Annotated in this window: 53 protein-coding genes and 3 pseudogenes (1 of these 56 cut by a window edge); 20 read left to right on the forward strand and 36 right to left on the reverse strand. The window is 61.2% G+C overall.

Features of this window, described 5'->3' with window-relative positions; all coding sequences use genetic code 11:
• Window positions 1-84: 84 nt before the first annotated feature.
• The 5 genes from JI744_RS14925 to JI744_RS14945 all read right to left on the reverse strand — a co-directional run bounded on the left by JI744_RS14925 (window position 85) and on the right by JI744_RS14945 (window position 1,973).
• On the reverse strand, window positions 85-360 hold the full coding sequence (locus JI744_RS14925) for a hypothetical protein (RefSeq protein WP_202661944.1): 276 nt from the start codon (window positions 358-360) through the stop codon (window positions 85-87).
• On the reverse strand, window positions 350-625 hold the full coding sequence (locus tag JI744_RS14930) for a type IV secretion system protein VirB3 (protein WP_202661945.1): 276 nt from the start codon (window positions 623-625) through the stop codon (window positions 350-352). The genes JI744_RS14925 and JI744_RS14930 overlap by 11 nt, the downstream gene beginning before the upstream one ends.
• Before the next feature lie 68 nt (window positions 626-693).
• Window positions 694-1,008 (reverse strand): TrbC/VirB2 family protein, encoded by a 315-nt coding sequence (locus JI744_RS14935; RefSeq protein WP_202661946.1) that lies wholly within the window; start codon window positions 1,006-1,008, stop codon window positions 694-696.
• A 4-nt stretch (window positions 1,009-1,012) separates the two neighbouring features.
• A complete protein-coding gene (locus JI744_RS14940; RefSeq protein ID WP_328757379.1) occupies window positions 1,013-1,579 on the reverse strand; it encodes a lytic transglycosylase domain-containing protein in 567 nt (188 codons plus the stop codon).
• Window positions 1,580-1,688: 109 nt separating this feature from the next.
• Window positions 1,689-1,973, reverse strand: coding sequence for a hypothetical protein (locus tag JI744_RS14945; protein WP_202661947.1), 285 nt, complete (start codon window positions 1,971-1,973; stop codon window positions 1,689-1,691).
• A gap of 381 nt (window positions 1,974-2,354) precedes the next feature.
• Between JI744_RS14945 and JI744_RS19275 the strand changes: the two genes are divergently transcribed.
• From JI744_RS19275 to JI744_RS14960, 4 genes are all read left to right on the forward strand, one after another.
• Window positions 2,355-2,480: a hypothetical protein gene (locus JI744_RS19275; protein ID WP_268885810.1), complete on the forward strand. Its 126-nt coding sequence runs from the start codon at window positions 2,355-2,357 to the stop codon at window positions 2,478-2,480.
• Between the two features lie 52 nt (window positions 2,481-2,532).
• A complete protein-coding gene (locus JI744_RS14950; protein WP_236019479.1) occupies window positions 2,533-3,171 on the forward strand; it encodes a hypothetical protein in 639 nt (212 codons plus the stop codon).
• A gap of 219 nt (window positions 3,172-3,390) precedes the next feature.
• Complete coding sequence (locus JI744_RS14955; protein ID WP_202661948.1) at window positions 3,391-4,221, forward strand: hypothetical protein; 831 nt, start codon at window positions 3,391-3,393, stop codon at window positions 4,219-4,221.
• A 363-nt stretch (window positions 4,222-4,584) separates the two neighbouring features.
• Window positions 4,585-4,782 carry a DUF4172 domain-containing protein gene (locus JI744_RS14960; RefSeq protein WP_328757381.1) on the forward strand — a complete coding sequence of 66 codons (198 nt, stop codon included), beginning with the start codon at window positions 4,585-4,587 and terminating at the stop codon, window positions 4,780-4,782.
• Window positions 4,783-5,006: 224 nt separating this feature from the next.
• Here the strand turns inward: JI744_RS14960 and JI744_RS14965 are convergent, their stop codons facing one another.
• Complete coding sequence (locus JI744_RS14965) at window positions 5,007-5,924, reverse strand: LysR substrate-binding domain-containing protein (protein WP_202661949.1); 918 nt, start codon at window positions 5,922-5,924, stop codon at window positions 5,007-5,009.
• Window positions 5,925-6,550: 626 nt separating this feature from the next.
• Between JI744_RS14965 and JI744_RS14970 the strand changes: the two genes are divergently transcribed.
• Entirely contained in the window at window positions 6,551-8,185 is a 1,635-nt protein-coding gene (locus JI744_RS14970; RefSeq protein WP_236019488.1) for a GMC family oxidoreductase, read from the forward strand.
• A gap of 15 nt (window positions 8,186-8,200) precedes the next feature.
• On the opposite strand, the gene JI744_RS14975 is transcribed toward JI744_RS14970, so the two are convergent.
• From JI744_RS14975 to JI744_RS15035, 13 genes are all read right to left on the reverse strand, one after another.
• Complete coding sequence (locus JI744_RS14975; RefSeq protein WP_202661950.1) at window positions 8,201-9,001, reverse strand: aldo/keto reductase; 801 nt, start codon at window positions 8,999-9,001, stop codon at window positions 8,201-8,203.
• A 12-nt stretch (window positions 9,002-9,013) separates the two neighbouring features.
• Entirely contained in the window at window positions 9,014-9,499 is a 486-nt protein-coding gene (locus tag JI744_RS14980) for a VOC family protein (protein ID WP_202661951.1), read from the reverse strand.
• Between the two features lie 11 nt (window positions 9,500-9,510).
• Window positions 9,511-10,530 (reverse strand): aldo/keto reductase, encoded by a 1,020-nt coding sequence (locus JI744_RS14985; RefSeq protein WP_202661952.1) that lies wholly within the window; start codon window positions 10,528-10,530, stop codon window positions 9,511-9,513.
• Window positions 10,517-12,178, reverse strand: coding sequence for a GMC family oxidoreductase (locus JI744_RS14990; RefSeq protein ID WP_202661953.1), 1,662 nt, complete (start codon window positions 12,176-12,178; stop codon window positions 10,517-10,519). The genes JI744_RS14985 and JI744_RS14990 overlap by 14 nt, the downstream gene beginning before the upstream one ends.
• Window positions 12,179-12,185: 7 nt before the next feature.
• Window positions 12,186-13,697 carry an aldehyde dehydrogenase family protein gene (locus tag JI744_RS14995; protein ID WP_407927601.1) on the reverse strand — a complete coding sequence of 504 codons (1,512 nt, stop codon included), beginning with the start codon at window positions 13,695-13,697 and terminating at the stop codon, window positions 12,186-12,188.
• A 447-nt stretch (window positions 13,698-14,144) separates the two neighbouring features.
• A complete protein-coding gene (locus JI744_RS15000; protein WP_202661954.1) occupies window positions 14,145-15,236 on the reverse strand; it encodes an ABC transporter ATP-binding protein in 1,092 nt (363 codons plus the stop codon).
• Window positions 15,229-16,029, reverse strand: a complete 801-nt coding sequence (locus tag JI744_RS15005) for an ABC transporter permease (RefSeq protein WP_202661955.1) — start codon at window positions 16,027-16,029, stop codon at window positions 15,229-15,231. Before JI744_RS15005 ends, JI744_RS15000 begins: the two co-directional genes overlap by 8 nt.
• Before the next feature lie 10 nt (window positions 16,030-16,039).
• Window positions 16,040-16,867: an ABC transporter permease gene (locus tag JI744_RS15010; protein ID WP_202661956.1), complete on the reverse strand. Its 828-nt coding sequence runs from the start codon at window positions 16,865-16,867 to the stop codon at window positions 16,040-16,042.
• A 136-nt stretch (window positions 16,868-17,003) separates the two neighbouring features.
• Entirely contained in the window at window positions 17,004-18,167 is a 1,164-nt protein-coding gene (locus JI744_RS15015) for an ABC transporter substrate-binding protein (RefSeq protein ID WP_202661957.1), read from the reverse strand.
• A gap of 184 nt (window positions 18,168-18,351) precedes the next feature.
• Complete coding sequence (locus tag JI744_RS15020; protein WP_202661958.1) at window positions 18,352-18,846, reverse strand: heme-binding protein; 495 nt, start codon at window positions 18,844-18,846, stop codon at window positions 18,352-18,354.
• A gap of 61 nt (window positions 18,847-18,907) precedes the next feature.
• Window positions 18,908-19,660: a FadR/GntR family transcriptional regulator gene (locus JI744_RS15025; RefSeq protein ID WP_202661959.1), complete on the reverse strand. Its 753-nt coding sequence runs from the start codon at window positions 19,658-19,660 to the stop codon at window positions 18,908-18,910.
• Between the two features lie 144 nt (window positions 19,661-19,804).
• A complete protein-coding gene (locus JI744_RS15030) occupies window positions 19,805-20,809 on the reverse strand; it encodes a bile acid:sodium symporter family protein (protein ID WP_202661960.1) in 1,005 nt (334 codons plus the stop codon).
• Entirely contained in the window at window positions 20,809-21,864 is a 1,056-nt protein-coding gene (locus JI744_RS15035; protein WP_202661961.1) for an ABC transporter ATP-binding protein, read from the reverse strand. The genes JI744_RS15030 and JI744_RS15035 overlap by 1 nt, the downstream gene beginning before the upstream one ends.
• 343 nt (window positions 21,865-22,207) lie before the next feature.
• On the opposite strand from JI744_RS15035, the gene JI744_RS15040 reads away from it, so the two are divergent.
• The 6 genes and pseudogenes from JI744_RS15040 to JI744_RS19145 form a co-directional block, all read left to right on the forward strand.
• Window positions 22,208-23,944 (forward strand): gamma-glutamyltransferase family protein, encoded by a 1,737-nt coding sequence (locus JI744_RS15040; RefSeq protein WP_202661962.1) that lies wholly within the window; start codon window positions 22,208-22,210, stop codon window positions 23,942-23,944.
• A 12-nt stretch (window positions 23,945-23,956) separates the two neighbouring features.
• A complete protein-coding gene (locus JI744_RS15045) occupies window positions 23,957-24,835 on the forward strand; it encodes a carbohydrate ABC transporter permease (protein ID WP_202661963.1) in 879 nt (292 codons plus the stop codon).
• Window positions 24,835-25,716: a carbohydrate ABC transporter permease gene (locus tag JI744_RS15050; RefSeq protein WP_202661964.1), complete on the forward strand. Its 882-nt coding sequence runs from the start codon at window positions 24,835-24,837 to the stop codon at window positions 25,714-25,716. The genes JI744_RS15045 and JI744_RS15050 overlap by 1 nt, the downstream gene beginning before the upstream one ends.
• A 43-nt stretch (window positions 25,717-25,759) precedes the next feature.
• Window positions 25,760-27,040: an ABC transporter substrate-binding protein gene (locus JI744_RS15055; protein ID WP_202661965.1), complete on the forward strand. Its 1,281-nt coding sequence runs from the start codon at window positions 25,760-25,762 to the stop codon at window positions 27,038-27,040.
• A gap of 93 nt (window positions 27,041-27,133) precedes the next feature.
• Window positions 27,134-27,820 carry a FadR/GntR family transcriptional regulator gene (locus JI744_RS15060; RefSeq protein WP_202661966.1) on the forward strand — a complete coding sequence of 229 codons (687 nt, stop codon included), beginning with the start codon at window positions 27,134-27,136 and terminating at the stop codon, window positions 27,818-27,820.
• Window positions 27,821-27,881: 61 nt separating this feature from the next.
• A pseudogene (locus tag JI744_RS19145) lies at window positions 27,882-28,046 on the forward strand (transposase); the annotation flags it as partial.
• Between the two features lie 443 nt (window positions 28,047-28,489).
• Here JI744_RS19145 and JI744_RS15070 read toward each other — a convergent pair.
• The 12 genes from JI744_RS15070 to JI744_RS15125 all read right to left on the reverse strand — a co-directional run bounded on the left by JI744_RS15070 (window position 28,490) and on the right by JI744_RS15125 (window position 41,594).
• On the reverse strand, window positions 28,490-29,959 hold the full coding sequence (locus JI744_RS15070) for an aldehyde dehydrogenase family protein (protein ID WP_236019480.1): 1,470 nt from the start codon (window positions 29,957-29,959) through the stop codon (window positions 28,490-28,492).
• A 90-nt stretch (window positions 29,960-30,049) separates the two neighbouring features.
• Window positions 30,050-30,466 (reverse strand): hypothetical protein, encoded by a 417-nt coding sequence (locus tag JI744_RS15075; RefSeq protein ID WP_202661967.1) that lies wholly within the window; start codon window positions 30,464-30,466, stop codon window positions 30,050-30,052.
• Window positions 30,467-30,470: 4 nt separating this feature from the next.
• On the reverse strand, window positions 30,471-32,081 hold the full coding sequence (locus JI744_RS15080) for a GMC family oxidoreductase (protein WP_202661968.1): 1,611 nt from the start codon (window positions 32,079-32,081) through the stop codon (window positions 30,471-30,473).
• A gap of 207 nt (window positions 32,082-32,288) precedes the next feature.
• A complete protein-coding gene (locus JI744_RS15085; RefSeq protein WP_202661969.1) occupies window positions 32,289-33,035 on the reverse strand; it encodes an SDR family NAD(P)-dependent oxidoreductase in 747 nt (248 codons plus the stop codon).
• A gap of 49 nt (window positions 33,036-33,084) precedes the next feature.
• Window positions 33,085-33,810 carry a GntR family transcriptional regulator gene (locus JI744_RS15090; RefSeq protein ID WP_202661970.1) on the reverse strand — a complete coding sequence of 242 codons (726 nt, stop codon included), beginning with the start codon at window positions 33,808-33,810 and terminating at the stop codon, window positions 33,085-33,087.
• 74 nt (window positions 33,811-33,884) lie between these two features.
• Entirely contained in the window at window positions 33,885-35,000 is a 1,116-nt protein-coding gene (locus JI744_RS15095) for an ABC transporter ATP-binding protein (protein ID WP_202661971.1), read from the reverse strand.
• Between the two features lie 20 nt (window positions 35,001-35,020).
• Window positions 35,021-35,812: an ABC transporter permease gene (locus JI744_RS15100; protein ID WP_202661972.1), complete on the reverse strand. Its 792-nt coding sequence runs from the start codon at window positions 35,810-35,812 to the stop codon at window positions 35,021-35,023.
• Between the two features lie 9 nt (window positions 35,813-35,821).
• Window positions 35,822-36,730: an ABC transporter permease gene (locus tag JI744_RS15105; RefSeq protein WP_202661973.1), complete on the reverse strand. Its 909-nt coding sequence runs from the start codon at window positions 36,728-36,730 to the stop codon at window positions 35,822-35,824.
• A gap of 13 nt (window positions 36,731-36,743) precedes the next feature.
• Window positions 36,744-38,405, reverse strand: coding sequence for a choline dehydrogenase (locus JI744_RS15110; RefSeq protein WP_202661974.1), 1,662 nt, complete (start codon window positions 38,403-38,405; stop codon window positions 36,744-36,746).
• 23 nt (window positions 38,406-38,428) lie between these two features.
• A complete protein-coding gene (gene dapA, locus JI744_RS15115) occupies window positions 38,429-39,304 on the reverse strand; it encodes a 4-hydroxy-tetrahydrodipicolinate synthase (RefSeq protein ID WP_202661975.1) in 876 nt (291 codons plus the stop codon).
• 30 nt (window positions 39,305-39,334) lie between these two features.
• The gene (locus tag JI744_RS15120; RefSeq protein ID WP_202661976.1) at window positions 39,335-40,369 is read right to left on the reverse strand and encodes a proline racemase family protein; all 1,035 of its coding nucleotides are present in this window, start codon (window positions 40,367-40,369) and stop codon (window positions 39,335-39,337) included.
• A gap of 70 nt (window positions 40,370-40,439) precedes the next feature.
• Window positions 40,440-41,594, reverse strand: a complete 1,155-nt coding sequence (locus tag JI744_RS15125; RefSeq protein ID WP_202661977.1) for an ABC transporter substrate-binding protein — start codon at window positions 41,592-41,594, stop codon at window positions 40,440-40,442.
• Window positions 41,595-41,789: 195 nt separating this feature from the next.
• On the opposite strand from JI744_RS15125, the gene JI744_RS15130 reads away from it, so the two are divergent.
• On the forward strand, window positions 41,790-43,247 hold the full coding sequence (locus tag JI744_RS15130; RefSeq protein ID WP_202661978.1) for an aldehyde dehydrogenase family protein: 1,458 nt from the start codon (window positions 41,790-41,792) through the stop codon (window positions 43,245-43,247).
• 159 nt (window positions 43,248-43,406) lie between these two features.
• Window positions 43,407-44,987 carry a GMC family oxidoreductase gene (locus JI744_RS15135; protein WP_202661979.1) on the forward strand — a complete coding sequence of 527 codons (1,581 nt, stop codon included), beginning with the start codon at window positions 43,407-43,409 and terminating at the stop codon, window positions 44,985-44,987.
• 255 nt (window positions 44,988-45,242) lie between these two features.
• Here JI744_RS15135 and JI744_RS15140 read toward each other — a convergent pair.
• Window positions 45,243-45,871, reverse strand: a pseudogene (locus JI744_RS15140) (IS5 family transposase); the annotation flags it as partial.
• Window positions 45,872-46,001: 130 nt separating this feature from the next.
• Between JI744_RS15140 and JI744_RS15145 the strand changes: the two are divergent.
• Window positions 46,002-46,721, forward strand: coding sequence for a GntR family transcriptional regulator (locus JI744_RS15145; RefSeq protein WP_202661980.1), 720 nt, complete (start codon window positions 46,002-46,004; stop codon window positions 46,719-46,721).
• A gap of 726 nt (window positions 46,722-47,447) precedes the next feature.
• Here the strand turns inward: JI744_RS15145 and JI744_RS15150 are convergent.
• A complete protein-coding gene (locus JI744_RS15150) occupies window positions 47,448-48,323 on the reverse strand; it encodes an alpha/beta hydrolase family protein (RefSeq protein WP_202661981.1) in 876 nt (291 codons plus the stop codon).
• Window positions 48,324-48,596: 273 nt separating this feature from the next.
• On the opposite strand from JI744_RS15150, the pseudogene JI744_RS15155 reads away from it, so the two are divergent.
• Window positions 48,597-48,941 (forward strand): annotated as a pseudogene (locus JI744_RS15155) (IS110 family transposase); the annotation flags it as partial.
• A 38-nt stretch (window positions 48,942-48,979) separates the two neighbouring features.
• Here the strand turns inward: JI744_RS15155 and JI744_RS15160 are convergent.
• The 3 genes from JI744_RS15160 to JI744_RS15170 all read right to left on the reverse strand — a co-directional run bounded on the left by JI744_RS15160 (window position 48,980) and on the right by JI744_RS15170 (window position 51,764).
• A protein-coding gene (locus tag JI744_RS15160; RefSeq protein WP_202661982.1) for an IS3 family transposase occupies window positions 48,980-50,109 on the reverse strand; the annotation gives its coding sequence in 2 pieces (ribosomal slippage) (window positions 48,980-49,875 and window positions 49,875-50,109; 1,131 coding nt in all).
• A 153-nt stretch (window positions 50,110-50,262) separates the two neighbouring features.
• The gene (gene scpB, locus JI744_RS15165; RefSeq protein ID WP_202661983.1) at window positions 50,263-50,871 is read right to left on the reverse strand and encodes an SMC-Scp complex subunit ScpB; all 609 of its coding nucleotides are present in this window, start codon (window positions 50,869-50,871) and stop codon (window positions 50,263-50,265) included.
• 2 nt (window positions 50,872-50,873) lie between these two features.
• Entirely contained in the window at window positions 50,874-51,764 is an 891-nt protein-coding gene (locus tag JI744_RS15170) for a DUF1403 family protein (RefSeq protein ID WP_236019481.1), read from the reverse strand.
• 127 nt (window positions 51,765-51,891) lie between these two features.
• Here JI744_RS15170 and JI744_RS15175 point away from each other — a divergent pair, with 127 nt between their 5' ends.
• The 5 genes from JI744_RS15175 to JI744_RS15195 form a co-directional block, all read left to right on the forward strand.
• Window positions 51,892-52,995 (forward strand): tyrosine-type recombinase/integrase, encoded by a 1,104-nt coding sequence (locus JI744_RS15175; protein ID WP_202661984.1) that lies wholly within the window; start codon window positions 51,892-51,894, stop codon window positions 52,993-52,995.
• 58 nt (window positions 52,996-53,053) lie between these two features.
• On the forward strand, window positions 53,054-53,938 hold the full coding sequence (locus JI744_RS15180; protein WP_202661985.1) for a recombinase family protein: 885 nt from the start codon (window positions 53,054-53,056) through the stop codon (window positions 53,936-53,938).
• Window positions 53,939-54,231: 293 nt separating this feature from the next.
• Entirely contained in the window at window positions 54,232-55,377 is a 1,146-nt protein-coding gene (repA, locus tag JI744_RS15185; protein ID WP_202661986.1) for a plasmid partitioning protein RepA, read from the forward strand.
• The gene (locus tag JI744_RS15190; RefSeq protein WP_202661987.1) at window positions 55,367-56,296 is read left to right on the forward strand and encodes a ParB/RepB/Spo0J family partition protein; all 930 of its coding nucleotides are present in this window, start codon (window positions 55,367-55,369) and stop codon (window positions 56,294-56,296) included. The genes repA and JI744_RS15190 overlap by 11 nt, the downstream gene beginning before the upstream one ends.
• Window positions 56,297-56,499: 203 nt before the next feature.
• Window positions 56,500-56,923, forward strand: the start of a protein-coding gene (locus JI744_RS15195) for a helix-turn-helix domain-containing protein (protein ID WP_202661988.1). 689 nt of this gene lie beyond the right edge of the window; 424 of the gene's 1,113 nt are visible here — the first part of the coding sequence; it begins with the start codon at window positions 56,500-56,502; its stop codon lies beyond the right edge, outside the window.

Genomic DNA, 56,923 nt, shown 5'->3' on the forward strand with positions numbered 1-56,923 from the left:
TGTTCCCTGATCATCCCGATAATCTGCGCCTCGGTGAAACGGCTTTTCCTCATGTCGTCTGCTCCTTCTCAGGTTGGGCAGACTCTACATCACAGCGAGGGAACTTCCGGGGGGCAGGTCAAGCCTGGCGAGCGAGGCCGGGACGAGGGACAAATCGCTCTCTTCCACGGTGAAGCTGTCGAGACCATCGACCACGGCAGAGGCAATCAGATCGCCCTGGCGGGTCAGGATCAGATCGTCTGCGGGTGCGGAGAGCCAAGGCAGATGCCGCGCCAGCGTCTCGGCGCCTAGATCCTCGGGACGGAGTACGGATTTCAGGGCCGGCGTGGCCGGGAAGAGGGATTTCAGATCAGCTGACATGGCGGTCCCCGCCGAAAGCCGATTTGCCCCGCGTGCGCGGGGTGCGGGAAAAGACCACCGCTGCCGTCTCGAAGAGGTTCGGATTGCGGTCCGCCACAAACCACAGCACCGGATAGCCCACCACTCCGATCAGGAGGAAACGCCAGTCATTCGCCCCAACGAATGGGATGACCGAGCCCAGCATCAGGCTCACGAAATACCCGATCGGCAGGCCGAAGATCTTCGGCGGCCGGGTGAGGCCGAGGAACAAAGGTGCGTCGTGCATGGGAAATGATCCGGATCGGGCCAGCGGGCGGGGGGCGTCACGCACCCCCTGCCCTGCCGCCCTCTGCCTCAGGGTGCGGCGAAGCCATCGATGATCGTCGCGGCCGAGAAAACCAGCACGACACCAAAGAAGATCGCAAGGAACAGCGGCCAGTTCAGGCGGCCGGTGAACATCATGTAACCCGCTGCCACCACGGCAAGGATGGCAATCAGACGACCGATCGGGCCGGTCAGGCCATCGACAATGGTTTGCAGCATATTCTCAAGCGGATCGAGGTTTTGTGCCAGGGCCGGTTCGGCGAGGATCGCGAAGAACGGCAGGGCCAAAAGCAGGGTGCCGAGCGAAAGGCGCGGCAGCCGCGCGCCCGTGAGAAAACGAAACATCAGGTTACTCCTTTACAAGTGTGGTGGCAGTCAACCGGAGCACCTTGGCCACATGGCCCTCGGTCTCGGCATAGGGGGGAATGCCGCCATATTTCCGGACTGCCTCAGGTCCGGCGTTGTAGGCGGCGAGCGCCAGATCGGGCGCGCCAAAATCCTCAAGTTGAGCGAGGAGATACCGCGCGGACCCGCGCAGGTTTTCTTCGGGATCATAGGGATCGACGCCCAACACTGCCGCCGTGCCCGGCATAAGCTGGCCAAGGCCGATCGCGCCAACGGCCGAGCGGGCATCCGGGTTGAAGCCGGACTCCACCGCAATATTGGCGCGGAAGAGCGCCAGCCATTCTGGGCCCGTCAGTCCGGCCTCCCGCAGACCTGGGTGGCGGAGATAATCGTCACCGACATTCAGCACCAAGTCTTCGATGGCAGCATGCCCCATGGGGCCGCGCCTGGACTCTGCGTTGACATAGGAGGCGCGCCAGACACTGGTATCGGGAGTCGGGGTGGGATCAACCTCTGTCTCGCGGTCCTCGCGCGTCCGCCGCGCGGGGATGGTTTTGCCGAAGTCGAGCACTCCGGATTGGACGCGTAAATCGCTCCCGCCTGCCCTGAGGTCAATGACCTCTGCGGCACCTTGGCTAGCGCCCAGACCCAACAGGGTCAGACCGCCGCAAAGGGCCAGGCTAGCTTTGAGGAGATGTCTCCGCTCCATGGGTCCAGGTCGCCTTTTCACCCTTCTTCAAAGGCACACCCACCGTGGTAAGTCCCAGCTCGACGCCTAAGGAGATCAGACCAACTATGGTCTTGAACTCCCTGGGCTGGAGCGTGCGCTGGTTAACAAGAAGAGCGGCCTGGTCACCACTGCGCAAATAGATGCGCCAGTCGCCAATCCAGGTACTTCCGACCTTACTCGCATCTTCCAGGCAATGGGCTTCGACGATACCGCCTTCGGTCAGGGCCTCCTTCAATCCGGCCTGCAAGATCACCGGGTACAAGTTCCTCATGGCTCAGCACGCTCCGAAAGCTTGATCGTTCGGTGCCAACATAGTGCGTGTCGCGCTGTTGAGAAACCGTTCACGGCGCAACTTGGGGGCGTTGCTATCAATACAATTCTATTGCGTCAATAGTATTGTTTTGACATCTATCCAATATCAATGATGCGAGGACGCCCTATGCCGCACCCTTCCCCGAACCTGCAATTGGCAAGGCTAGTCTGCTGCGCGCTACTCTGTTCCGGCTCACAAGCCTGGGCCGGAACAGCGCTCGATTGTTTGCCACCACTGCCCCCCGCTGCGGTCGGCGACGATGCAACCCGCGTGGCTTATGCCTCTGAGATTCATGAGGAATACGTGGCTTACTTCGAGAACGCGCAGACCTATTTGCACTGTCTCGAATCCGCCCGGGCTGAGGCGACGGCGGAGGTCAACCGGGTCATCGCCGAATACCAGACGCTCGCCCCGGCGCCGGACGACTGATGTCGCCCCGGTCCCGCATCTGAGCCCTTCCCCTCTTCAAGGAATATCTCTCATGACCCTTCGTAGCCTTGCCACCGGCTTCGCCACTTCAGCGCTGATGTCGCTTGCCACCCCCGCCGCGGCCTATCCTGTAGACTGTGCGATCCTGCTTTGCCTCGCGGGCGGCTGGCCCGCCTCGGCTGAGTGCGCCCATGCCTGCGCTGTGTTCATCGCGCGCATCACGCCCTGGCCAGTCGAGCCACCGTTGCAAATCTGGAATTGCCCGATGCGTGCGGATTTCAGCCGCAGGACGCCGGTCGAACGCCTGTTCGATATATCGTTCAGTCCGCCGTCACCGCCACCGCTGTCGTTGCCCGCCCTTCCCTTCCCGGCCCCAATTGCCGTGGCAGATCAAGCCGACATCGATATCTCCGATCCAGCCTACGATTTCGTACGCTCGATCCATGTGTTTCAGATCGAGTATGCGCGGCGGCGCGGAAAGGACGGCGACTGCATGACATCGTCCAACATCCGCGAAGGCAAATACGGCGAACAGGGCGATTTCAGCTGGGCACATTCGTCACCAGCCCGTGTCCCGCCCGCCTCGGCCTTCGGCCCAGGCACCAACTGCAGCACCTATGCGTTTCGCAGCGTCTTCGTGGACTGGAAAGACTACGAGGGCACCTATGGCTTCGAAGAGGTTCGGTACTGAGGCGGTTTCCGCCGCACCGGCACATCCCTGATCAACCCGAAAGAACCGCAACCCCACAAAAGAAAACGACGCCAGACCATAGATCCGACGCCGCCCAAATTCGTTCGTAGCACTGGGAATTTAGCGCGAGCATTGGATCCGTTCAACCGGCAACTGCATTGCTGGAACAAATTTTTGTTGCCCGAAGGCCCGGCGTCCTTGGAAGAAGGACGACTACCAATGGAACTGACCACCGGCGCCATCTTGCGCCGCATCACCGAGACATCTCTGTCGGTCTCGGCCCACAAGCTGGCCACGATCATTCTGGACGGCATCGCCTGGAAGGATGGCTACAGCGGGCTCGAGCGCGGAACTGCCGCCTTCACGCTCGCCACCCTTGCCGACAAGATGAGCGTGTCGCGCCAGCATCTGAGCCTCCTGCTGGCTGAGTTGGCGTCCTCGGCCCTTGGGCTCTTGCGCTGGAAGCCGCATGGCAAGTTCGCGCCTTGGCTCTTCCGATTTGGCGCTGTGGATAACCCTGCGCCCGAGCCAGATCTCGTGTCAGCCACAGATGACACATCACTATCTAGAGATTCTAAGAACAAAATGATGTTCGCTGGAAAGATTGAAATAGGGGCTGGGTCAAACGTCCACCGAACACCTTGGGGCGACCTGATCAAAGCGGCCAAGACCGCCCTGCCCTGCTGGAATGTCGATACCCAGGTCATCTGGGACGCGTTCCGCGCGTTCAACCGGGCAAGGGGGAATGAGCAGGTTCCAGCAGGGTATTTGCTGGGGTTCATGCGGAAATGGCGGAGTTCGGGGACGACCCTGCCTAGGCCGGAACCCGAACGGGCGCTCGGTCCTAAAGAACAGGAAGCTGCAGATCTGATCCGACTGGCACCGGTGAAGAACTGGCGTTTCCACGAGCGGGATCTGGAACGGCGCATCGGCCGTGAAGCCTACGCCGCGCGGATAAGCGCAATGCAGGATCGGTTCGGAGCGAGCCGATTTTCGGCCGCATTGGCTGTGCATGGGCAAGCGGTTCGGGCAGGAGAGATCTCGCGATGAGCACACTTTCAACTTTAGCCCGAAGACCTTTCGTAGTCGTGAGGCCCTCGGTATCGGGACTTATCTTCTCAAATCTTCCGTCGATTGGAGTATCGGCGAGGCGATGTTCCAGGGAGCAGCCCTTGATGTCACTCGCACCACCAACAAGTGCGGGCGGCGCATTCCCGATCGGGGGCTTTCCATCGTCGAAGGCAACTGGGCTGGCCGTCGCGGCGATGTTCAGTGTCTTGAGCGATAGATACGCTCCCAATGGCTCACTAATTTACATGCCATGAGTTATAGAGGGAGACTCTGTCGCTCATGACATGGAACTGAACCCAACCAGGCTGGCCGGATTTCATATACGACGCCACGGCGCTCGCCGTGCTTGAGAGCCGCCCCCCGCTTTCCTCGGGCGAGGTTCTCGGCGCCGTGCGACATGTGGAGCAGGGCGTCCGTGAACGGTTGCAGATCGAGCTTCTGAGCGAGGAAGCCTTGCGGACCAGCGCCATCGAAGGGGAGGTGCTAGACACGGCTCAGTGTGCAATCCTCACCGAGTTTGCCCGAACCTTTGTCCCGTAATAGGGCCCGACGCTCCGCAAGCCGCAAAGCACCGCGACAGCGCCCGTTGCTCAACCCACCCAAATGGGCAAAACTCAGACCCGAAGTCTCGCTCACGCTGGATAAGAGTTGGGGGCAACGTCACCCACTTTGCTATCGAGCCGAAGAGCGGCACCCATGACCGCGACGATGGACCGCGTTTGAAAGTACGGCTGTCCTGTCAATGCAAGCTGCATATCCAAATTTCAGGCGGGCGTAATATTCTCCCAATCTTGTCGCTGCAACCAACGATGCACAGCGGCAATATGTTTGCTCCTTTGCTTCGCCTTGGTCGTGATCAGATAAAACCCCGGAACAGTCTCCGCGGGCATCCCTGCCAACACCCGCACACCGAGCGGTGCGGCAAGCCTGCCCAAGCGAATATCTTCTTCCGCCTCCAGAACCGAGATCAGCCCGACGCCAAGCCCCTCCTGAGTGGCAAGCCGCATAGTTTCCGCGTCGTCCAAGGTCAGGGCGCCATCCAGTTCTCGGGCTTTGACTCCAAGGTATTTCAGAATGTCGGGCCAAAGCCGCTTCGATCGTAGCGGTTGTAAGAGGCTGAATCGGAGTAAGTCCTCTGGCGAATCAATGCGCTCAGCCATGTTTGGATGGCAGCAGATCACTTTGGGGTCGCGTAGCAGCAAATGGCTGACCACATCCATACGATCACCATAGCCCCATTGCACCGCGAGGTCGATCTGTTCGCGCTCCATATCGACAATATCTACCACTGAGGTCAGCTCGATTTCGGCATCGGGCACAATCTGGCGAAACAGCCCCAAACGGGGCAATAGATAATGTGTGCCGAAATATGGGCTAACATTCAGGGTGATCCGCACGCGCTCGCGAGGGTTGATGATGCGGCTCACACCCACGTCGAAACTCTCGAAACCGGCATTAACATAGTGTGACAAAGTGATAGCGCTCTTCGTCAAGCGGATGCCGCGACCCCCTTGCTCAAAAAGGACGACGCCAAGTGCTTCTTCCAGCAGGCGGATCTGTTGACCCACATCCTGCGGAGACACCAAGAGCTCTTCTGCAGCCTCCCGCAGCGACCGGTGGCGCGAAACGGCATGAAAGACCCTAAGCAAATTCAGTGGCGGCAGGCGAACCCTTGCAGTCATATTCCTAGCTCAGCGAAGAGACAGAGGGCCGAGAAAATGGCTAGCATTTCAGAACCGCACAAGATCTGCTTGCGATTGTGCTGACAAATTCATGTAGTCCCCTTGGGTGGCAATCTAGCTTATCATCGTTTCAGAAGCGCGGCTCGGCGTCTGATTAGTCGATGCGGTTGAAGTCTACCATCTCGGAGCGCCCGAGTGTGCCTGCGCATGAAGCGAAGAATTTGCAGCCAAGAATCGGCGGGAGGCGCTCTGTATTCGGTAGCCTGTTCGGATGCAGAGCGTTTCCCTCGTTGTCGATCTTCAAGCGTCCTTCTCATCGGGGCGACATCCAGAAGTATGAACAGGCTAAGCCTTTCTTCCTTCATGCAGACATATTCGACGCTGTCCGTCTTGTCTGTCATCTTGCGCATCTGATCTCCAAGCAGGTTGTAGACTCACCAATCTATCCGACTGGATGGGCAGCGCTGTTGTGAACCACGACGTGATGGGTATGCGGGTCGAAATCCATACGTTGAATGGCTCATGACTTATTCGGCTTCCTGATCCTAACAAATCCTGTCTGACCATTTATTGTAATACAAGTGATGACACACAACTTTCTACTTTTTTTTGGCACCGTGACCAGTATGATTGGCGTTCTGATGGAGACGAATATGAAACCGGACGTTGCGGCAGACTACATCGTTGTTGGAGGCGGCTCAGCGGGCTGCGTGCTGGCCTCACGCTTGTCGGAAGACCCCAAGGTGTCGGTCATTCTGATAGAAGAAGGGCCGTCCGACCTCAATCCGGCGATCCATCTGCCCGTCATGGTCTACAAAACAGCAACCGGGAACTTGCTGCAGCGTTTCGTGCAGGAGGTTCCGAAGGACGTGCTGCGCAAACGTTCAGAGGCCAGCATGGTGCAGGCGCGCGTCCTTGGAGGCGGGTCTTCGGTCAATGCCATGATTTATCTGCGCGGAATCCCTTATGATTTTGATCGCTGGTCCGAATTCGGCGCCGAAGGCTGGGGTTTCGACGACGTGCTACCCTACTATGTGCGCTGCGAGGACAATGACGCGCTTGGCGGGCCGATGCATGGCGAAGGTGGGCCGCTGAAGATCTCATATCCCGAGCATGTCGACGATTTGACCCGCGCCTTCCTGCGCGCCTGCCAACAGGCGGGTTTCGCACCGCGTTCAGATTTCAACGCGGGCGAACAGGATGGCTGCGGCCTTTATCAGGTGACCACCCGCAAGGGGCGGCGGTCTAGCGCAGCGGTCTGCTATCTGCGCCCTGCTCGCAAGCGCGCCAACCTGCGGGTGATGACCGGCACCAAGGCACTGCGGCTGGTAATCGAGGGTGGCCGCTGCACTGGTGTCGAGATTCAGCGCTGCACCGAGCGGCGCGTGCTGCGCGCGGGCCGTGAAGTTGCCCTGACAGCGGGCGCAATCAACACCCCGCGGCTGATGCTGCTGTCCGGCATCGGGCCGGCCGCGCATCTGCGCGAGGTAGGCGTGCCGGTCTTGCATGACCTGCCCGGCGTCGGTCAGGGCCTGCAGGACCATATGGACGTCTACATGGTCTATGAACTTGCCGGCCGTTACGGCTATGACCGCTACAAGTCGCTTCCGATGAAGGCTTGGGCCGGGTTGCAATATGCCTTGTTCCGCGAAGGCCCGATCTGCTCGAACGTGATCGAGGGCGGTGCCTTCTGGCGGGCAAATGACAGCGACCCGCATCCCGACATCCAGTATGCCTTCCTGGCCGGGTCCGGCGTCGAAGAGGGCGTGCCTCCGGTTGCCGGCGGCTATGGCTGTACGCTGAATGCCTGCTTCACGCGGCCGCGGTCACGGGGCTGGGTGGGGCTGAAGTCGAACCGACCCGAAGATGCACCGCGGATCGTGCCGAACTACCTGTCGGATCCCTATGACCTCGACAGCATGGCCCGGGCGGTCAAGAAGGGACGCGAGATCATGAGCCGCCCGGCCATGACCAATCTTGTCCGGGCCGAGCGGCTGCCCGAGCGCGATCTGGTCAGCATGGACGATTACCGCGGCTATGTCCGTGACTGGGCGCAGGGCGCGCTGCATCCTGTCGGCACCTGCCGGGTCGGCAATGATCCAATGGCCGTGGTCGACAGCCAGTTGCGCGTGCATGGCATCGCCGGTCTGCGAATCGCTGACATGTCGATCTTCCCGTTCGTGCCCTCGGGCAACACCAACGGGCCCGCGATCATGACGGGTGAGCGCGCCGCGGACTTTATCCGGCGAGGCCGGAACTAAGGCGACGGCGTCGGATCAGATGCCGTCCCAGATCGGGTTCAGTTCGGGAATATCCACCACGCGCCGATGCACCGCCCGCAGGGCCGAGATCGCATCAAGCTCGGTCGGCGACAGCACCAACGTCTCGGCCGACAGGTTCGCGATGGCATTCTTCGGCTTGGTCGTCATCGTCACCGGCGAGATCCCCTGCGCCAGAATCCAAGCGAGGATCACGGTCGCCTCGCTGACGCCATGCGCCTTGGCGACCGAGAGCGTGGCCGGCTGGTTCAGCGCCTCGCCCCGCCCCAGCGAACAATAGCCCTGCAGCGACATGTCCAGCCGCCGGGCGGTGGCGCGGATCTTTTCCTGATTGATCAGCGGGTGGAACTCGATCTGATTGACCGCGATCTTTGCCGGCGAGCGCGCCACGGCCCGTTCCATCAACCGCGTCGTGGCATTGCTGATGGCGATCTCACGGCAATAGCCGGCGCTGCGCGCGTCGTTCAGGGTGTCCACCATCGCGTCGAAAACCGCATCGTCATACGGCGGCCAGTGCATGAACAGCAAATCCACGCAGTCGGTGCCCAGCCGATCAAGACTTTCCCGGACCGAAGGCATGAAGCTCTCAGGCGTCAGGTTCTCGGGCTTGACCTTGGTCGCGATACGAATGCCTTTGGCCCCCGTCGCGCGGATGGCGGCGCCCACCTCGGCCTCGTTTCCGTACCATTGCGCGGTATCCAGCGCGCGATAGCCGGCCGCAAGGGCCATTTCGATCGCCGCCTGCGCCGCGTCGCCTTCAAGGGGCCAGGTTCCAAAGATCAGATGGGGTTCTTGCATGTGCTGTCCAGCTCAGTCAGGCGGGTTGTAATCAAGACGGCGATCGCTGCTGACCAGTTCGAAGGTCTGGCCCCACGGCGCTCGGAAATAGATCCAGGTCAGGCCGGCAAGCGGGCCGGTCTCGATCAGGGTCGGCCCGTCCAGCATGTCGACGCCGGCGGCCCGGAGCCGCGCCGCGGCGGCATGGGCATCTTGCGTCCGAAACGCCAGATGAAAGCCGCCGGGCTGGCTGTTGCGTTTCGGCGGATCGTCCCGGCCGGGATCTCCGCCATATTCGAACACCTCCAGAACCGTGCCGTCGGCAAGGCGCAGAAAGCGGGCATTGCGGATGCGCGTCTCGGGCGGCACGCCAAGATGGCGGCTCATGAAGCCGCCATCGATGTCAAGCGGCCCCGTTTCCATCACAACCTCGGCGCCGAACAGCGCAGTCAGGAACGCCGTCGCCGTCTCAAGGTCGGGCACGGTAAAGCCGATATGGTCCAGTCCCTGAATCGACATGCCCAAACCGCTCAGCCGGCCGGAACCGGCGCGTCCTCGCGCAGCAGGCCCTGGTCCTTCAGCGCGGCCCAGAATTCGGCAGGGATCGGCTGCGAGAACCAGTCGATGTTTTGCTGAAGCTGGCCCACGGTGCGGGTTCCGGCGACGAACGAGGCGATCACCGGGTGCGCCACGACGAATTGCAGCGCCGCCGCCGGCAGCGACACGGCGAATTCCCGGCAAACCGCCTCGATCTTGGCCACCCGTGCCATCACATGATCGGGCGCGGCTGCGTAGTTGTATTTTGCGCCCGGCACCGCGCCGGTGGCGAGGATGCCGGAGTTGAAGCCGCCGCCGATGACGACCCCTGCTCCGCGCTCGGCGCAAAGCGGCAGGAACTTGTCCAGCGCCTCCTGCTCAAGCAGCGTATAGCGGCCGGCCAAAAGGAAGGCGTCGAAATCGTGCCGCTCCAGCGCGGCATGGCACACTTCCCATTCGTTCACACCCATGCCGACGGCGCCGATCACGCCTTCGTCGCGCAGGCGCAGCAGGGCATGCGCGGCACCGCTCATCGCCTCTTCAAAGGCGGCGGGCTGCTCGTCGCCGCGGGTGTAGTGGTCGGTGTCATGGATGAAGCAGATGTCCAGCCGCTCAAGCGCCATCCGTTGCAGGCTGTCCTCGATCGAGCGCAGGGTCGCGTCGTAGGAATAGTCGAAATGGGCGCGGAAGGGCGCCGCATTGACATAGGGGCCGAAATCGATCGAGGCGCGTGGCGCCGGTGTCAGGATGCGTCCGACCTTCGACGACAGCACAAAGTCGGTCCGCCGCCGCCAGCGCAATGCCTGACCGGTGCGGATTTCGGACAGGCCATTGCCGTAAAGCGGCGCGGTGTCGAAATAGCGGATACCCGCGTCCCACGCCGCGTCGAACATCGCCATCGAGGTCGCTTCGTCTATCTCGCGGAACAGGTTGCCGATGGGTGCCGCGCCAAAGCCCATGGCCGTCACCGTCAGGTTGCTGCGGCCGAATTTCCGGGTGTCAGAGGGACGCATGTGCAGGCTCCTTTGTCTGGGGCCCTTCAGCCCGGTCTGAAATGGCTAGGGCGGGCTTGCCAAGGATCATGTCTGCGGCCTTTTCGGCCATCATGATCGTGGGGGCATTGGTGTTCGACGAAACAATCCGCGGCATTGCCGAGCTGTCGCAGACCCGCAATCCCTCGATCCCGCGCAACCGCATCTGCGGATCCAGAACCGACGCCTCGTCCCCACCCATCCGGCAGGTTCCGACCGGGTGATAGGCGGTGCGGGCATGCGACCGTACAAACGTCACGAATTCCTCGTGCGAGCGCGGGATCTCCCCCGGGGTGTGGATGCGGCGCAGAAAAGGGGCCATCGCGGGCTGCTGCAGTATCTCAAGGCTCTTGCGCACGCCTTCGATGCTGCAGTCCATGTCATAGGGATCGGCAAAGCAATTCAGATCGATCAGCGGCGCGGCCGCCGGATCGCTCGATGAGAGCGATACCCGGCCCCGCGAGCGTGGCCGCAGATGGTAGGAGTTCAGCGTACAGCCATTGCCGCCCGGTACTTCTCCGATGCCCTTTTCCACCCCGGCGCCCGGCAGGAAATGGAACTGGAGGTCGGGCGTGGCCTGATCCTTGTCGCCCCACCAGAAGGCCCCGCCTTCCGCGATGTTCGACGACACTGGCCCGCGACCGAACATGAAATATTCCATGCCCGCCCACAATTTCCAGTGCGGCTTCTTGTACTTGTCGTAGGAGAAAGGCCCCTTCAGTTCGGCCACGATGTCAAGATCGAGGTGGTCGTGCAGGTTGCCGCCGATGGCCGGGTTGTCCAGCACGACCGGGATGCCAAGAGCCCGCAGATGGTCGGCCGGACCTATGCCCGACAGCATCAGGATTTTGGGCGAGCCGATGGCACCGGCCGTCAGGACGACTTCTGTCGCGGCAGTTGCCTTTTTCACCGAACCGCCCACGGCATATTCAACCCCGGTTGCACGCGCTCCGCTGAAGAGGATGCGGAGAACCTGACAGCCCGTCACCAGTTTTAGATTGGGCCGCGACATGGCGGGTCGTAGATAGCCCACTGCGGCGCTGCAGCGTTTTCCGTCGAATGAAGTGGTCTGATAATAGCCGCAACCCGCCTGTGAGGCGCCGTTGAAGTCGGTATTGAAAGGCAAGCCGGCCTCTTGCGCTGCGCGTACAAAGGCCGAGGTCAGCGGACTTATATGGCCATTGTCACTGACCTTCAGCGGGCCTTCAGTCCCGTGATAGGGGCCGCCCAGGCGGATGTTGCCTTCCGATTTGCGGAAGTAGGGCAAGACCTCGTCCCCGGACCAGCCGACGCAGCCGTCCTTTTCAACCCAGCCGTCGTAGTCCTGCAGGCATCCTCGGGTAAAGACCAGCGCATTGATCGAACTGCCGCCGCCGAGCACCTTGCCCTGCGGATAGACAAGCACCCGGTTGTTGCAATGTCTCGCGGCCTGGGTGGAGTAGCCCCACGTCAACGGACCCTCGGTCATCTTCGAAAATCCGACTGGCATGTGGATGAACGGGTTCGTGTCGCGCGGACCCGCCTCCAGCAGCAGAACCCGTGCCGCGCGATCCTCGCTCAGCCGGGTGGCCAGAGTGCAGCCGGCTGAGCCGCCGCCGACGATAACATAGTCGTAGCGTTCATTGCTCATGATGCGCTCATACAAGCCAAGGGCTGCGTGCGCCCATGTCGATATGGACGGATTTGATCTCGGTGTATTCCTCGACGCCGTAGATGCCCGACTCACGCCCGATGCCCGACTGCCGGAACCCGCCAATCGGCATTTCCGGTCCGCCCGCCATGAAGGTATTGACCCAGACCCGCCCGGCCTTGATGCGCCGTACCGCCTGCAGAGTGTTCTGCAGGTTGGTGCTCCAGATCCCGGCAGACAGGCCGTATTCCGTGTCATTGGCCAGTGCAATAGCCTCTTCGGCGGTCTCGAAGGTAAGCAGGCTGGCGACCGGCCCGAAGACCTCTTCACGGTTGATCTGCATCTCGGGGCGCGTTTCGGCAAACAGCGTCGGCAGGACCGAGAGCAGCAGTTCGGTGTTTGCACCGCCGCCGCAAAGCAGCTCCGCGCCATCGGATTTGGCGCGCTCGATATAGCCAAGGACCTTGGCGTGCTGCACCGGGCTGATGATCGACCCCATCTTGACCGCCGGATCCAGCGTGTCACCGACGGTAATCCGGGCGATCTTCGCAAGCAGGAGTTTCTGCAACTCGGCCGCAACATCGCGATGAACGATAAAGCGGCTGCCCGAAACACATGTCTGACCCGCATTTGCAACCATGCCGTAGACAAGCCCATCGGCCGCCGCCTGCAGATTGGCGTCAGCGAAGACCACCTGCGGATTCTTGCCGCCCAGCTCAAGGCTGACTTTTTTGATATGGCGCGCTGAGTTGACCATGGTCGAGCGGCCGATGTTGGTCGAGCCGGTGAAGGACACCATGTCAACCAGCGGGTGATCGACGATGGCCTGACCCACCACTGGGCCGGTGCCTGTGACAACGTTGATCACACCGGCGGGAACCCCGGCCTCGGCGGCCAGTTCGGCGATGCGCAGCGTCGTCGCCGATGTCATTTCGCTGGGCTTGATGACCGCCGTGCAGCCCGAAGCCAGGATGAACGGCAGCCGCTCGGCAAGGATAAAGAACGGGTAGTTCCATGGCGTGATGATGCCGACAACACCGATAGGTTCGCGCAGAACCATGCCGAACAGGCCGTCGCCAAGGTTGTTGTGGCTGTCGCCATGTAGCGCCTGCGCCATTCCGGCAGCATAATCCCAGATGTCGGCCGCGCCAGCTACTTCGCCGCGCGACTGGGTGATCGGCTTGCCGACCTCCAGCGTTTCAAGCATCGCCAGATCTTCGGCATCGCGACGGATCAGATCGGCGACCCGCCGCAGCAGCTTGCAGCGCGCGGATGAGGGCAGACCGCTCCAGCGGCCGTCGTCAAACGCGATCCGGGCGGCGCGCACGGCGGCCTCCACATCCAAGGCGGTTCCGACCAGAATGGCGGTGACATCACGGCCGTGCGCGGGACTCTGGCGCACAATCTCGGCACTTGACGCGCCGGCCGTCCATCTGCCGTCGATGAACTGCTGAAAGCGCCGCGTGTCTTTCGGAAACTGCACCAGGCTTGCATCCAGCATCTTGGCCACCTCATCCATTTGTTTGCCCGCCTGCAGGGGGCACCCGATCAAAATTCCCGCATGACGCAGGTCACGCGGCGTCCCGGCTTGCCATCGCGGCAACCTTTTCCGCCCGGCCCGGCACCACGTCCCTTGCCGCGGAAGGGCAGTATCTTCTGTCACCCTTGACAGATCGCCCGGCTGACAAAACCCGCCTTGCGCTGTCTTGGCAGGCCGGATTCCAAGAAACATGAGGCAACGACCACCCCTCAACGCAACTCATATGATGACTTACAACATTGAGAAGATTCGCGTCAAGATTTTACAATGCAGCACACCCTGAGTTCGATTTGACGGGAATGGAGCCCAGACTTCCGGGCGAATTCTTGCTGAGGGCTTTGTCTCAGTCGGCCGTCCGGTCGATCTGACGGCACTGCGCCCGCCTGCCCGACCGGGTTTTCGGACGGGCAGGCCCCATGTCCATGCTCAGTCTCCAGATAGCGCCACGACCGCCGCCTCCGGCCAATGGACGCTGACCGCGTCGCCCCTGACAAAATGCGCCCCCGGCACGCCGCGATGCTCCTGACAGTTTACCACCGTGCCATCGGCCAGACGGACGGCATAGACGATCCGGCTGCCGATGAAGGTCAGGTCGTCCACCATCCCGTCAAACCGGTTCGCCGCCGGCCTGCCGCTGCCATGGCTGGCGGTGACATTGATGGATTCGGGCCGGATCGAAAGCAGGTTGCAGGTTGCAGTCTTGCCGCGTGTGTCAGCCACGGAAACGGTGCCGAACGAGGTGCCGAACACCGCGCCCCGCCCGGTTTCGCCCTGCAGCTTGCAGGGGATGATGTTCGTTTCGCCCAGAAACTTTGCGCAGAACAGCGATTGCGGTGCCGAGTACATTTGCTCGGGCGTGCCGATCTGTTCGATCCTGCCCTTGTTCATCAGCACGATCCGGTCGGAGAGGATCATCGCCTCGTCCTGATCGTGGGTGACATACAGGAAGGTGATGCCGGTTTCTGTGTGGATGCGCTTTAGCTCCTTCAGCATGTGCTGGCGGATCTTCAGGTCCAGCGCCGCCAGAGGTTCATCCAGCAGCAGCAAGAGCGGCTGGTTCACCAGCGCCCGCGCCAACGCCACACGCTGCGCCTGTCCGCCCGAAATCTGGCTGATCCAGCGGTCGGCAAATCCGCTAAGCTGGACCAGTTCCAGCATGTCGGTGGTCTTCTTGCGGATCTCGTCGCGCGGCAACTTTTTCAGCCGCAGCCCGAAGGCGACGTTGTCGAAGACATCCAGATGCGGGAACAGCGCATAACGCTGGAAGACCATGTTCACCGGACGCTTCTCTGGCGGCACGCGGCTCATGTCCACGCCGTCCAGAACGATCTTGCCACCGCTGACCGGATCAAACCCCGCGATCAACCGCATCAGCGTGGACTTGCCGCAGCCGGACGGCCCCAGCAGCGTCACGATCTCGCCACGCTGAATATTCAGGTTGATGTCCGAGAGAACTTGCATCTGACCGAATCTCTTGGTGACGCCGGTCAGTTCAACCAGAGGTTTGCTCTCAGACATGTGCGGTATTCCTTGAGTGTCGTTGCTGGCGTGCCCGGGCACGGCGCAGGCCAAGAATCATCGACATCGCAAGTACCAACAGGATGACGGAAGCGATGGCGATGACGGAGGTTGCATTGATCAGCGGCGTCACCGAGAGCCGCATCATCGACCAGATATAAAGCGGCAGCGTGCTCTGGTTGCCGCTGACGAAGACAGTGATGATGACTTCGTCGAAAGAGATAGCAAAGGAAAGGATCGCCGCACCGATAAGCGTAGGCGCGAGGATTGGCAGCGTCACCAGGCGAAAAACCGTAAAGGGACGGGCACCGAGGTCACGAGCGGCCTCCTCGATCGACAAATCGAAGAACTCCAGCCGTGACCGGCAGCTTTCGATGAAGAAGGGCAGTGTGATGACAACGTGCGAGAGCGTTACCGTCCAGAGCGAGCGCTGCATGCCTAACTGCGAAAACAGCGTGAGCAGCGAAATGCCAATGAACAGGCCCGGTAGCGCAATTGGCGCAAAGCTGAGAAAGCCGAAGATCTTTTTCAGCCGTCCGCCGATGCGTGCAAAGGCGAGCGCCGCCATCGAACCGATTACCGTCGTGATCAGCGTGGTCAGCAGGCCAACCTTAACCGAATTCAAAAAGGCATCGAGCAACGCGGGATCGGCCAGCGCCTCACGATACCAGCGCAGGCTCAGCCCCTCGAAAGGGAAGGTCAGCGCCGCCGAGCTGTGAAAGCTGAACAGCACGATGAAGAGGATCGGCACATAGAGGACGGCGATGTAGAGAACGGCATAGGCGCGTAGCATGAGACCCTCTTCAGTGGTAGCGGCGGTAGGGCGCGAGGCGCGCGACGCGGAAGCCGACAACGACGGCGAAATAGAGGGCCACGAACACCACAAACGAGATGAAGGCCATGGATGCACCAAACGGCCAGTTGCCCGACTGTCGGAACTGGTTCGAGATCAGCAGACCCACGGTTGTTCCGGTTCGCCCGCCAAGAAGCTGGGGCGTGATGTAATCGCCGGCAGCAAGTATGCACGTGAACATGAAAGAGCTGATCAAGCCACGGTTGATCATCGGCAAGGTGACGCCGAGGAAGGTTTGCATCGGACCCGCGCCAAGGTCTTTCGCTGCGGCGATATAGTCGGGGCTGACATCACGCAGCGCCGAGACCAGCATCAAAAGCGTGATCGGAATATAGACATGAGTCATTGCCACGACGACGGCGACCGCGTTGTAAAGCAAGAAGTCAAGCGGCTGGTCAATCAGTCCGGCCGCCAGTAGTGACGAGTTGATCAGGCCGTTCGAGCCCAGGATCATCCGCCAACCGTAAATGCGCACCAGATAGCTGGTGAACCACGAGGCCAGCACCAGATACATGAACAGGTTGGTACGGGTCTTGAAGACGATGAAGACCGCCATCGGATAGCTGAGAATTACCGATACGGTGGCGGTGATCAGGCCTATCTTCAGGCTATTCAGCATCACGGCGATGAAGCCGGAACTTTGCAGCGCCCGCATATAGTTCTCGCCGGTAAAGGCAGGGATCAGCACGAAGGACTTGGACAGCCAGAAGCTGAAGACCAGAAGGATCAGCGTCGGTATCAGGAATAGAAAGACCAGAACGCCGGCGGCTGGTGCCATCAGCGCCAGACCGGACCTTTCTCGTGGGGACATGGATTGAAGAATTGTCATTTGGCGAACCGATAGAGGAGGGTTTCTGCTCCAATCCACTTGCCGCCGGCGGTGGAAGCCGACGGCAAGCAGGGCTTGGAAAGTCTCAGAGGCCGATTTTCAAATCTTCATACGCCCGGACCCAGTCATCATAGGTCGCGAACTCGTCCGATTCCCGCGGCGGGATCCCTTCGAGCGGCGAGGTTTTGAAGACGCTGTCGAGGTCGTCATAGTTGAACAGCGCCCGGGTCTCTTCGTCCATCAGTGCGACGGCATTGTGGTTGACGCAGCCCGAAGTGGTCGCCTTGGCCAGCTTGGCCTGATATTCCGGCTTCAGCGTCTCGTTGATATAGGCATGTGCGGTGTCGATGTTCTCGGCGGCGCGCGGCGTGAACCAAGCGTCGCACCACATGACGGCGCCCTCCTCGGGGATGACATACTCCAGCTTGACGCCCTGCTTGGCAGCTTCGAACGGGATGCCGGACCAGCAGTTGAAGCAGGCGGCGATGTCACCGGCCGCGAAGAGAGAGATGATGTCACCGTTAGAGGGCGAGAAGGTTTTGCTTTGCGCCCGATATTCCTTCATCACCTCGAAGATCTCGGCCAGTTCATCCCTAGTAACGTTGGGATATTTCGCTCCAAACCCCGCGACGCGCGCCGCTATGGGCCAGGTGCCGGTGATTTCGTCGGTGATGGTGATCTTGCCCGCGAGTTCCGGCTTGAGCAGATCCTTGTAGCTGGTCGGCTTGTCCATCATCGCGGGATTGTAGACCAGCGAGTTCAGGCCCCATGTGAACGGAACACCCCATTGGGTATTATCCCAGTACCACCGCTCTCCTTGATAGAAGCCTGGGAAGATATTGTCCTTGTTGTAGTTCGGGATCTTGTCCATCTCGAGCGGGCGGATGATATCCAACTCGTCGACATAAAAGCGATTATAGGCTTGGTTGTATTCGGTCAGGTCGATCGGCACAGGGCTGCCGCCAAGGAACTTGGCCTGCACGTCATCTTGCGCCGTGATCGTCGCCAGCTCTGTCTTGACGCCGTTGGCATCAAGCCAAGGCTGGGCATCGCCGATCATGTCGAAGCCCTGCCACGTCATCATCCGCAGCGTGCCGCCAACTTCGGCGCGGGCAGCCCGGGGAAAGAACGGACCAAGAGCCGCGGCACCCGTGGCAGCAGCACCCATTCCCAGCAACCTGCGCCGCGAAAGCAGCAGTTCACTATAGCGACCATCCGCTGCCGCGCGCACTTCCTCGTGCGTCCACATTCTTCTCATTGTCGTTTCTCCGAGTTGACGTGTCTTATTTTAATCTTATGACATCATACAAGATACGACATGGCGGATATGTCAATGACTTTGTGGTGGACCGCCGGAATGCCCCGCGCCGGTGCAAGTGCTTCAAGCGCATGCCCGGGGAACCACGGGCAAGCCCGGCAGTGTTGCTTGCCGTTCAGGCGCTTTGGGCGGCCTTGAACGCCCGGATCGTCTCGACGATCAGCCGATGATCCTCGCTCGATTCGAGCCCGGACACCCCGATCGCGCCAACCATCAGATCGCCGACGTAAAGCGGCACACCGCCGCCGAACAACCCATAGCTGACCTGATCAAGCCCCCGGTTGGTTGAGAACCCTGGGTCACATCGATTCTCCAGCTCTAGCTCCATCGTCGACCGCCCAAAACGCCCGACGCCGGCAAACTTGCGGTCGATCCAGGTATGGGAATCGGCAGTCGTTCCCGGCAGCGCCGCGCGATACAGCACCTGCTCGCCAAGGTTGACCCCGACGATCACGCAATGGCCCTCAGCCCTGCAGCGGGCAAGAAGCCACTCACCCAAATCCAATGCATCTGCCTGGCTCAGCCGGGAGAACCGCAAATCAAGCGCCTCGGCCCGTAGGTCTGCAATGCGCTGCTGAAGATCGGCGGCGGTCTGGTTTTGGTCGGTCATTTTACTAATTCCCTTACCCGCGGGCGACAGGACGGCGCCCTCGACGAGCCATTTGCAAGCGTTATAGTCGGCTGCCGAACAGGCTGCCCGCGCCGGGCTCTGCCGCAGTTGGCTGGCCGGTGGACCGCGCCAGCGCCCGAAGTCTTTCAAGGCTGTTCTCCAGATGCAGGCGCATGGCATTCCGGGCGGCCTCCGGGTCGCTGACCTCAATTGCGCGGACAATCGCCTCATGCTCGGCATGGATTCGGTCGAAATATTTGTCCTTCATCTCCGAGGCGACGACGTAACTCAGCTGGAATCTGGGGACAAGGATCGGCTTCAGGTAAAGGAGGAACTCATAGATGTAATCGTTATGCGCCGCCTTCGCGATCGCGAGGTGAAAGTCGAAATCGTAATGCACCTGAACATCTTCGGGGTTGGGATAGGCGCTGTCGGCACTTTCCATCTCGATGCGGATCTGGCGCGCCTCGGCTTCGGTGCGGCGCATCGCGCAGCGAGCGGCGGCCTCGGTCTCAAGCGCCAGCCGCAGTTCGAGAAAGGACAGCGTCTGCGGCAGCGTCCGCAGGGTCTCGGTCGGAATCGAGAACGAGCGGCGTGGTGCATCGCTTACGAAAACGCCCTTGCCCTGCCGCGGCACCACCTGCCCCTCCGAGCGGAGCCGTGCGATCGCCTCGCGGATCACGGTGCGGCTGACCTCGAATTCGGCGCCAAGCTCGGCTTCCGTCGGCAGTTGCATGCCGGGTGCAAGCTCACCGGAGTGGATGCTGGCGATCAGTCGTTCGAAGACGATCGTGGATAAGCTCTCTCGTTTCATGCCCTGTCCTGCAAAGCGTGACGCCGTGGGCGGCGCGGCGGTCCTGACCGAGCGAACCTGACACTCGCAGGCGAAGTTGGCAAGTCATGCGTCGTATGACATTAAGATGAGTCGGCGCGCCCGGCGCAACCCCAAGCGGCCCTGCTAGACTTGCGACTCTGCCCATTTCTTCGCAGAAAACCTCTGGGAAATCGCCGCACAGCTCAGCAGCTGGATCATGTGATAGGCCATGAGTGGCAGCACCACAGCCCCCAACACTGCATGTGGAAAGATCGAGGCGGCGATGGGTAACCCGCTTGCTAGGCTCTTGGTCGATCCGCAAAACAGCGCGGCAATGCGGCTTTGGGCATCCATTCCCGACGCCCGTGCCAGGAATGTAGCCAGCCCCAGAACGACAAGTAGCAGCGCCGCCATAGCCGCGACCATGATCACGATCTGCATCGCAGGAACTTCGGACCAAAGACCCGATGCGGTTCCGGCGCTGAAGGCCGAATAGACGATCAGCAGAATGGAACCCCGATCCACCAGAAGGGTCATAGCCCGCCTGCGCTGCAGCGCAGGCCCGATCCATGGGCGCACGATCTGCCCGGCGACAAAGGGCAGCACGATCTGCACGACGATCCTCAGGACGGCGTCAAAGCTGATCTCGACCTGATCGCTTGAAATCAGGGCAGCGGCGAGAAGTGGCGTCAGGGCTACACCGGCAAAATTGGAGATCGATGCCGCGCAGATCGCGCCCGCGACGTTGCCATTCGCAATCGAGGTAAACGCGATCGAAGATTGCACGGTCGACGGCAGAATCCCGAGGAACACGATCCCCATCAGGATTTCCGGTCGCAACACACCCCCGGCAAGTCGGGACAGGACTATACACAGCAACGGGAACAGAACAAAGGTCACAAGCGCCACGAAGACCTGCAGTTTCCAGTCCAAGAACCCCGCGCGTATCGCTCGCGGCTCCAGCTTGGCGCCATAAAGGAAGAACAAAAGCGCGATTGCCACATACGTGACCCTGCCAAGAACCGCCGCTGCGGCGCCTGACGCTGGCAGTAACAGCCCCAAGGTCATCGCGCCCAGAAGCATAATCATATAGGGGTCGATACCAACCTTCTTGCCGAATACAGCGAACACCTCTCTGCCTCCCGCCATCAGTTGCGCAGCGCAAGCGTTGTCTGGGCGTCAAAGAGGTGAACGGCGCCTGCTTCGGGCGCGACCGTCAGCACATCACCCGGCGACGCGCGGACACGCTCCCTCGCGATCACTACAACCGGCTTGCCCGCAATGCTCCCGAAGACTTGGGTCTCCGCGCCGGTTGGTTCGATCACCGAGACCTTCATGGGAATGCCTTCGGGCGCCAGCGCCAGGTTCTCAGGCCGGATGCCATAGACCGCTGCGCCACGGAATACGGTCGTGGCCGATCCCAGTGGTAGAAAGGTGCCATCCGCAGCTCGGAAGCCTTGGTCCGTCATCGCGCCTTCGATAAAGTTCATTGAAGGAGAGCCGATGAACCCGGCAACGAACATATTGTCCGGCCGGTCATAAAGATCGAGTGGTGTGCCAACCTGTTCTACGCGCCCTTCGCGCATCACCACGATCTTGTCGGCCATGGTCATCGCTTCGATCTGGTCATGAGTCACATAGATCGTCGTCGTGCGCAGGCGCTGATGCAGGCTCTTGATCTCGGCCCGCATATGCACACGCAGTTTCGCATCAAGGTTGGAAAGCGGCTCATCGAACAGAAAGACTTCCGGGCTGCGCACTATGGCACGACCCATCGCAACCCGCTGCCGCTGCCCACCCGACAACTCGCGCGGGTAACGGTCCAGCAGCACGTCGAGTGCGAGACTCTTGGCGACGCTATCGACCTTGGAGGCGATCGTTGGCGCCTTCTCACGCCTCAACCGCAACGAGAACCCCATATTCTCGCGCACCGTCATGTGGGGATAAAGCGCGTAGTTCTGGAAGACCATAGCGATGTCGCGATCCTTCGGCAGATCGTCGTTCACCCTTCGGTCGCCGATGAAAATGTCGCCGCCCGACACATCCTCAAGTCCGGCGATCATCCGCAAAAGCGTGGACTTACCACAACCGGACGGACCGACCAGAACGACGAAACTGCCGTCTTCGATATCGACATCCACGCCATGCAGGGTCCGAAGTGTGCCGTATTTCTTCTCTAGTCCAGCAACGGTCACTGAAGCCATGTAGCCCTCCTGTCTCATCTGTTCGTCTCTGCCCAGTCTCATCATCACCCCCAAAGGGTCAGGCTGGGACGCGAAATTCAGCAGAACATACCATATATAACCAATAATGCTATAGGTATTGTGATGTTCTTGATGGGCAATGGCAATCATACAGATGCTGGTGGCGGCAAATCTACAATTATTCCTTTAAATATAGCATGTTCTGAAAGACTAGTGCGGAAACTTCTGTAGACCTTTATGACATATTCAGAACCATATAGAACATTGGTTCTTATTGATCTTGACTGAGTCTGGTGTCTGTGCCTTACTGCCGCCTATAGAACTGCAAGAGGGATACTCACTCATGGCATCGCGCCCAACACTCTACGGAACCCGGCACGCTGTCTCAGCGGGCCATTACCTTGCCTCTGCTGCGGGATTTGCGATCCTTGAGGCCGGGGGGAATGCGGTGGATGCGGGCTGCGCTGCGGGTATCGCGCTTGGGGTGCTCAACCCGCATGACGTCAAGTTCGCCGGTGTCGCCCCAATCATGATTCGCATGCAGGGCCAGGAGGTCAAAACGATCGACGGCCTTGGCATCTGGCCGCGCCGAATCCCCGCCGATCTCTTCATGCGCGAGCATGGTGGCTACATGCCGCTTGGCATCCTGCGAACCGTCGTGCCGGCGGCACCGGATGCCTGGATCACCGCGCTGCGCGACCATGGCACCATGACCTTCGGCGAAGTCGCCGCGGCGGCGATCCGCTATGCCCGCGAAGGCTTTGGCGTCTACGACCACATGCGCAGCTTCATCGCCGACGAAGAGGTGGACATGCGCAAGATGCCCGCCAATGCCGCGATCTATCTGCCCGGCGGGCGGGTGCCGGATCTGGACGAAAAGTTCATCCAGACCGATCTGGCCAACACGATCCAGTACATGGCCGATCAGGAGGCGGTGGCCAAGGGCGATCGGATCGCGGGGCTGGAAGCCGCTCGGCACGCATTCTATGTCGGCGACATCGCCCGGCAGGTGGTCGCTTTCCACGAGGCGAACGGCGGCTATCTGCGCCGCGACGACATGGCCGACTTCCGGTCTCGCTATGAACCACCGGTCAAACTGCGCTGGCGCGACATGGAGGTCTACAGCTGCGGCCCGTGGTGTCAGGGCCCCGTCGTCGTGCATGCCCTCAAGATGCTCGAGAAGGCCGGGCTTGACGGGCTGTCGCACAACAGCCCCGACTACATCCACCTTGTGATCGAGGTGTTGAAGGCGGCGTTCGCAGATCGCGAATATCGCTACGGCGATCCGGCATTTGTCGACGTAAACCTCGAAGAGCTGTTCTCGGACGCGCATATCGCCGAACGTGTTGCGGCGATTGACCGCAAATGGGCGATGGCGGACATGCCCGGCCCCGTCGGCCCTACGCCGTGCGGTCTTGACTGGCTGGATTCGGCACGCGAGCGGAACGAGGCCATCGCAGGAGGGCCGTCTTCGGCCGCGCCGCAGAAACGCGTGCACGACACAAGCTATCTGTGCGTCATCGACCGTTGGGGTAACGCCTTTTCCGCGACCCCGTCGGATGGCAACTGGGCCGCGCCGATCGTGCCGGGCACCGGGCTGATGATTTCGACGCGGGGCGTGCAGTCAAAGACCGATCCGCGTCATCCTTCAGGTGTTGCACCCGGCAAGCGCCCGCGGCTGACGCCCAATCCCGCCCTTGCCACAAGGGATGACGGGTCGGTGCTGGTCTTTGGCACGCCCGAGGGTGACATGCAGACACAGGCCATGCTGCAGGTCTTCCTGAACGCCTTCCATTTCGGAATGGATCTGCAGGTCGCCATCGAGGCGCCGCGCTTTGCCACCTACAGCATGCCAACCACCTTCCAGCCCCCGGAGCATTTCCCGGGGCAGGTCAATCTGGAAAACCGCATCCTTGCGGAAACCGGCGACGCGCTGGAACGGCTGGGCCATCAGGTCGTCTGGTGGCCGGACTGGATCCGCAAGGCGGGAGCAGTCGAAGCCATCTTCCTTGACAAGTCGACCGACTTTCTGCGTGCAGGCGCCGATCCGCGTCAGCCCGCCTATGCCATCGTAAATTGAGGGGTGCATAGCATGGCGCAATCCTCACCAAGACGGGCATCGGCACTCGCGTGGTTCGGGCCTGTCATCGCACTGCTAGTCATCGTGATGATCTATCCGACGATCCAGCTCTTCCGTGTCAGCCTGAGCCAGACCGAGTTCTTCGATCCTGTCGCCTTCGTCGGACTGGAGAACTTCCGCTATGTGCTGAGCGATCCGGATTTCTGGGCCGAGGCGCGTATCACCGCGGAATTCGTTGCCGGCAGCCTGAGTCTTGCGCTGGTCTTTGGCGTCCTGACGGCGGTGATCCTGCAATCGCTTGGCGGCAAGGCGGCGGCAATCTTTCGCACGATCCTTCTCCTGCCGTGGACGCTGTCCATGACGGTGGTCGGCTGCCTCTGGCTCTGGCTTCTGAACCCGTCCTATGGACCCGTCCGCTATCTGCTCTCGCTTGCCGGCTATGACACAGGATTGCTTCTTGGCGATCCGGATCTTGCGATCTGGCTGATCGTCGGCGCCTCGGCCTGGTGGTCCTTTCCCTACGCGATGGTGCTGGTCACGGCCGCCCTGCAGAGCATTCCGAAAGAGCTTTACGAAGCGGTCGAGATTGATGGCGGCTCGGCCCTTGCAAAGTTCCGATTTGTCACATGGCCCCACATCATTCCCACGCTCGGCAGCACCGCTCTGGTGCTGTGCATCATGTACGTCACGCTGGTCAGCCTGATCGTCGTGATGACAGGCGGCGGTCCGCTGGGCGAAACCACGACCTTCAGCCTGGCGATTTACAAGGAAACCCTCAATTCGATCGACATCGCACCGGCGGCCGTCATCTCGATCATCGTGCTGATTGCAAACCTCGTCCTCGGGATCGGCTACAGCGTCCTCTCGGCGCGCATCAAGAGGAGCAAATGATGAGCGCGGCATCCCAAGCGACGGCCGGTCTGACGCGCAGCAACAAGGGCTTGCGCCGCTGGCTTTCGGCAAGAGTTCCGATGACGGTCTCGATCGTCATTACCCTGCTGGTCCTTGCCCCACTGATCTGGGCGATCTCCACCGCGCTCAAATCCGAGGTGGAGGCGGTGGCCTATCCGCCGGCGTTCTGGCCCTCACAGATCACCTTCGAGAATTTCGCACGGGTGCTGAACGGCCAGAACTTCCTGACCGAACTTTGGAACTCGGTCTGCTATTCGTTCGGCGGCGTGTTTCTGTCGATCCTTGTATCCGCACCCGCAGCCTACGCCGCCGCGCGCTTTGACATTCGCGGCAAGACTGCGCTGCTGCTCCTGATCCTCGGCAGTTCGATGATCCCGACGGTCGCGCTGCTGGTCCCGATCTTTGGTATCCTTGAAAAGTTCGGAATGGTGAACTCGGCCCTTGCGATCATCGTCATCGAGGCCGCCCGCACCGCGCCGCAGAATATCTGGTTCATCCGGAGCTTCATCGAGGCCGTGCCCAAGGAGATCGAGGAAGCCGCCTTCATCGATGGAGCGACGCGCCGGCAAACCTTCTTCACCGTCGTCCTGCCCCTGATCAAACCCGGACTCGCCGCGACCTCGATCCTCAGCCTGATCACGGTCTGGAACGACTATCTGACCGTTGCGGTCTTTGCCCCGGAGTCGTCCAGCCGGACGCTGCAGGTTGCAATCGTGAACCAGGTTCTCGATTCAAACGGCATCTCCTGGTCCTACATGATGGCCTTCGTCCTCGTCGCATCGGCGCCCGTCGTGACGATCTTCCTTGCCTCGCAACGCTGGTTTGTCAGCGGCCTGATGGCCGGCGGGGTCAAGGGCTGAACTGCCCACACACGAAACTACTTACCAACAGAGGAGACAGACCATGCTTACAAGACGTCGCATAGGCGCATCGGCAGTGCTTTCGATGGCACTGCTTGCGATGACCGGAGCGGTGCAGGCTCAGGACATCGAACTGACCTATTCCACCTTCCTTGACCCCGCGAACGACACCGACCCGCGCGTTGCCGCCCAAGCCGAAATGCTGGCAAAGTTCGAAGAGCTGCACCCGGGCGTAAAGGTCAAGATCCTTGTCGACCCGACCGCGGCAAACCTTGCGCGCGGCCTCAAGAGCGGGTCCGGCGAGCCAGACATCGGCCGGGTCACCAGCTACAGCCTTCCCGAGCTTGTGCTGACCGGCAATGTGGCCGAGCTTGACGGGCGCATCGCGGCCGACGGGATCGAGAACGACGACTGGCTGCTGCCGCTTGAGACCGCGAAATTCAACGGTCACTTCTACGGCATGCCGCAAGACTTCCGCATTCCCCTTCTGATGTATCGGGCGGGCCTGCTTGAAAAGGCCGGGGTTGCAGCGCCGACCACTTGGGACGAGGTCTGCGCAACGGGCAGCAAGCTGACGGGCGACAATCTGATCGGTTATGCGGTTCCGCTTGGCAACAGCGGCGGGCTGGGCGGCGCCCAGGCACTTGGTGAATACGTTCTCAGCACGATGCTGGCGCCCGACGGCAAGTATTTCGCCGAAGACGGACGCGAGATTGCCTTCTCGCGCGAGACGTTCGTCCGTGCAGCGCAGACGATCAAGGAACTCTACAAGACCTGCGGCACGACGCCCGAGACCTCGCTTCAGTTCGGATACAGCGAAGTGCATGACGGTCTTCGGGCCGGCACCGTGGCCATGGCAACCTTCGGCCTTGCCCGGTTCCGCGCGCTGGTTGCGCAAGGCGCCGGCGACGATCTGCACTGGGCGCCCGCACCGTCCTACAGTGCCGACGACAAGCAGACCGTCTTCGGCTTCCGTGTCGTGCTGAACGCCAACAGCGCCCACCCCGACGAGGCATGGGAACTGATCAAGTTCGCGACCGGCCCCGAAGGTCAGGCCATTCTTGCAAAGGGTGGCGAGGTCGTCGCCCGGAAATCCGCCTATGACGCCCCCTACTTCAAAGATCCCGCAGCCCAGCGGCAGAAGGACTGGGCAAAACTGGTCGTCGAACGCGGTCAGGTCGTGTCCTATTCGGTCATCCTGACCAAGTTTCACGAGATCGTCGGCGAAGCCCTTCAGCGCATGGTCCTGCGCGACGGCAGCCCCGAAGATGCCTATGACGAGGTGATCAGCAGCTACGAACGGGAACTTGCCCGGGTGAAGTGACCCTAGCAAATCAGATCCTGTTGTGATGCGCCCGCTTGCAGTGACAGCCGGGCGCATTGCATTATCTCAGCCTCAAGCCAAGGCAAAGCAAGAATGACTTTTACACCGACTACTGGCAGCGTGTCTCGTATCCTTGAGGAGCTTCGCACGCAGTTCGATGCATCTGAAAGCGAGATCCTCGCCGACGGCAGGCTTCTGCCAGAGCGGGAACTAATGGAGGTTCTCGGCGTCGGTCGAAGCACGCTTCGCCAAGCGCTGGAAATCCTTGAGGGCGAAGGTCTTATCGTCAGGCGGCAGGGCCATGGCACCTTCCTGAGACAGGCGGCGCCGACGACCCCTGCCATTACCGCTGATCTGTCGGTCAGGACAAGTCCCGCCGAAATTCTGGAAGTGCGCGCCGGGCTTGAGCCGATCTTGGCACGGCTGGCGGCCATGCGGGCGACACCGATGATGATCCGCAGGATGCAGCAGTTCAACCAGAACGGCGCCGATGCGAAATCGGGGCGTGACTTTGAAAAGTGGGATGGGCTTCTGCACTATGAAATCGTCCGCGCCTCAAACAACGAACTCTATCTTGCGTTCTTTGAACAGCTTAACGCCGTGCGCATGGAGCAGGGTTGGGCGCGACTCAAGGATTCCACCTTCTCGCCGGAAGTTCACGCCAGACTGGTGTCAGAGCACAGCCGGATCGTTGATGCTATCGCGCAACGTGACGCGGATCGCGCCGCAGATGCGATGGCACAGCATATCCGGGGCGTCACCAGCGTCTTCGGGCTGTAGCACATTGATCTGATCCCCGGAAATTGGGCCGTTTGAAGTTGGAGTTTTCCACTACGCTTTCCTGGCTGGGCGAGGAGCGGGGTCGGATGCCCCAAAGACATTCATCATCAAGCAGCGCGAAGACGGAACGCAGGTCGCGGAAATCTGCCGGAAGGCAGGGATCAGCAAGGCCACCCAATTCATCTGGAGGAACAAGTATACCAGTCTGCTTCCGACCGAGTTGAAGCTGACGTTGCCACCGCCCAAAGGAAAAAGGAATCCGCACATGCCTCGACCCAGCTATGAGGCCTTCCGCATAGCTTAGAGGTGGATCAATTCTAGATGGACAACCCGGGTCAGTTCCATACGGAAATCAACACTGGTATCTTCGATCTGGCTGCCACGGTCACAGTAAACTCTTCCCGCTGATAACGCCGCCAGCAGCAGAACGTCGGAGCCCTCGCAGAGCAGCACGACCGCTCCTTACCTTTACTCCGGCGGCGGCAACTGCATGAGGGATGGCACATAGACGGCTTTGGCATGCTTGCGGTTCCAGCGGGCGATGATGCCCCGGAAGCCCCAGGATGCCGCTATGCTCTCGTCTCGATCGAGCAGGAAAATACCGCCATCAAGGTCGGTGATCTTGCCCGTAAGAGAAAGCTAGCTCATTGCAGTCAACGTAAGTTGCCGTCACTTAATGTACCACCCCCATGGGTCGTTGCTGACCAGCCGGGTGATCTGTTTGGTTTCCAGATAGTTATCCAGCCCCCAACGCCCCAGCTCGCGCCCGATGCCCGACTGTTTGTAGCCGCCCCAGGGGGCCTCTGTGAAGGTGGGCTGCGAACAGTTGATCCAGACGATCCCGGCGCGGAAGGCCGCCGCGACCCGCTCGCACCGCGCGTCATCGGCCGACATCACCGCCGCCGCCAGACCAAAGCGAGAGTCATTGGCCAGTGCGATGGCCTCATCCTCGGTGTCAAAGGGGCGAATGCAGACCACCGGGCCAAAGATTTCCTCGACCCATGCGTCGGCCGTCAGGGGCACATCGGTCAGCACGGTGGGCGCGACCCAAAACCCCTTGCCCCGCCCCGCAACCTTGCCACCGCAGGCGACCGTCGCGCCCTGTTCCACGGCACGCTCGATATGGCGCAGCACATCGTCATACTGCCCCTTGTTGACCAGCGGTCCCAGCAGGGTGCCGGGTTCCAGACCGTTGCCGATGCTGATCTTGCCCGCCTCTTCCACCAGCCGCGCCAGCAGGGGCGCATAAAGCGCGCGTTCGACCAGCACTCGGCTGGTGGCCGAACAAACCTGCCCCTGGTTCCAGAAAATGCCGAACATGATCCATTCGACGGCCTTTTCTATGTCGCTGTCGGCAAAGACGACAAAGGGCGATTTGCCGCCCAGTTCCAGCGACACGCGTTTGATGTCGCGCGCGCCCGCCGCCATGATGCGCGACCCCACCGGGCCGGACCCGGTAAAGGCCACCTTGTCCACCTGCGGATGGTCGATCAGCGCCTGCCCCACCACCGACCCCTTGCCCGACAGCACGTTCAGCACCCCCGGCGGCAGACCCGCCGCCGTGGCAATCGCCCCCAGCTCCAGCGCGGTCAGCGAGGTGGTCTCGGCCGGTTTCAGAACCATGGTGCAGCCAGCGGCCAGCGCGGGGGCGACCTTCCACGAGGCCATCAGCAGGGGATAGTTCCATGGCACGATCGCCACGGCGACGCCCAAGGGTTCGCGCACCGCCTTGGCGGTGAACCGCCCGTCGGCCAGGGCGATGGGTTCCACCTCCCCATCCAGTTCCTCGGCCAGATCGGCGTAATAATCGAAACAGCCCGCCGCATCGCCCAGATCCCATTCCGCCTCTGGCAGGGGCTTGCCGTTGTCGCGCACCTCCAGCCGGGCCAGTTCGGGCAGACGGTCGCGGATGCCTTGGGCCATGGCGCGCAGGTAGACCGCGCGTTCCTTGCCGGTCAGGCGCGGCCAGGGGCCATGGTCGAATGCGGCGCGGGCGGCGGCCACGGCGGCCTCGGCATCGGGGGCGGTGGCGGCGGGGATGTGGTGAAACACCTCCTCGGTCGCCGGGTCGATCACCGGCAGGGTGCCGCCCTGAACCGGGGCAACCCATTGACCGTTGATGAAAAGCTGTGTCTGCATGATTTCCTCAGATATGGTCAATCTGCCCGACCTCGCAGGCAAGAGCAGATTTTGGTCCTGTGTGGGTGCTCTTGGGGCCCCGATGATTTTTCATGGTGCACCGCGATTGTTTTCCATGACCGGATCAAGAATGCCCGTCATGTACTCGTCTGCAAAATCGCTGACGCCCGCGGGATTTCTCCGCTCAAGCGGATAGTTCAACGCAAGCAGGACATCGCGGGCCATATAGTAAGCGCCGCTGATCATCCGTGAAAGCAGGGCGAAGTTGGCTGGAACGCATTCGGCATAAATCTTTACCCCGGCCAGATCGCTAAAATCGGGTAGATCGCTGATCGACTTGGTCAGGCTCTCTTGCGATGCCCCGCTGGCGCCGGCTGCGACCTGCAGCAGACGGTCGATCTCCGGCACGGTCGAGAACGCCGGCTTGCTGCCGCCGGCAGGCATCAGAATATCTCCAAGCTGCTTCAATCGCGACAGTTCAGCATCAGTCAAGTTGGGTTTCATCATCGCATCACCCTATGAAATCGCGCTTGGTTTCAATGATGTGCTCGGCGGTCCGCAAAGCCCATGCGGCAATTGTCGCCGTTGGGTTAACGGCGCCACTGGTCACCATAACGCTGCCATCTACAATGAATAGATTGGGCACTTCATGCGCCCTGCCCCAGCGGTCGACCACTGATTGGCGGGGATCGTTACCGCAGCGCGCGGTCCCCAGAAGATGGCCCGGCTGCTCGGTCCACAGACGGTGACGGAAGATGTGCTTTGCCCCCGCCGCCTGATGCATCTCGACCATGCGATCCAGCATGTAGTCGATGCTTTTCCAACTATTCTCGCTGATCCGGTAATTCACCTTAGGTGCCGGAATGCCATCGCTGTCCTTCAGATCGGGATCCAGCGAGATACAGTTGCTCTCTTCAGGCAAGTCCTCGATATTGGCTGCCCAAGACAGGGCGTGGCCTGCATAGCGGTCGAGATGGTGGATAGCCTGCCCCCAGCGCTCTTCAAACGGGAGGTCATCAAATTCGCGCAGGACCGAAAGCACACCCGGGCGCGGCATCAGGTTCATCTTGGCGCCGCGATAAAACCCACGTGCGGCGTCGGTCTCGTAGAATTGGAGCGAATACATCAGCTGACCCGCAGGTCCGCGCCAACCTTCTACGTCGTCATCATAAAGGCCCACCGCCTCGGTATTCGGGTGCAACATCAGGTTTTTGCCGACCAAGCCCGAGCCGTTGGCAAGCCCGTCGGGGAACGCGGCAGATTTGGACAGTTGTAAAAGCCGCGCAGTGCCGATGCCATTGGCCGCCAAAATGACGATGCGCGCCTTTTGCAGGTGCTCAGCCCCGTTGCGGTCGATCCAGATTGCGCCCTCGGCATTGCCCTTTGCGTTCACAGTCACCTCGCGCACGCGGGCACCAGTGACCAGCCGTGCCCCGGCAACCACCGCATGGGGCCAGTAGCCCAGATCAAACGACGCCTTGGCGCCTGCGGGACAGCCGGACTCGCAGACACCCCAACGCACGCATTGGGCGAGATTCTTGTGCTTGAAGGTCGGAATGGCCTGCGTCCCAGGCCACCAGTGCCAGCCAAGGCCATTCATTGCCTGCGCCATCCGGACGCCGCCCTTGCCCAGCGGGTGGGGCGGCATCTCATAATCCTGCGGCGGATAGGCCGGATCGCCCCCAAGGCCCGCAACACCCAGAAAGGCGTCGATGCGGCTATAGAAGGGCTCAAGCTCCTCATACGAGATCGGCCAATCATCGCAAATGCCGTCCTGCGTGCGCAGCCGAAAGTCTGATGGCTTCAGCCGCAACCAGTGGGCACCGAACAGAATGCTCGAACCACCAACCGCACCAAACATGATCGGACTCAGATCGGACTCGCTGACGTTCAGCGGATAATCGGCGGGGCGCTGGCGCGTGTTCGGATTGGGATTCCACTGGGTCTGCTGCAGCAGTTCATACTCTGGTCGATTGCCGGGATAATCGTTCGGGCTCATCCAGTCGCCCTGCTCAAGGCAGACCACGCTCATGCCCGCCATCGCCAGCGTATGGGCGGCGACGGAACCTGATGGCCCGGCGCCGATGATCAGAACATCAACATCTTCCAGCGTCTTGGTCATATCCCGTCCCTGTCAGAGCCTGCGGCAGCGGCGGCCGCGCGGCAGTGTGTTGCATTGCGCCTATGCCCTCAAATCAATGCTGACACAATGTCGACTATGTGTCCACAATGATTCTTGATACTAGAATTCCACCTCGACAAGGGGTGCGGATCTAGTGGCGTCGTAATCCAGATAGTGCCCGCGCAGCGCCTGAAGAACCGATCTGGGTCAGATGTCGGCCCATCCGCCATCAACCCGCAAGTCAGCGCCGTTGATATAGCTCGCACGGGAGCTAGCGAGAAAAGCGAAGGTCTCCGCGATCTCCTCGGGACGTCCAAGTCTGCCTGCGACGGTCAGACCAGCCTCGAAGGTCTTGGCATCGGCGACGACCTGGGGGTCGGACGAAAACTTGTCAAAGATCGGGGTGTCGATCGGCCCAGGCGCTACGCCGTTGACCCGAATGCCCCGCGGCGCGAGTTCGGCCGCAAGCGTTCGCACGACGGATCGCAGCGCGGCTTTGGTTGCCGAATAGACAAGCTGGCCGGGGATTCCCAGGACGTCATTCGCGCTGGTAGTGAACAGAATTACGCCGCCGGACTGCATGAAAGGCAGGCAGGTCTGTGCGGTGAAAATCGCCCCCTTGAGGTTGATGTCAATCTCGCGATCAAAGGTTGCCTCGTTAACTTCGGCGATCCGAGAAGTCAGGCAGACGCCAGCATTGCAGATCAGCACATCGACACGCCCGCCAGTGGCCTTGATACGGTCCGCCAGCGCCGACAGCAGCACCGGACGGCCAACGTCAATGGCAAGCCCCTGCGTCCCCCCCCCGATACTGGCGACAGCGGCATCCACCCGCCCCGGATCGTTGCCAATCAACAGCACCTCGGCCCCCTGCGCCGCGAACAGTTTTGCCGTGGCCAGACCAATCCCGGTCGTACCTCCGGTTACGACAACCTTTTTGCCCGAAAAGTCCATCTGACCCTCTTGCTATGCGCCGCCCGTTTTGGCGGCTGTGCTTCGGGCCTTAGCCCGACGATTTAACGGTGACGTCAGCAAGTTCTGACGACATGACATGCCGCAGAACACGCTTGCGAAACAGAACGGCATGTTCATAGCCCAGCCGCTCTGCCCGATCCGCATCCCTGGCTTCGATGGCAGCCGTGATTTCGGCATGTTCATCGGCCAGCGAGGCGCGACCGTCACCCTGAGGCATGATTTCGAACGAGTAATTCATGTGCATCAGTCGCTTGCCTTCATCCAGCAGGCGACCATACAGCATGGCGAAATACTTGTTCCGACCGGCCTCGGCGATGGCCATATGATATTCGTAGTTCGCAGCCAGCATCTCGGACAAGTTGGAAGCCGCCTGATACTCGGCAAATTTTCCCTGATAGGTGCGGATCTTTTCAAGATCGGTGGCGGTGCGATGGGTGGCGGCCAGCCGAGTAACGGCCCGCTGCGTCAGTTCCAGGGCATCGAGAAAAGCTGGCAGCATGCCAATGTCGAGGTTTGACACGATCGTGCTGCGGTTTGGAAGAACCGTCACCAGCCCCTCGCCTGACAGCCGCACAATAGCCTCGCGGATGGGCGAACGTGACATGCCGAAACGTTTGGACAGGCTGACCTCGTCCAGCACCTCACCGGGCCTCAGCACCATGGTCAGGATCTCATGGCGCAATGTCTCATAGGTGGTTGAGGCGCTGCTGCCACGCGGGCCGCGAACGATCTCGGTCTCTTCTGCCTCATCCATGCGCTGATCCTCTGTCCCGCCAGCCTTCTGAACTGACTTTGTGACACGGGCGGCACGTGCTCGCAAAGCCTGTGTCATGCGGTCAACACTGCAACGGCAGCCTCGCTCCACTTCAGATGAACCTTCTGGCCCATAGCCAGTGGGAGGGCATCCGGCGGGCGCACGGTTTGCGACCGCATTTCAGTGCCGTTGTCCAGCCTTGCGGTATAGACTACCCGGCTGCCGATCGGTTGAATCTGGGTGATCTCGGCCAAAGCGCCGTTGATCTCCGGCGCAGTGCCAACGGTGCTGTCGCTCAGGCTCACGGTCTCTGGTCGGATCGAAACGTGAACTTTTTGTCCATCTGCAAGCCCCTTGGGCAGGTGCGATGCCCGCATGCGGCCCGCCAGTCCCTCCAGCACGGCATCATCGCCCGCCCCGCTGCGCACTTCGGCCGGCAAGATATTCGTTTCGCCAAGAAACTTGGCCGCGAACAGCGAGACAGGATGAAAATAGAGCTCGTCTGGTGTGCCCAATTGTTCGATCCGCCCATGGTTCATCAATACGATCCGAGATGACAGGATCATCGCCTCGTCCTGATCATGGGTCACATAGACAAAGGTAGTGCCGGTTTCGCGCTGAATGCGCTTCAACTCGGACAGCATGTGATGCCGGATCTTCAGGTCAAGTGCGGCCAGAGGTTCATCCAGCAACAAAAGCTGCGGCTCGTTGGCAAGCGCGCGGGCCAACGCGACACGCTGCGACTGCCCGCCTGAAAGTTCGTGAATCCAACGGGTCGCCATCGTGTCCATCTGGACCATCTTCAGCATCCGGCCGACGCGTTCGTTAATTCTTGCCGCTGGCCAGTTCTTCAGCCGAAGACCGAAGGCAACATTGTCGAAGACATCCAGATGTGGAAACAGCGCATAGCGCTGAAAGACCATGTTGATCGGGCGCTTTTCAGGCGGAAGCCGACGCATGTCGGCCCCCCGCAGTTGCAGGCTGCCCGCCGTCGGGTCCTCGAAACCGGCGATGATCCGCATCAGCGTGGTCTTGCCGCAGCCAGAGGGGCCAAGGAACGTCAAGATTTCTCCCTCGCGCACATCAAGATCAATGTCGCGCAGCGCCGTAAAGGTGCCGAACTTCTTTTCAAGACCCTGCATCGAAATGATCGACGTCCGGTCCGGCACGGGAAGAGTTTGGGTGGACATGGCCGCCTCCATTCACAATCTCATTCGTTTTCCGCACGGCGCGCCTGAGCGCGGCGGCGTTGCATCAGGAAGAAAAGGCCGCCCAGCAGCAGGCTTGCAAGTGACAGGCCCATTGCCAGAACCGAGGCCGCGTTGATGGTCGGGTTCACAGTGCGCCGCATCATCGACAGGATGTAAAACGGGAGGGTATTCTTTTCACCCACGACAAAGACAGTGATCACCACCTCGTCGAAGGACAGCGCAAAGGACAACAGCATCCCCCCCATCAGCGTCGGGAAAAGGATCGGCAGGGTCACCAGCCGGAAGGTCTGCACGGGCGTCGCCCCCAGATCACGAGCAGCCTCTTCAAGGCTTGCGTCGAAGTAGGCGACCCGCGACCGGACCGTCTCGATGAAGAACGGCAGCGTGAACAGCGTATGCGCGATGGTCACGGTCCAAAGCGAGCGGTAGATTCCCAGTCGCTCGAACAGGGCCAGAAGGGCAATGCCAAGAAACAGGCCGGGCAAGGCAATCGGCGCGAAGGTCAGCATGTTGAATGTGGCCAACGACCGCTTCGGCAGACGCGGCAGGGCAAGGGCCGCAAGCGTGCCAAGTATTCCCGTCAACACCGACGCCGCAACCGCAACGATGGTCGAATTTTTCAGCGCCGCAAGGAATTGCGGATCGTCCAGAATAGCCCTGAACCACTTCAGGCTGAAACCCTCGAAGGGAAAGCTCAACGCTGGGGAGGAGTGGAAGGCAAACAGCGTGATAACAGCCAGCGGGCCGAACAGGAACAGCAGGTAAAGCCAGACATAGGTGCGCAGGACCATGGGAACCTCTCAGGCTTTCTCTTGAGTCGGCAGGGTCGGATGAAAGCGGAGACCAGGGGACAGCCGTCCAAGCCGCATCGACTGCGCCACAAGGAAGTAGGCGAACAGAAAGACCCCCAGCAGGATGAAAGCCAGCGCCGCACCAAAGGACCAGTTGCCGGTCTGGCGGAACTGGTTCGAGATCAGCAGACCCGTGGTCACCCCCTCACGCCCCCCCAACAGTTGCGGGCTGATGAAGTCGCCGGCGGCAAGGATGAAGGTGAACATGAACGATCCGACGATCCCCTTGTAGGCCATGGGTACCACCACCCGCAGGAAAGACTGCCGCCAAGACGCCCCCAGATCGCGGGCCGCTTCCAGATAATCGGTCCGCACGTTGCGCAGCGCGCTGAGTAAGAGAAGCAGAGTGAATGGCACGAACAGATGCACCAGCGTCACGATCACCGCCGTGCGGCTGAAGATCAGGAACGACAGCGGCTGATCGATCATGCCAAGCTGCATCAGTGTCGAGTTGATCAGTCCCGAGGTGCCAAGAATCGTCCGCCACGCATATATCCGAACCAGATAGCTGGAGAACCAGGACAGCAGAACAGCATAGAGAATGGCGTTCGATCGGGTCCGGTAGGCGATGTACCAAGCCACCGGAAAGCTGAGGGCTACCGAAAAAACCGCCGTCCATGCGCCGATCCAGACGCCGTTCCACATCGACAGCCACATCCCGGCATTGCCGAGTGCGCGCAGATAGTTGCTTAGCGTCAGCGTTGGCGTGATCTGGAAGCTGCGCGAGATCCAGAAGCTGTAGACAAGCAGCACCGCCGCCGGAACGACGAAGAAGATCACCAGAAACACTGCGGTCGGCGCGGCAAGCGCAAGGCCGCTGCGCTGACGGCGATCAAAGGAGGGGAAGGACCATCTCATCCATGTCTCCGGTTCAGGCGGGTTCGTGAAGGGGGGCACCAGTCGGAACCGGCACGTCGGCAGGTGGCAGGCTGCGACCAAGGATAAGGTCGGCAGCCCTCTCGGCAATCATGATCGTCGTGCAGTTCGTGTTGGCCGAAACAATCGATGGCATGACCGAGGCGTCGACAACCCGAAGCCCCTCAATCCCATGGACGCGCAGGCGTTCGTCCACCACCGACATGCGGTCGCGTCCCATCTTGCAGGTGCCAGACAAATGAAAGTCGCCGTTGGTATGTTCGCGCAGATATTCATCAATCTCGGCCCGGCTCTGCAACCTGCCGTTCGGCTCCATCTGGGTCACGCCAAGCCCGCCATGGGCCTGTTGTGATGCAATGTAGCGCCCCATTTCAACCGATTTCCGCATCTGGTTGAGGTCATGGTCGGTCGACAGGAAATTCGACAGAATGCGCGGCCGTGACCTGGGGTCGCTGGAGCCAAGCCGAACCCAGCCGCCACGTTCGATCCGCGTCGGCCCGATGCAGTAGGTGAATCCGTGCAGTCCGGGTTTCACGCCATAGTCATGGTCCATCACCACGGGCAGAAACTGAATCTCGATGTCAGGGTGGGGCACCGACGGATCAGATCGCATCATCGCCACGGTCTCGACGTTGTTTGAGGCCCCCGGCCCACTGCGGGTCGTGATCCAGCGCGCGCCGGTAAGGGCCATCAGATCAGGACGCATATAGCGGCTCATCGACACTGGCTTGTCGATGCGAAATTTCATGTAGACAAGCGGGTGATCCTGCAGGTTCTCGCCGACGCCGGGCAGATCGACTCGCGTCTTGATCCCGTGCTCGGCCAGTTGCGCCGCCGGGCCGATGCCTGACAGCATCAGGATCTGCGGCGAGTTGATCGCGCCGGCCGACAGGATCAGTTCCCGCCCCGATCGCGCTTCATGGTTCTCTCCGCTGCGGCTGAAGCGGACGCCCGCCACACGATTGCCCTCGACGATCAGGCCCGTGGTCAGCGCGCAATCCAGCACTGTTAGATTTTTGCGCCCTGCGTTCGGGCGAAGGTAGGCCTCTGCCGAAGATGACCGCACGCCGTTGCGGACATTGGTTTGCAGGGCAGCAAAGCCCTCCTGCTGGCGACCGTTGATGTCGTCACTGATCGGAAAACCTGCTTGCTGCCCGGCCTCAAGGAAGATCTCATAAAGCGGGCAATCAAGGCTGCCGCGCTTGACGCCGACCGGACCCGACCCGCCGCGATACTGGGTTTCGCCACCTTCCCATGTTTCAAGCTTCTTGAAGTAAGACAGCACCTCGCGCCAGGACCATCCCGCCGCGCCTTCTTCTACCCAGCGTTCGAAGTCGAGCGCATGGCCGCGCAGGAACACCATCCCGTTGATTGAGGACGATCCGCCCAGAACCTTGCCGCGGGGCTGAAAGACACGACGGTTGTTCAACGTCGGCTCAGGCTCTCCCTCATACATCCAGTTGTATTTCGGGTTACGCCAGACATGATCGAAAGCGGCGGGCATCTCGATCTTCCAGTAGTCGAGTATGCCGCCCCGGCTCGGCCCTGCCTCAAGTAGCAGGACCGAGATATCTGGGTTTTCCGAAAGGCGCGCAGCTACAGTGCAGCCGGCTGAACCGCCGCCCACCACGATGTAGTCATATTCGCTGGCCGTCATTGCGCGCCTCCTCAGTTTCTGCCTCAGGCCGTTGCGATTTCGAAGGCTTTGCGGAACCCGGCCTTTTCAGCATCGGTCAGCGGCATCAGCGGCATGCGCGACGGGCCGCAAGGGATGCCCGCCAGTTCGCAGCCATACTTGACCTTCTGCACGAACTTGCCCGTCTCAAGGCTGGACATGGCGGCGTAGAGCTTGCGCATCACGGCCTGCGCGCCGGCGATGTCGCCGCGGGCATGGGCGTCGACCATGGCCACGGTCTGCTTGGGGAAGCAGTTCGCCGGTCCGCAGATCCAGCTGCCCGCACCCCAGATCAGGAAGTCGAGCGCCACGTCGTCCGAGCCGCAGCTGAGCTGATAGCTGTCGCCGTAGCGGGTCTTGATGTCGATGGCGCGCGCCAGCGAGCCCGAACTTTCCTTGACCGCGATGACGCGCGGATCGTCCTTGAAGGCATCCATCACCTCGAACCCCACTTCGACACCGACACGGGGCGGGTAGTTGTACAGCACCAGATCGACCGGCACGGTGTCGATGATCTTGCGGTAATGGGCGGTAAGCTCTTCCTGGCTGGGCAGCGAGTAATAGGGCGGGGCCAGCAGCACGGTGTCATAGCCCAATTCCGCCGCGACGCGGACGTTGCCGATGACTTCGCGGGTCGACCCGGCATTGCCGCCGGCGATCAACAGGACGCGGTCGCCGACGACCTCCTTGACGAACTTCAGGACCGAGGCCTTTTCCTCGCTGTTCATCGCGTAATATTCGCCGGTCGATCCCAGTGGCACGAAGCCTTTCACGCCATTGGCGATCTGATCTTCGATCAGCTTGCCGAAGTTGTCGAAGTCGATGTCCTCCGCCTCGGTAAAGGGGGTGACAAGGGCGGTGATGACGCCTTCAAGTTTCATGATCTGTCCTATTGTCAAAGGGTCGCGGCGTCAGAGCGCGCTGAACCAGGTGTCGGAAAGGGTAAAGCCCTGCTGATAGGGGTCGGTCGGGTCCAAGCCCATCTGGTAGAGGCCCGAGATCCAGGCCTGCCCGGCGATCGAGGGGATCACCGCTTCATAGGGGCCGACCTTGGTGGTCGCCTCGACCTTGCAGGCGAACTCGCTGCCGATGATCGACTCGTGGATGAAGGTCTCGCCTAGGGCCAGCTCGCCGCGCGCATGCAACAGCGCCAGCCGCGCCGAAGATCCCGTGCCGCAGGGCGAGCGGTCGCAACGCCCGGGCGAGACGATGACGGCGTTCTTCGAGCGCACCACGCCGTTCTCGCGTCGCAGAGGGCCGCAGAAGACGGTCTGGGTGATGCCGGGAATGGCGGGGTTTTCGGGGTGTTCGACCTGCAGTTGCTCGGCGGCGGCGGTCTTGATGCGCTGGCCCAGATCGACCAGATCGCGCGCCTCGTCCGGCTTGATCTGCATGCCGACATCGGCGGCATCGACGCAGGTATAGGTCATCCCGCCGTAGGAGATATCGACCCGCAGGCTGCCAAGCCCAGGCACCTCGATCATGGCGTCGCGGTGGTAGACAAAGGCCGGCTGGTTCACCAGCTTGACTTTCAGCACCTTGCCGTCCTTGCACTGGCATTCAACCCGGATCAGCCCGGCCGGCGATTCCAGCACGAGGTTGGTCACAGGCTCCTGCATCGGCAGAATGCCAGTTTCCAGCAACACGGTCGCCACGCACATCGTATTCGATCCCGACATCGCGGGGTATTCGGTGGATTCAAGGATCACAAAGCCCATGTCGGCTTCAGGATTGTTCGACGGCAGGATGATGTTTGCGTTGTGCCAGACCGCGCCCCGCGGCTCAAAAAGCACCATCTTGCGGATCTCGTCGCGCTGCGTCTCAAGGAAGACGCGCTTGTCGAACATGGTCTGCCCGGGAACCTGCCCGACTCCACCGACTATGACCTTGCCGCTTTCGCCTTCGGCGTGGCAATCGACAACAGACAACGTACGCTTCCAGCGCATTGCTCGCTTCCTTCGAAATGTTGGAAAATGGGGGATCCGACCAAGGTCGGATCCCAGTCAGGGAGCGGGATCAGAACCCCAGTTTAAACTCTTCCCACTTTGCAACCCATTGATCATAGGTCGCAAATTCATCAGATTCACGCGGCGGGATGCCCTGCAGCGGCGAGGAGGCAAAAACGGCGTCAAGGTTGCCATAGTCAAAGAGGCCTTTGGTGGCGTCGTCCATCTTGTCCACCGCGGGTTTTTGCACCGTACCGCCGACAACGTTCTTGCAGACATCGGCCTGCGCCTGTGCGCCAAGGGTCGCGTTGATATAAGCATGGGCCAGATCGGTGTTGGTAGCGGCGGTCGGGATGAACCACGCGTCGCACCACATCGCCGCGCCTTCAGCCGGGATGACGTATTTCGTCTCGACGCCCTGCTTGGCGGTTTCGTTCGGGATACCACTCCACCCGCAGAATAGCGCGCCGATCTCGCCATTGACCAAGAGGTTGATCGAGTCGCCGTTCGACGCCGCAAAGACCCGACACTGGGCGCGGTAGGGGTCCATCTGGGCAAAGGCGTCGTCCAGCTCTTCAACCGTCAGGTTCGGGAACTTGTCGCCATAGCCCGCCACCCGAGCGATCATCGGCCAGGTTGCCAGCGTGTCGTCGCCAAAAGCCAGCTTGTCCTTGTATTCCGGTTTGAGAAGGTCGGCGTAGCTCTTGGGCTCGGGCACAACTGCAGGGTTGTAGACCAGCGAGTTCAGGCCCCATATCCACGGCACGCCATGCAACTTGCCATCCCAGAACCAAGTCGGCGCCTTGTAGAAGCCGGCAAAAGTCTCCTCGGCGTTATAATTCGGCAACTTTGACTCATCCAGCGGCGTGGTAATGGCCAGCTCGTCGCCGTAGAAATGGTTGTAACCTTGATTGAACTCGGACACATCGGTGGGCACCGGGGTCGAGCCGACCAGACGCGCATTCACATCGTCCTGCGTGCCGATGATCGACGCCTTGATTGTAATTCCTTCGGAAGCCAGCCAGTCTTTTAGTTCGGTTTCCATGGTGAAGCCTTCCCAGGCCATCACGCTAAGTTCGCCACCCGCCGCCCGGGCAAATCCCGGGAGCATCGGCGCCAAGACGGCACCGCCGGTCAGCGCGGCGGCACCATTGATAAAGCGGCGGCGGGACAGTTTGCCTTCTGCTGCATCGCGGATCTGGTCGGTAGTCCAATGCGACTTCATCGTTTTCTCCCTGTTGAGGACCGCTGTTTATTTTCTTTGGATTTATGCTGACACACTGTCGACAGCCTGTCCACAGTAGAATATCCTAGTTTTGCAAAAGACCGAGAAAGTCGTTCAAGGTCTTGAAATATATATTACTTATTACAAATCAGCCTTCTGTCGGCCCTGCCGATTCGCCTAGCAAAGGAACTCAACATGCTGATTCACGACCCTTGGATTGACGGCCAGACAGCCGATGCCGTCGGGCTGGAGCGAATCATCCGGACGGCGCCCGCCGATGGTACGGTGATCGCTTCGGTCGCGGCCTCAACCCCGGCCACGGTGGATGCGGCGGTGGCAGCAGCGCGGCGCAGTTTTGCCTCGGGCGGCTGGGCCGACATGGCCGGCAGCGAGCGCGCCAAAGTGCTGAGCCGCTTTGCCGATCTGATGGAGCGCGACCTTGAGGCGCTTTCGCGGCTTGAGGCGGTAGAGGCTGGTAAGCCGATCCGCAGCGCAAGGGGCGAGACCAGCTGGGGTGTTGAGTTGGTGCGCTATGCGGCGTCGCTGGCTTGGAATCTCTCGGGCAAGATCTTTGCTGATAACGGGCCGAACAGCATGGGTATGGTTATCCATCGTCCGCGCGGCGTAGTCGGCCTGATACTGCCGTGGAACTTTCCGATCGTCTGTCTTCTGCAAAAACTGCCCTATGCACTGGCGGCAGGTTGTTCAGTCGTGATCAAGCCGGCCGAGCTGACCTCGGGAACGACGCTGATGCTCGCCCGCCTTCTGAAAGAGGCAGGTCTACCCGATGGTGTGATGAACGTGGTGACCGGGCAGGGCAGCGTCGCGGGTGAGGCCCTGTCGACCCACATGGATGTCGACATGATGTCCTTCACCGGTTCGACTGCCATAGGCCGCCGTATTGCCGGTCATTCGGCGCAAAATCTGCGCCCAGTCGCCCTGGAGCTGGGGGGCAAGGGTGCAAATATCGTCTTTGCCGATGCCGATCTGGACTCTGCGGTCGAAGGCGCGGTGGCCGGGTTTACAATCAACAAGGGTGAGGAATGCTGTGCTGGCAGCCGCATTCTGGTCGAAGCCTCTATCGCGGCCGAGTTCTCGGAGCGTGTTGCCCACCGGGCCGCGCAGATCCGCGTTGGCGCGCCCCTGGACGACGACACCGAAATGGGGCCGCTGATCAGCGATACCCAGCTTAAACGGGTGATGGCCTATATCGACAGCGGCAAGAACGAGGGGGCAAAGCTGCTGACCGGCGGCATCCGTCTGACCGGAGAGACCTATGCCAAGGGCCAATATGTCGCGCCGACAGTTTTTGCCGATGTCACCCCTGGCATGCGGATCGTGCGCGAGGAAATCTTCGGGCCAGTCACCACGATCATCCCATTTGAGACCGTCGGCGATGCCATCCGCATCGCAAATAGCACGACCTATGGCTTGGCCAACGGGCTTTGGACGCGCGACCTGAACAAGGCGATGCAGGTCATCCGTGCGCTGGAGAGCGGCACGATCTACGTCAACACTTTCCTTGAAACCATGCCGCAACTGCCGTTCGGCGGCCTCAAAGACAGCGGGCTGGGCAAGGAAAACGGGATCGAAGGGCTGATGGAATTCATCGACACCAAGGCCGCCTTCATCAGGTTGAAAACCAGCCCCTGAAGCGGCTGCGTGCCCCGCACCAGCATTTAAGTGCGGTCAGCTTGCGCGCCATTTCGGCTTACTGCGAAATGGCGCGCAAGTTGCTGATCCATAAATGTACGGCAAGCGCCACCTTCGGTAGATTTCCCCGCTTGCTGATCTCTACGAAAGGATCGCTCCATGTACGACTACATCGTTGTCGGCGGCGGCTCTGCCGGCTGCGTTCTCGCGGCGCGCCTGAGCGAGGACAAGGGGACAACGGTCCTACTTCTCGAGGAAGGCCCGAGCGACCGGAGCCCGTGGATCCACCTGCCCGTCGCGTTCTACAAGACCGCGCAGGGCAATCTGGTCCAGAGTTATCCTTGGGAGCAGGCCGCTATCCAGATTGGAGAGGCGCAACCCAGCATGGTGCAGGCACGGGTGCTCGGCGGTGGCAGTTCGGTCAATGCCATGGTTTACCTGCGCGGCCAGCCCCGTGACTACGACCAATGGGCTGCCTCTGGGGCCGAAGGATGGGGCTGGCAGGAGGTGCTGCCCTACTTCATCCGCTGTGAGTCAAACGACCGTCTAGCGGGCCCCTTGCATGGTACGGACGGCCCGCTTGCCGTTTCGGACCAGGCATTTACCCATCCTATGAGCAAGATCTGGGTGCAGGCCTGTCAACAGGCGGGGCTGACATTCAATCCCGATTTCAACTCGGGGATGCAGGACGGCTGTGGTCTGTACCAGATCAACGCAAGGAATGGCCGACGTTCCAGCGCCGCCATAGCCTACCTGAACCCCGCCAGACGCCGCCGAAACTTGACGGTCAGGGTAAATGCGCGCGCGCTGCGGGTTGTACTTGAGGGGAACCGGGCTGTCGGCGTCGAAGTGCTGGTCCGTGGACGGCGAACGGTGATACACGCCGCCCGCGAAGTCATCCTGGCCGCAGGAGCCATCAATTCCCCGCGGCTGTTGATGCTGTCGGGCGTGGGCGACGCCGACCATCTGCGCCACCACGGCGTCGACTTAGTGCGGCATTTGCCGGGAGTGGGACAGAATCTGCAAGACCATGTCGAAGTTTCAATCATCCACGCCGTGAACGGCCCCCACAGCTATGACAAATACAAGAGATTGCGCTGGCAGGCTGCGGCGGGTTTGGAATACCTGCTGTTCCGACGCGGCCCCTGCACGGCCAACATTGTCGAGGGCGGTGCATTTTTCCAATCATCGCTCAGCGAGGGGCGGCCTGACCTGCAATGCTGTTTCATGCCGGGCGCAGGGATTGAGGCGGGGGTTGGATCCGTTCCAGGTGGCTATGGCACCACGCTGAACATTTGCCAGACCCGGCCACGTTCGGTAGGATCCGTCCAGTTGCGCAGCGCCGACTCCCTTGATGCGCCCAGGATTCAGCCGAACTACCTTCAGGATGACTTCGACCTTCGCGTCATGTGCGAAGGTGTGGAGTTCGGCCGGGAAATCATGTCCCAGCCGGCCATCGCGCGCCACCTGTCCCGAGAACATGCGCCCGGCACAGCTCGCGGGCGCAGCGAGATAGAAACGTATGTCAAACGTCAAGCCCACGGCGCGCTGCACCCAATGGGCACCTGCAAGATCGGCAAAGATGATATGGCGGTCGTGGACAGCCAACTGAGGGTGCATGGCCTCCTCGGCTTGCGGGTCTGCGACAATTCGGTCGGCCCAAACCTAGTATCCTGCAACACGAACGGGGTTGCGATCATGATTGCGGAAAAAGCGGCCGACATGATCAAATCGACCTGAGGTTCCAGTCACATGCTAGTTGCGGAGATCTGTTGCAAGGCACGGATCAGCCAGGCGGCCTATTTCAATTGGAAGAAGACGTATGCCGGCCTGCTGTCGACCGAGATGGAGCTGACGTTGCCGCCCTCACACTAATCGCAACCCGGTCGCGGCCACTGGCAGGCCGATAAATGAAAACTGCGCCCTTTTCGGGTCGCGCTACGGTTGATCGTGGCCTGTTGGATCCGAGCTTTAGGGTCAGGACTCGTTCTGGCATCATAGCCAGAACATGACGGTGGCGGCGAGGGCGACGGCGGAGAGGAAGACCTTCGGGCATCTGTCGTAGCGGGTCGCGACCCGTCGCCAGTCTTTCAAGCGCCCGAACATGATCTCGATCCTGTTGCGGCGTTTGTAGCGCCGCTTGTCGTGCTTGATGGGCTTGCCACGCGACCTCCGCCCCGGGATGCAGGGCTTTATCCCTTTGTCTTTCAACGCTTCCCTGAACCAATCGGCATCATAGCCCCGGTCGGCCAAGAGCCAGTCAGCGGAAGGCAGGCTGTCCAGAAGCGTGGCCGCTCCCGTATAGTCGCTGACCTGGCCTGCCGTCATGAAGAACCGGATCGGACGGCCATCGGCATCGGTGACAGCATGCAGCTTGGTGTTCATGCCGCCCTTGGTTCGGCCAATCAGACGGCCCCTCTGGTCACTCGGCCCCCCTTTTTCGACCGCAGGCTGGTCGCCATGCGGTGCGCCTTCAGGTAAGTCGCATCGATCATCACCGTCTTCGGAACGGCGGCCTCGGAGGCCAGCCCGTCCATCATCCGCGCAAAGATGCCCTTGTCACTCCACCGATTCCAACGGTTGTAGAGGGTCTTCGGCGGGCCATACTCCCGAGGCGCATCACAACTAGGGTCGTTGTCGATAAGGTTTGCCGAGGGACATAGTGACGACAGACCAAATCATGAATGTATCGTGTCGACACAATGGTCGATCATGGTCTATCGTACGCAGACAAGCTGTCCTGGGAGTCGTGGCATGGGCAAAGACGCGGCACCAAAACGTGTCAAAGGTACAGGCGTAAAATTCGTCTATGAAACCTTACGTGACGAGATACTGGCGCTGGATCTCCAGCCTGGGGCCGTGCTGGACGAAAGCTCGCTGGCCGAACGCTTTAGCATGTCCCGTTCGCCGGTGCGCGAAGCGATCGTCCGGTTGTCCGCGGGTGATCTGGTTGTTACTTTGTCAAACCGTTCGACGGTGGTCGCGCCCATCGACGTGCAGAGCTTCCCGAAATATGTCGAGGCGCTAGACATCGCACAGCGTATGAATACCCGGCTCGCCGCCGAACTACGCAGTGACCTTGATCTGAGAACCATCGCCCGGCGGCAGAAGGAGTTTGTGACGGCCGTCGGTAAAGGCGAGCATCTCGCGATGTCCGAAACGAACATGCTGTTTCACATGGCGATCGCCCATGCTGGCCGGAACCCCTATCTGGCCGCTTTCTACGAGCGACTGCTGAACCAGGGCCGCCGCATGCTCCACCTTCACTTCGCCTATCTGGAGCAGGGAAGCGAGGAGGTTCTGCTGACGGATGAACACGACGAAATGCTGGCCGCAATCCGTGACCGCGACGTGGCCCGCGCTGATGCATTGGCCCATGCGCACACCCGGCAGTTCCGGGACAACTTCATGCAGTTCATGAAGCAGAACTATCTGAAAGACGCGGAACTCGTCGCATTGGGACCGGCAGCTTGATTTGCGCAGTACTGACTCAGTGTCTCCAGACGCCTTCTAACTGGCATTTCACTTGGACGCGGACTTAAGCACTCTATCTATAGTTTGATTGGCCGAACACGGAGTCCCGCTTAGTCCGGAGATCCTTATCGAGATGTCAGCCAAATAGGCTTGTCATCCATATCCGGAACCGACTCTCCCCGGCTGTCACTGTACCCTAATTAAACAGATTCTGCGGATTCGGAGCATTTCGGAGCGCTTCTATACCCTTAATTGCAATATATCCACAGGCTCGACGCTTCAGGATTTGACACTGCTTGAGCGCCTCCAGATTGCATCGGCCCGCGCCAGAAGCTTGACGATCTGCTTCGGGTCCAAGTTCGGAGATGGCCTGCCGGGCCGCACGCAGAGCGCTCTCGGATGCACTTGGGCGGGTCATTACATGTGCTGTGAGCGCGGGTCGGATGCCCTGTCTCGGGCCGTCCTGGAAGCCGCCGGTCAAGGTTCTGCGATAATCTACGGGTCCGCTCGATCACCTGACGATGCCGAGGAAAGGCGCGGCGCAATTCCCGGACCACCCGGTCGCTTCCTCGTAGGGAGATGGCGGCACCCAACAAGGGACGGGTCATGCCGACACAGACCGCTGCAAGCGCCATCAAGATAGTCTACCAGCTGGCGCGCGAGGCGGGTCTGACCGAGATCGCCATTCCGGTGAATTAGGGCACCACCGCAGCGGTGCCCCATCGGTCAGAAGTTCGAGGTGAACCACTCGACCGTCTTGGGCGCGAGGTCCGCCTTGGCGATGGCATCGGAGGTTTCCGCGCCGAAATCGTGGTCGGAGTCCAGAAGCACCAGGTCCTCGGGCCCGACATGGTATTTCAACAGCTGGTTGCCCGCGATGGGCTGCGGGGTGACGATGGTCTCTTTCGCCCCGACGATGACCCGCAGCGGCCCAGGGTAAGAGGCGATGGCGCCCGCCGCCGACATCAGCGGGATCTCGTGGAAGAACTTGCCCTTCAGCGTGGTCTGCCCGCCCCAGGAGAGGTCGGCGGTGATCTTGTCCTCATCCCCCGCCGCAAGGCCCGCCGCGATCTTGTCGGCGCCCATGATGGTGGAATAGGTCGCCAGCGGATTGGTCACTGGCGCCCAAAGCACCAAAGCCTTGGCCTCGGGCCGCGCGCCGGCCAGCTGTGCGCCGACCAGCCCGCCCTGGCTGTAGCCTAGGACCCCGACCCGCTGGCCATCGACCGAGGCTTGGGTCTGCAGCCAGTCGAAGGCGTCTATCGCGTCCTGGGTCTGGCCGGTGAAGGTCGTGTCTTCCCAGGCGCCCGAGCTTTCGCCCGAACCCGCGAAGTCGATGCGCAACGAGGCGATGCCCGCCTTGGACAGCTCGTCTGCCATGAAGGTGAAAAGGCCGGTTTGTGTGCCCGCGATAGGGAATTCATCCTTTTGTCCGGTGAAGCCATGCAGCATCAGGACGACCGGGGGATGATCGACGCCGTCGGGCAGGGTCAGGATCCCGGCGATGGTCTTGTCACCCACCGGGATGGAAACCGGCTGTTCGGCCGCCTGGGCCAGCGTCGCCAGGCTGGCAAGCGCAGTAAAGCAAAGGTATTTCAGCATGATGCCTCATTCTGTTGGCCCCCCGTTTGGTCCGGGGGTCCGATCAGGCTAGGGAGCAACCTTGGGGTGCAGAAGTTCGCAGTGCCCACAATCTTGAAGCGATCTGACGCAGAGAGCCGCGCCCCCTTGCGTCAGGCCACGTCAGCCGAGCAGCCCGCGCATCAGCTCTTTCATCTCCTAGGCCACCTCGAAACGGCTCTGATGATGTGACCGCCCCCCGACGGCATCGATGTGCCAGGGTGGGTCTGCGATGATCCACAAAGGAGAGCGGTCATGTCGGAGATTATCACGGTCGGGCTCGATCTGGCGAAGAATGTGTTTCAGGTCCACGGGGCCGACGCTTCTGGGCGAGGGGTATTGCGGAAGAAGTTGAGGTGGGACCAAGTTCTGACGTTCTTCGGCCAGCTGCCGCCCTGCGTCGTCGCCATGGAAGCCTGTGGCGGCGCCCATTTCTGGGGCCGCGAGATCGGGCGGTCGGGCCATGAGGTGCGGCTCATCCCTCCCGCCTACGTGAAGCCCTTCGTCAAGCGCCAGAAGAATGACGCGGCGGATGCCGAGGCGATCTGCGAAGCTGCGCAGAGGCCGACGATGCGCTTCGTGCCGGTGAAGAGCGAAGAGTGGACCTGTCACGTATTTGTGCCGCCCCGAATGCTCGTTTAGGCGACTTGGCGTTCGAAGGCCAAGGGGCTTTTGCCTCCCAATGCTGAACGCCGACGGCGTGGGTTATAGAAGCCGTTGATGTATTGGAAGATGGCGGTCTCGGCCTGTCTGCGGGTTTCCCAAGTGCGCCGCCAGATCAGTTCGGCCTTGATGGTCTTGAAGAAGGTCTCAGCGGCGGCGTTGACATAGCAATTGCCTTTGCCGCTCATCGACGCTTGCAGGCCGTGTTCGCGCAGGACCTTCTGATAGTCGTGTGAACAGTATTGGCTGCCGCGATCGCTGTGGAAGATGCAGCCCCGCGGCGGCGACCGCAGGGCAATGGCCATCTTCAGGGCCCTGATCGCCAGATCACGTTTCATGCGATTGCTGACAGCCCAGCCGATGACGCGCCGGGAGTGCAGATCAAGGATGACGGCGAGATACATCCAGTCCTCACGGGTCCAGATATAGCTGATATCGCCCGCCCATTTCTGGTTGGGCCGATCTGCCGTGAAGTCACGGTCCAGAAGGTTCGGCGCGAGGTTGAATGTGTGGTCGCTGTCCGTCGTCGCTTTGAATTTCCTCGTTCTTTCAACAACGATCCCGTTCTCGCGCATCAGCCGCCCGACCCTGCGATGCCCGACATCGATACCGACCTCCTTCAGCTCTTCAGTCATCCTGGGACGGCCATAGCTGCCCAAGCTCAGGCGTGACTGCTCCTTGATGTGGGCCAGAACCACCATATCCATGCGCTGCCTGCGACTGGCTGGACGACTGCGGAAAGCACGCAACCCGCGCGGGCTGACATTCATCACCCGGCACAGCCGGTCGACCGGAAAGGCCCCTCGCTGTTCTTCCACGAACCGAAACCTCACGGCTTTAGACTCGCGAAGAACCGGGTGGCTTTTCTTAGGATGTCCCTCTCCTCCTTGAGGATACGGATCTCGCGCCGAAGCCGTTCGTTCTCCCGCGCAAGCTCGCGATCCTCGGGCGACACCACATCCGTGTCACGCTGTGCGTTCACCCATTTGTTCAAGGTCGATAAGCCGACCCCCAGATCATCCGCAACCTGACGGCGCGAAAGCCCGCTGGTCAGTGCGATCCGCACCGCATCCTTGCGAAATTCATCCGTCCTGACTGTGCTCATAGCTCATCTCCTTTGCTGCACATTACGTGGTCAAAGGAGCGGCACCAAACCCGACAGGTCCAACTGAGCCGGTCTTCGCCGGGCTCGCAGCATAATTGTGTCCTCTGGAAGGGCGTAATCAGAAGCCGGAAGAATTTGCGACGGAACCGTCGTCTAGACTTCCGGGCGCGCCGACAGGCCTGCCAGACCTGCATCGTCCGACTGCTCGCGGTCTGGCAGGTCGCGGAGGGACTGCATCCCGAAGGCGGCGAGGAAGGCCTCGGTCGTGACGAAGGTATAAGGCGCACCGCGGCGGGGTTCACGTGGGCCGGTGCCGATCAGGTCACGCGCGGCCAGCCGCCGGATCAGCTCGCGGCTGATCTCTTTGCCGAAGATGTCCTTCAGCCCGTCCCGGCTGATCGGCTGGTGCAACGCGATCGCCGCCAGCACGGCGAGATCGAATGCGCTCAGATCGAGATCCTGCCCGACAATATCCGAGGCGGCCCTGATTGCCGGGGCATAGGCGGGCTTCGTCCTCAGCATCCAGCCACCGCCCGCCCGGGCGACCTCATAGGGTCGTCCCTCCAGATCGGTTGCCAGATCCGCGATCAGAAGATCGAGCGAGGCCCGCTGCCCCACCACCTTGGCCAGATCCTCGCGCGCGACCGGAGTTGCGCTGGCGAACAGCACTGCCTCGATCCGCCGCATCCATTCGCGCCAGCGGAGATCGGCCGGCAGGTCAGACAGTTCGCGATCAAGGCCCGGTTCCTCGCGCCGCGCCATCGTCACAGTCCAAAGAGACGGAAACTATCGCGGCCGGTCAGTTCACGTACTACCCCAAGCTCGACCAGACGGTCACACAACCGCCGCGCGGCCCGGTCAGACATGAGGGAGTTGAGTGTGGCAGGTGCCAGCGCATCCCGGCTCAGAAACAGGTCGACAGCTTGGTCGGCGCCTCTGGCCCGCAGTCTGGGCGTCACGGTGCGGAAGCGTCGTGCCTGTTTGGCAAGATCGGCAGCGAGACGGATTGCCTCCCCGACCCCTGCAACGACCGCCCGGTGGCAGGCCAGCCGCAAGTCTTCGCCCCTGCGCGCAAGGTCGCGCGGTTTCATCGCCAAAGACAGCAGCGGCACAAGATGTTCCGATCCGGTCGCCTGGGCCAGCGCAGCATCGGCCAGGATCAGTGCCGTCGTTTCGGCGCGTGGCGCGTCAGAAAGCACGATCTCCATCACCGCCGCCGCCCGCGCGATCGGCGTGACTCCCTTCGCCTCGAGACAAAGCGCGATCAGCTCTGGAGAAACACCCTCAAGCACCTTGCCCAGCTGCGCCACCGAGATCGGCCGCGCTACCGCGCGTGACCATTGGCGGAGGATCCCGCCCGCCGGTCCGGGATCATCACCGGGACGTGTCAGATGCAGCGCATCGCGCAGCTGCGCCGCAGTCTCCCGCCGTCCGGAGAGCCCCACACAGAGCTCTGCCGCCCTGAGAGCCAGCCGATCCCGCCACAAGGCGTGGGGCAGTTCTTCGCTCTGAGCTACCAGATGCAGATGGGCCAGGGCCGCACCAGACAAAAAGGCCACATCTTCAGGGGTTTCTGCGCGCGCGGAGGTGATCCAACCCGGCATCCGGGCTACGGTGTCGGGGCCGTCGGTGATTGCAGGGGTTCGGTTCCGCATGCCAGCATGCCTATCGAAGAGCGGCGCTTTCTGCCAGAGAATAGTAGTCAAACCGCCGCACACTGCCGGTCTGCGTTATGTCCAATAAGATTGCATTATCGGACGCACAGAAGGTAAGCTCAGCGGCATGGAAAATCCGCCCGAGAGATACCCTTCAACACCGCCAAATCAGCGTATTGCCGACGAGGCTGACGAGAGCGAAGTCCCGGGCATCGCCCTGCCCTTCCATGTCGCTGGGTCTGGCGCGCTCGACCGGTTGGTGAAAACCGCTCTGGACTACGCACGTCAGGCCGTTTCGGAAAATACCCTGAAGGCCTATGCCAAAGACTGGGCGCACTTTGCCCGCTGGTGCCGGATGCGCGGCACCGACCCCCTGCCCCCGTCGCCAGAGCTGATCGGGCTCTATATCGCCGATCTGGCCGCACCGCAGGGCAAAACGCCGTCGCAGTCGGCATCACCCCTCTCGGTTGCCTCCATCGACCGGCGCTTGTCGGGCCTCGGCTGGGGCTATGCGCAGCGCGGGCAACGCCTCGACCGCAAAGACCGCCATATCGCCTCTGTGCTGGCCGGCATCCGCCGCAAGCATGCGCGGCCGCCGGTGCAGAAGGAAGCGATCCTGCCCGAAGACATCCGCGACATGCTGGCCACTCTGCCCCACGACCTTCGCGGGTTGCGCGATCGGGCGATCCTGCTGATCGGGTTTGCGGGTGGCCTCAGGCGGTCGGAAATCGTCAGCCTCGATCATGGCAAGGATGACACGCCCGGTAGCGGCGGCTGGGTCGAGGTCCTCGAAGGTGGCGTCCTGATCACCCTGCGCGGCAAGACCGGCTGGCGCGAGGTCGAAGTCGCGCGCGGTTCCAGCGAGCAGACCTGCCCGGTCCATGCCCTCGAACAATGGCTGCATTACGGACGCATCGACTTCGGTCCGGTCTTCGTCGCGGTTAGCCGAAACGGTCTGAAGGCCACCAGCGAGCGGCTGTCCGACAAGCATGTCGCCCGGCTGATCAAGCAGACGGTGCGGGAGGCTGGCCTGCGCCCCGATCTGCCAGAGGCGGAGCGCATCCGGCTCTATTCCGGCCATTCCCTGCGCGCGGGCCTCGCTTCATCCGCGGAGGTTGATGAGCGTTACGTCCAGAAACAACTCGGCCATGCCTCAGCCGAAATGACCCGTCGCTATCAACGCCGCCGCGACAGATTCCGCATCAATCTGACCAAGGCGGCTGGGCTCTGAACGCGCGACAAACCGGTCGTTTATTGACGACATATGAAATTGCAAACGGCCTGTTTTGATGCCCCTTTTCGGCTATGCGCGCGTCTCGACCGAGGATCAGACCCCCCTGCCCCAGTCGCAGGCCCTGAAATCCGCGGGCTGCGCCGAGATCCATGAAGAGCAGGCTTCGGGCGGGAACCGCGCGCGGCCGGTGCTGGCGCGGGTACTGGAACGGATCGGCAAGGGTGACACGCTGGTCGTCGTGCGCATCGACCGGCTGGCGCGGTCGCTGTCGCATCTTCTGGAGTTGATCGAGCGGCTAGCGGCCAAGGGCGCCTTCTTCCGCTCGCTCACGGACCCGATCGATACTGCCTCGCCGCAGGGCAAGTTCACTCTGCAGGTGCTGGGCGCCGCAGCAGAGTTCGAGCGCGCCCTGATCCGGGAACGCACCAAAGCGGGGCTGGCCTCGGCGCGCACCAAGGGGCGGATCGGCGGGAACCCGGGCTTACGCGCCCGCGATCCGGCCGCGCTGCGCAAGGTGCGGCTGGCGCGGGAGGACGGCTACATGGAACGCCTGAATGAGACGGCGCAGGACTGGTTGCCCCATGTCCGCCGCCTGCGGCCCGACATGGCCTGGGAAGACGTATTGCGCATCGTCAACGGCCCCCTGCCCCGCGAGCGCCAGTGGACGCAGAGCCGACTCTTACGCGCAGTGAACGCCTACGTCCGCGACGGCTTCCTACCCGAGACGGTCTTGGGCCGCGCCGGGCGGCGTGAAACCGATGACCGTCTGCCCGCCATCGTCGCGGCTATCAAGGGCGCGGATCCCGACATAACGCTTCAGACGATCTGTAACCGGCTGGAAGCTATGCGTGAGCGCACGCCCCGCGGGCGGACAAGCTGGCAGCCATCCTCCGTGACGATGCTGCTGGAGCGGGCTGAGAGGCTGGGGCTGCTTGAGTAAAATCGCGGGAATCGGCGATGCGATTCTGATAATCCACGCTCCTTAGGCATCCGCAATATATGTTGTGGCCACCACATCGCGCGCTACGAACTGTTGAAGCGATCTGCGAACTAGGTTATCCAAAGCACTGATACTTCGAGATTTTTTCTCGCCAGAAATAGGCCGCCTCAACGCCTCCAGGCCGCTCAACGGTTTGGTCTAGATTTATCCGCCAAAACTGTTAAGGTCTGCAAAACAATAAAGACTTGAGGGCAGTGATGAGCGGGATACGAGCATCTCAAAGATTCGACGTCATGTCCAAGCGGCTCGGTAGCCGGCTGCGTGAACATGCGCAGGAAACGTTCCCACCGGATGCCCAGAAGGGTCTCCGTCGCTTCGCAATGCGGGAAGCAGCCGATCTGCTTAGGATCAACCAGAACACCTTCCGCCATCACGTGTCAAATCTCGAAGGCTTTCCGGAAGGCATCCTCGAGGGTGGCAACCGCCGCAGCTTCTCTGCCGAGGAGATGGTCGAAGCCCAACGCGTCCTTCTCGAGACCGGCAGGATCAAGCCGGAAGAACACCCGCAAAGACGATCGGGAGAGCCTTGTCAGGTCCTGACAATCTTCAACTTGAAGGGTGGTTCGGCAAAAACGTCTACTGTCGCTCATGTGGGGCAACTGCTGGGCTTGCGCGGCTACCGGGTCTTGCTGATCGACCTCGACAGCCAGGCAAGCCTGACAAACCTGTTCGGGGTTACTCCCGAGCTCGATCCGGATATGCCGACCTCCTACGATCTGATCCGGTCCGAGGGTCCACTTCCCGCATCAGAGATCATTCGCAAGACGAACTTCCCGACAGTTGATCTGATCCCAGCCTCTATGGACATCATGGAGTACGAGTTTGAGGTTGCCTTGAGCTTCAGACACGGCGCCACCACGTTCCACAGTCGCATCCGTGAGGCACTTGAGCCTGTCCTGAACCAGTATGACGTGGTGATCTTCGACACCCCGCCGCAGCTGAACTTCTCGGTGATCTCTTCCCTCTTTGCTTCGACCGGGGTCCTGATCCCACTAAACGCGTCGATGCTCGATGTCATGTCGCTGGCGAGCTTTCTGGGCATGGCGAGCAACCTGATGGGCGTCGTCGAGGCACACGCCCCTGAGCATGGCCTGAACTTCGTGAGGGTCCTGATTACCCGATACGAAAACACCGACGGTCCGCAGGTTCAGATTTCGTCTCTGCTTCGGACAGTCCTCGGGGATGCTGTGCTGTCGGCCGAGTTCCTGAAATCAACAGCGGTGGGCGATGCAGCAAACACGCAGCAGAGCATCTTCGAGGTCGAACCTCGCGACGTGAACCGCCGAACGTACGAGCGCGCGATCGAATCCGTTTCGCGCGTGACCGACGAAGTCGAACGCGAAATCCTCAAGGCATGGGGGCGTAGCCATGGCGCGTAAGGTCTTTGGGGACTCACTCAAGAACGCGATGGGTAAAGCGCCGACGTCGGACGAGGATGCGTATCTCGATCTGAAGCGCACGAGCCCCACTGTCGCTCGTGCGCAAGCATCCGTGATGGAAGAAGACAAACACGCCACGCGCCTGATCGACCCGAGCACCGTACGGATGTCCGCAGTCATGGATCGTATCGATCCGAGCGATGGCCTTGAGGAGCTCGTCTCGTCGATCCGTGAGCACGGGCAAAAGGTACCGGTTCTTGTCCGCCGAACCCAGGACGGCGCACTTGAAATCGTCTATGGGCGCCGCAGGCTTCTCGCATGTCGTGAACTCGGTCAGAAGGTGCGCGCCACGGTCATGGAGATGACCGAAGAGGAAGCACTGATCGCCCAGGGCGTGGAAAACAATGCCCGCCAAGACCCATCGTTTATCGAGAGGGCTCTGTTCGTCGCCGGGATCATTCGGGAACTTGGGAAAACAGACGAGACACGCAAGAATGCCCAGACGATTGCGTATCGGGCACTTCAGGTCGACGAGTCGCTCGTCTCACGGATGAACCGTATCGCGACCGGCATTCCGATGGAGCTGATCCAGGCTATCGGACCTGCACACGGCGTTGGTCGGCGGGTCTGGGAGAAGCTTTTCAGACTGTGTGAGAAGGACGTCGCAAGAACCAAAGAAGTTGCCCGCGAAATCCCCCGTAATTTGCCGGGCCCAGACCGGCTCGACGCAGCGGTTACTCTCCTCACGGCCACCAAAGCGACTACACCCAAGGTTGAGCCAGGTGAGCGCGTGAAGATCGGCCGCAAGGGCAACCGCATCACCATAGATGTGGAGGCTGATCTTGCCCCGCGCGTTGAGGAAGCCGTCCGGAAACTGGTCAGCGAGCTTCTTGACCGCGGTCAAGATGGCCCAGAGTGACGACCCCGTGTCTTGACCGCGGTCAAGACATCAAAAGCAACGAGCAGAAACCGAAAGGAGGACCGGCTAGAAAAGGAAAGACCCCCCGAAAGCGGTGCTTCCGAAGGGCCTCAATCAGTCTCGACACCTGATTGATACCCCCAAAACGAATCGATTTCAACACCGCTCGCGGTGACCGGGGAAGCTTTTTCTTCCGAAACAGCATGAGACATGTATCCCAAACACCAACCGCCCTGGCGGAACGGAGAACTATTGCCTGCCCTACTACTTATGAACTTCTGGGACCGGTACGCGCCCTCCGGAAGGAACTTGGCCTGTCGAGCAATGACGTCACCGTGTTGACGGCCCTGATCAGCTTTCTTCCCCGCGATCGGGACGCCACCGATGGTGAGACGACACTCAAGCTTACCGTTGTGTTCCCCTCAAACGCCTCCTTGTCTGACCGCGCAAACGGCATCGATGAAAGGACCCTACGTCGCTGCTTGGGCCGCCTGAAAGCTGCCGGCCTCATCGACCGTAAGAACTCGGCAAACGGCAAACGCTTCCCTCTTCGGTACGGGGGCATCATCCGGGACGCGTTTGGGATCGACCTGAACCCGCTGATACAGAGCCACGACGCCCTCGCAG

The sequence above is a fragment of the Fuscibacter oryzae genome (genome assembly GCF_016765795.1).
Lineage (GTDB): Bacteria > Pseudomonadota > Alphaproteobacteria > Rhodobacterales > Rhodobacteraceae > Fuscibacter > Fuscibacter oryzae.

Bases quoted from the DNA above. Each gene is read 5' to 3' on its own strand.
- JI744_RS14935 (WP_202661946.1), bottom strand. From the start codon at position 1,008: ATGTTTCGTTTTCTCACGGGCGCGCGGCTGCCGCGCCTTTCGCTCGGC.
- JI744_RS15075 (WP_202661967.1), bottom strand. From the start codon at position 30,466: ATGATGAAACCCAACTTGACTGATGCTGAACTGTCGCGATTGAAGCAG.
- JI744_RS15175 (WP_202661984.1), top strand. From the start codon at position 51,892: ATGGAAAATCCGCCCGAGAGATACCCTTCAACACCGCCAAATCAGCGT.
- JI744_RS15180 (WP_202661985.1), top strand. From the start codon at position 53,054: ATGCCCCTTTTCGGCTATGCGCGCGTCTCGACCGAGGATCAGACCCCC.
- JI744_RS15025 (WP_202661959.1), bottom strand. From the start codon at position 19,660: ATGAAACGAGAGAGCTTATCCACGATCGTCTTCGAACGACTGATCGCC.
- JI744_RS15045 (WP_202661963.1), top strand. From the start codon at position 23,957: ATGGCGCAATCCTCACCAAGACGGGCATCGGCACTCGCGTGGTTCGGG.
- JI744_RS15015 (WP_202661957.1), bottom strand. From the start codon at position 18,167: ATGTGGACGCACGAGGAAGTGCGCGCGGCAGCGGATGGTCGCTATAGT.
- JI744_RS15030 (WP_202661960.1), bottom strand. From the start codon at position 20,809: ATGGCGGGAGGCAGAGAGGTGTTCGCTGTATTCGGCAAGAAGGTTGGT.
- JI744_RS14975 (WP_202661950.1), bottom strand. From the start codon at position 9,001: ATGCAAGAACCCCATCTGATCTTTGGAACCTGGCCCCTTGAAGGCGAC.
- JI744_RS15110 (WP_202661974.1), bottom strand. From the start codon at position 38,405: ATGACGGCCAGCGAATATGACTACATCGTGGTGGGCGGCGGTTCAGCC.
- scpB (WP_202661983.1), bottom strand. From the start codon at position 50,871: ATGGCGCGGCGCGAGGAACCGGGCCTTGATCGCGAACTGTCTGACCTG.
- JI744_RS15120 (WP_202661976.1), bottom strand. From the start codon at position 40,369: ATGCGCTGGAAGCGTACGTTGTCTGTTGTCGATTGCCACGCCGAAGGC.
- JI744_RS15125 (WP_202661977.1), bottom strand. From the start codon at position 41,594: ATGAAGTCGCATTGGACTACCGACCAGATCCGCGATGCAGCAGAAGGC.
- JI744_RS14950 (WP_236019479.1), top strand. From the start codon at position 2,533: ATGACCCTTCGTAGCCTTGCCACCGGCTTCGCCACTTCAGCGCTGATG.
- JI744_RS15040 (WP_202661962.1), top strand. From the start codon at position 22,208: ATGGCATCGCGCCCAACACTCTACGGAACCCGGCACGCTGTCTCAGCG.
- JI744_RS15005 (WP_202661955.1), bottom strand. From the start codon at position 16,029: ATGCTACGCGCCTATGCCGTTCTCTACATCGCCGTCCTCTATGTGCCG.
- JI744_RS15010 (WP_202661956.1), bottom strand. From the start codon at position 16,867: ATGGCACCAGCCGCCGGCGTTCTGGTCTTTCTATTCCTGATACCGACG.
- JI744_RS15070 (WP_236019480.1), bottom strand. From the start codon at position 29,959: ATGCAGACACAGCTTTTCATCAACGGTCAATGGGTTGCCCCGGTTCAG.
- JI744_RS15170 (WP_236019481.1), bottom strand. From the start codon at position 51,764: ATGCGGAACCGAACCCCTGCAATCACCGACGGCCCCGACACCGTAGCC.
- JI744_RS15085 (WP_202661969.1), bottom strand. From the start codon at position 33,035: ATGGACTTTTCGGGCAAAAAGGTTGTCGTAACCGGAGGTACGACCGGG.
- JI744_RS15055 (WP_202661965.1), top strand. From the start codon at position 25,760: ATGCTTACAAGACGTCGCATAGGCGCATCGGCAGTGCTTTCGATGGCA.
- JI744_RS15105 (WP_202661973.1), bottom strand. From the start codon at position 36,730: ATGAGATGGTCCTTCCCCTCCTTTGATCGCCGTCAGCGCAGCGGCCTT.
- dapA (WP_202661975.1), bottom strand. From the start codon at position 39,304: ATGAAACTTGAAGGCGTCATCACCGCCCTTGTCACCCCCTTTACCGAG.
- JI744_RS14955 (WP_202661948.1), top strand. From the start codon at position 3,391: ATGGAACTGACCACCGGCGCCATCTTGCGCCGCATCACCGAGACATCT.
- JI744_RS15190 (WP_202661987.1), top strand. From the start codon at position 55,367: ATGGCGCGTAAGGTCTTTGGGGACTCACTCAAGAACGCGATGGGTAAA.
- JI744_RS15080 (WP_202661968.1), bottom strand. From the start codon at position 32,081: ATGACCAAGACGCTGGAAGATGTTGATGTTCTGATCATCGGCGCCGGG.
- JI744_RS15130 (WP_202661978.1), top strand. From the start codon at position 41,790: ATGCTGATTCACGACCCTTGGATTGACGGCCAGACAGCCGATGCCGTC.
- JI744_RS14970 (WP_236019488.1), top strand. From the start codon at position 6,551: ATGATTGGCGTTCTGATGGAGACGAATATGAAACCGGACGTTGCGGCA.
- JI744_RS15000 (WP_202661954.1), bottom strand. From the start codon at position 15,236: ATGTCTGAGAGCAAACCTCTGGTTGAACTGACCGGCGTCACCAAGAGA.
- JI744_RS14985 (WP_202661952.1), bottom strand. From the start codon at position 10,530: ATGCGTCCCTCTGACACCCGGAAATTCGGCCGCAGCAACCTGACGGTG.
- JI744_RS14980 (WP_202661951.1), bottom strand. From the start codon at position 9,499: ATGTCGATTCAGGGACTGGACCATATCGGCTTTACCGTGCCCGACCTT.
- JI744_RS15060 (WP_202661966.1), top strand. From the start codon at position 27,134: ATGACTTTTACACCGACTACTGGCAGCGTGTCTCGTATCCTTGAGGAG.
- JI744_RS15095 (WP_202661971.1), bottom strand. From the start codon at position 35,000: ATGTCCACCCAAACTCTTCCCGTGCCGGACCGGACGTCGATCATTTCG.
- JI744_RS15145 (WP_202661980.1), top strand. From the start codon at position 46,002: ATGGGCAAAGACGCGGCACCAAAACGTGTCAAAGGTACAGGCGTAAAA.
- JI744_RS15050 (WP_202661964.1), top strand. From the start codon at position 24,835: ATGAGCGCGGCATCCCAAGCGACGGCCGGTCTGACGCGCAGCAACAAG.
- JI744_RS15090 (WP_202661970.1), bottom strand. From the start codon at position 33,810: ATGGATGAGGCAGAAGAGACCGAGATCGTTCGCGGCCCGCGTGGCAGC.
- JI744_RS14965 (WP_202661949.1), bottom strand. From the start codon at position 5,924: ATGACTGCAAGGGTTCGCCTGCCGCCACTGAATTTGCTTAGGGTCTTT.
- JI744_RS14990 (WP_202661953.1), bottom strand. From the start codon at position 12,178: ATGAGCAATGAACGCTACGACTATGTTATCGTCGGCGGCGGCTCAGCC.
- JI744_RS14930 (WP_202661945.1), bottom strand. From the start codon at position 625: ATGCACGACGCACCTTTGTTCCTCGGCCTCACCCGGCCGCCGAAGATC.
- repA (WP_202661986.1), top strand. From the start codon at position 54,232: ATGTCCAAGCGGCTCGGTAGCCGGCTGCGTGAACATGCGCAGGAAACG.
- JI744_RS15035 (WP_202661961.1), bottom strand. From the start codon at position 21,864: ATGGCTTCAGTGACCGTTGCTGGACTAGAGAAGAAATACGGCACACTT.
- JI744_RS15150 (WP_202661981.1), bottom strand. From the start codon at position 48,323: ATGCTGAAATACCTTTGCTTTACTGCGCTTGCCAGCCTGGCGACGCTG.
- JI744_RS15135 (WP_202661979.1), top strand. From the start codon at position 43,407: ATGTACGACTACATCGTTGTCGGCGGCGGCTCTGCCGGCTGCGTTCTC.
- JI744_RS14995 (WP_407927601.1), bottom strand. From the start codon at position 13,697: ATGGATGAGGTGGCCAAGATGCTGGATGCAAGCCTGGTGCAGTTTCCG.
- JI744_RS15100 (WP_202661972.1), bottom strand. From the start codon at position 35,812: ATGGTCCTGCGCACCTATGTCTGGCTTTACCTGCTGTTCCTGTTCGGC.
- JI744_RS15020 (WP_202661958.1), bottom strand. From the start codon at position 18,846: ATGACCGACCAAAACCAGACCGCCGCCGATCTTCAGCAGCGCATTGCA.
- JI744_RS14925 (WP_202661944.1), bottom strand. From the start codon at position 360: ATGTCAGCTGATCTGAAATCCCTCTTCCCGGCCACGCCGGCCCTGAAA.